Origin of the sequence: Marinobacter sp. W-8, assembly GCF_044342215.1 — a bacterium.
GTDB lineage: Bacteria > Pseudomonadota > Gammaproteobacteria > Pseudomonadales > Oleiphilaceae > Marinobacter > Marinobacter nauticus.
In genome coordinates this window covers 2061843-2119513 of record NZ_CP172297.1, presented here as the reverse complement: position 1 = coordinate 2119513, position 57671 = coordinate 2061843, and the positions used below count along the sequence as shown (strand labels likewise).

50 protein-coding genes and 3 tRNA genes (1 of these 53 only partly in view) are annotated in these 57671 nt (G+C 56.2%); 42 read left to right on the top strand and 11 right to left on the bottom strand.

Going from position 1 to position 57671, the window contains the following annotated elements; all coding sequences use genetic code 11:
• The 8 genes from flgK to secF form a co-directional block, all read left to right on the top strand.
• Positions 1-138 carry the 3' end of a flagellar hook-associated protein FlgK gene (gene flgK, locus ACF8YQ_RS09875; RefSeq protein WP_396621266.1) on the top strand. It extends 1929 nt beyond the left edge of the window, so 138 of the gene's 2067 nt are visible here — the last part of the coding sequence; its start codon lies beyond the left edge, outside the window; its stop codon occupies positions 136-138.
• 16 nt (positions 139-154) lie between these two features.
• Positions 155-1387 carry a flagellar hook-associated protein FlgL gene (flgL, locus tag ACF8YQ_RS09870; protein WP_396621265.1) on the top strand — a complete coding sequence of 411 codons (1233 nt, stop codon included), beginning with the start codon at positions 155-157 and terminating at the stop codon, positions 1385-1387.
• 83 nt (positions 1388-1470) lie between these two features.
• A tRNA-Leu gene (locus tag ACF8YQ_RS09865) sits at positions 1471-1557 on the top strand.
• A gap of 41 nt (positions 1558-1598) precedes the next feature.
• A complete protein-coding gene (gene queA, locus ACF8YQ_RS09860; protein ID WP_396621264.1) occupies positions 1599-2699 on the top strand; it encodes a tRNA preQ1(34) S-adenosylmethionine ribosyltransferase-isomerase QueA in 1101 nt (366 codons plus the stop codon).
• A 14-nt stretch (positions 2700-2713) separates the two neighbouring features.
• On the top strand, positions 2714-3835 hold the full coding sequence (gene tgt / locus ACF8YQ_RS09855) for a tRNA guanosine(34) transglycosylase Tgt (RefSeq protein WP_031209823.1): 1122 nt from the start codon (positions 2714-2716) through the stop codon (positions 3833-3835).
• Positions 3836-3875: 40 nt separating this feature from the next.
• Positions 3876-4238 carry a preprotein translocase subunit YajC gene (gene yajC, locus ACF8YQ_RS09850; protein WP_011784624.1) on the top strand — a complete coding sequence of 121 codons (363 nt, stop codon included), beginning with the start codon at positions 3876-3878 and terminating at the stop codon, positions 4236-4238.
• A 92-nt stretch (positions 4239-4330) separates the two neighbouring features.
• The gene (gene secD, locus ACF8YQ_RS09845; RefSeq protein ID WP_396621263.1) at positions 4331-6205 is read left to right on the top strand and encodes a protein translocase subunit SecD; all 1875 of its coding nucleotides are present in this window, start codon (positions 4331-4333) and stop codon (positions 6203-6205) included.
• The gene (gene secF / locus ACF8YQ_RS09840) at positions 6198-7148 is read left to right on the top strand and encodes a protein translocase subunit SecF (protein ID WP_396621262.1); all 951 of its coding nucleotides are present in this window, start codon (positions 6198-6200) and stop codon (positions 7146-7148) included. The genes secD and secF overlap by 8 nt, the downstream gene beginning before the upstream one ends.
• 74 nt (positions 7149-7222) lie before the next feature.
• Here the strand turns inward: secF and ACF8YQ_RS09835 are convergent, their stop codons facing one another.
• Positions 7223-8023 carry an inositol monophosphatase family protein gene (locus ACF8YQ_RS09835; protein ID WP_041654773.1) on the bottom strand — a complete coding sequence of 267 codons (801 nt, stop codon included), beginning with the start codon at positions 8021-8023 and terminating at the stop codon, positions 7223-7225.
• A gap of 191 nt (positions 8024-8214) precedes the next feature.
• On the opposite strand from ACF8YQ_RS09835, the gene trmJ reads away from it, so the two are divergent.
• The 13 genes from trmJ (at position 8215) to der (ending at position 20964) form a co-directional block, all read left to right on the top strand.
• A complete protein-coding gene (gene trmJ / locus ACF8YQ_RS09830; protein ID WP_394133284.1) occupies positions 8215-9072 on the top strand; it encodes a tRNA (cytosine(32)/uridine(32)-2'-O)-methyltransferase TrmJ in 858 nt (285 codons plus the stop codon).
• A 4-nt stretch (positions 9073-9076) separates the two neighbouring features.
• The gene (gene cysE / locus ACF8YQ_RS09825; protein WP_014421741.1) at positions 9077-9856 is read left to right on the top strand and encodes a serine O-acetyltransferase; all 780 of its coding nucleotides are present in this window, start codon (positions 9077-9079) and stop codon (positions 9854-9856) included.
• A 78-nt stretch (positions 9857-9934) separates the two neighbouring features.
• Positions 9935-10432, top strand: a complete 498-nt coding sequence (iscR, locus tag ACF8YQ_RS09820) for a Fe-S cluster assembly transcriptional regulator IscR (protein ID WP_011784630.1) — start codon at positions 9935-9937, stop codon at positions 10430-10432.
• Positions 10433-10452: 20 nt separating this feature from the next.
• On the top strand, positions 10453-11601 hold the full coding sequence (locus ACF8YQ_RS09815) for an IscS subfamily cysteine desulfurase (protein WP_396621261.1): 1149 nt from the start codon (positions 10453-10455) through the stop codon (positions 11599-11601).
• A 69-nt stretch (positions 11602-11670) separates the two neighbouring features.
• Positions 11671-12099 carry a nucleoside-diphosphate kinase gene (gene ndk, locus ACF8YQ_RS09810; protein WP_011784632.1) on the top strand — a complete coding sequence of 143 codons (429 nt, stop codon included), beginning with the start codon at positions 11671-11673 and terminating at the stop codon, positions 12097-12099.
• 64 nt (positions 12100-12163) lie between these two features.
• A complete protein-coding gene (gene rlmN, locus ACF8YQ_RS09805; protein ID WP_011784633.1) occupies positions 12164-13273 on the top strand; it encodes a 23S rRNA (adenine(2503)-C(2))-methyltransferase RlmN in 1110 nt (369 codons plus the stop codon).
• Between the two features lie 38 nt (positions 13274-13311).
• Positions 13312-14115, top strand: coding sequence for a type IV pilus biogenesis/stability protein PilW (pilW, locus tag ACF8YQ_RS09800; protein ID WP_114434902.1), 804 nt, complete (start codon positions 13312-13314; stop codon positions 14113-14115).
• Positions 14105-15127 carry a RodZ domain-containing protein gene (locus tag ACF8YQ_RS09795; protein WP_113879658.1) on the top strand — a complete coding sequence of 341 codons (1023 nt, stop codon included), beginning with the start codon at positions 14105-14107 and terminating at the stop codon, positions 15125-15127. Before pilW ends, ACF8YQ_RS09795 begins: the two co-directional genes overlap by 11 nt.
• Positions 15128-15164: 37 nt before the next feature.
• On the top strand, positions 15165-16283 hold the full coding sequence (gene ispG, locus ACF8YQ_RS09790) for a flavodoxin-dependent (E)-4-hydroxy-3-methylbut-2-enyl-diphosphate synthase (RefSeq protein ID WP_011784636.1): 1119 nt from the start codon (positions 15165-15167) through the stop codon (positions 16281-16283).
• Positions 16284-16316: 33 nt separating this feature from the next.
• Entirely contained in the window at positions 16317-17594 is a 1278-nt protein-coding gene (gene hisS / locus ACF8YQ_RS09785) for a histidine--tRNA ligase (RefSeq protein ID WP_396623292.1), read from the top strand.
• A gap of 46 nt (positions 17595-17640) precedes the next feature.
• Entirely contained in the window at positions 17641-18294 is a 654-nt protein-coding gene (locus tag ACF8YQ_RS09780) for a tetratricopeptide repeat protein (RefSeq protein ID WP_023011058.1), read from the top strand.
• Entirely contained in the window at positions 18294-19463 is a 1170-nt protein-coding gene (gene bamB, locus ACF8YQ_RS09775) for an outer membrane protein assembly factor BamB (protein ID WP_396621260.1), read from the top strand. The genes ACF8YQ_RS09780 and bamB overlap by 1 nt, the downstream gene beginning before the upstream one ends.
• Positions 19464-19542: 79 nt before the next feature.
• Positions 19543-20964, top strand: a complete 1422-nt coding sequence (der, locus tag ACF8YQ_RS09770) for a ribosome biogenesis GTPase Der (protein WP_153740180.1) — start codon at positions 19543-19545, stop codon at positions 20962-20964.
• A 32-nt stretch (positions 20965-20996) separates the two neighbouring features.
• On the opposite strand, the gene pta is transcribed toward der, so the two are convergent.
• From pta to ACF8YQ_RS09755, 3 genes are read right to left on the bottom strand one after another with little or no spacing between them, the layout of a single operon-like run.
• Entirely contained in the window at positions 20997-23150 is a 2154-nt protein-coding gene (pta, locus tag ACF8YQ_RS09765) for a phosphate acetyltransferase (RefSeq protein ID WP_396621259.1), read from the bottom strand.
• Between the two features lie 14 nt (positions 23151-23164).
• Complete coding sequence (locus ACF8YQ_RS09760; protein ID WP_396621258.1) at positions 23165-24370, bottom strand: acetate/propionate family kinase; 1206 nt, start codon at positions 24368-24370, stop codon at positions 23165-23167.
• A gap of 16 nt (positions 24371-24386) precedes the next feature.
• The gene (locus ACF8YQ_RS09755; RefSeq protein ID WP_396621257.1) at positions 24387-26846 is read right to left on the bottom strand and encodes an EAL domain-containing protein; all 2460 of its coding nucleotides are present in this window, start codon (positions 26844-26846) and stop codon (positions 24387-24389) included.
• A gap of 236 nt (positions 26847-27082) precedes the next feature.
• On the opposite strand from ACF8YQ_RS09755, the gene ccoM reads away from it, so the two are divergent.
• Positions 27083-27232: a cytochrome c oxidase subunit CcoM gene (ccoM, locus tag ACF8YQ_RS09750; protein ID WP_396621256.1), complete on the top strand. Its 150-nt coding sequence runs from the start codon at positions 27083-27085 to the stop codon at positions 27230-27232.
• Between the two features lie 20 nt (positions 27233-27252).
• Here the strand turns inward: ccoM and ACF8YQ_RS09745 are convergent.
• The 3 genes from ACF8YQ_RS09745 to ACF8YQ_RS09735 all read right to left on the bottom strand — a co-directional run bounded on the left by ACF8YQ_RS09745 (position 27253) and on the right by ACF8YQ_RS09735 (position 28738).
• Positions 27253-27328, bottom strand: a tRNA-Glu gene (locus ACF8YQ_RS09745).
• 86 nt (positions 27329-27414) lie between these two features.
• Positions 27415-28320: a TIGR01777 family oxidoreductase gene (locus ACF8YQ_RS09740; protein ID WP_224848030.1), complete on the bottom strand. Its 906-nt coding sequence runs from the start codon at positions 28318-28320 to the stop codon at positions 27415-27417.
• A gap of 40 nt (positions 28321-28360) precedes the next feature.
• Positions 28361-28738: a sirohydrochlorin chelatase gene (locus tag ACF8YQ_RS09735; RefSeq protein WP_396621255.1), complete on the bottom strand. Its 378-nt coding sequence runs from the start codon at positions 28736-28738 to the stop codon at positions 28361-28363.
• A gap of 101 nt (positions 28739-28839) precedes the next feature.
• Here ACF8YQ_RS09735 and ACF8YQ_RS09730 point away from each other — a divergent pair, with 101 nt between their 5' ends.
• The 6 genes from ACF8YQ_RS09730 (at position 28840) to ACF8YQ_RS09705 (ending at position 34000) form a co-directional block, all read left to right on the top strand.
• Positions 28840-29442: a DUF924 family protein gene (locus tag ACF8YQ_RS09730; protein WP_396621254.1), complete on the top strand. Its 603-nt coding sequence runs from the start codon at positions 28840-28842 to the stop codon at positions 29440-29442.
• A 98-nt stretch (positions 29443-29540) separates the two neighbouring features.
• Positions 29541-30287 (top strand): TetR/AcrR family transcriptional regulator, encoded by a 747-nt coding sequence (locus ACF8YQ_RS09725; RefSeq protein WP_226597353.1) that lies wholly within the window; start codon positions 29541-29543, stop codon positions 30285-30287.
• 98 nt (positions 30288-30385) lie between these two features.
• A tRNA-Gly gene (locus ACF8YQ_RS09720) sits at positions 30386-30461 on the top strand.
• 131 nt (positions 30462-30592) lie between these two features.
• Positions 30593-31390 (top strand): MOSC domain-containing protein, encoded by a 798-nt coding sequence (locus tag ACF8YQ_RS09715; protein ID WP_396621253.1) that lies wholly within the window; start codon positions 30593-30595, stop codon positions 31388-31390.
• Between the two features lie 4 nt (positions 31391-31394).
• On the top strand, positions 31395-33332 hold the full coding sequence (locus tag ACF8YQ_RS09710) for an ATP-binding cassette domain-containing protein (RefSeq protein WP_396621252.1): 1938 nt from the start codon (positions 31395-31397) through the stop codon (positions 33330-33332).
• Complete coding sequence (locus ACF8YQ_RS09705) at positions 33329-34000, top strand: DUF6901 family protein (protein ID WP_022992475.1); 672 nt, start codon at positions 33329-33331, stop codon at positions 33998-34000. The genes ACF8YQ_RS09710 and ACF8YQ_RS09705 overlap by 4 nt, the downstream gene beginning before the upstream one ends.
• A gap of 26 nt (positions 34001-34026) precedes the next feature.
• Here the strand turns inward: ACF8YQ_RS09705 and ACF8YQ_RS09700 are convergent, their stop codons facing one another.
• Both ACF8YQ_RS09700 and ACF8YQ_RS09695 read right to left on the bottom strand, forming a co-directional pair.
• A complete protein-coding gene (locus ACF8YQ_RS09700) occupies positions 34027-34458 on the bottom strand; it encodes a universal stress protein (RefSeq protein WP_011784651.1) in 432 nt (143 codons plus the stop codon).
• A gap of 142 nt (positions 34459-34600) precedes the next feature.
• Positions 34601-35419, bottom strand: coding sequence for a hypothetical protein (locus ACF8YQ_RS09695; RefSeq protein WP_396621251.1), 819 nt, complete (start codon positions 35417-35419; stop codon positions 34601-34603).
• Between the two features lie 315 nt (positions 35420-35734).
• Here ACF8YQ_RS09695 and fadB point away from each other — a divergent pair, with 315 nt between their 5' ends.
• From fadB to topA, 3 genes are all read left to right on the top strand, one after another.
• Positions 35735-37882: a fatty acid oxidation complex subunit alpha FadB gene (gene fadB / locus ACF8YQ_RS09690; protein ID WP_153740168.1), complete on the top strand. Its 2148-nt coding sequence runs from the start codon at positions 35735-35737 to the stop codon at positions 37880-37882.
• A 32-nt stretch (positions 37883-37914) separates the two neighbouring features.
• The gene (gene fadA / locus ACF8YQ_RS09685) at positions 37915-39090 is read left to right on the top strand and encodes an acetyl-CoA C-acyltransferase FadA (RefSeq protein WP_011784654.1); all 1176 of its coding nucleotides are present in this window, start codon (positions 37915-37917) and stop codon (positions 39088-39090) included.
• Between the two features lie 265 nt (positions 39091-39355).
• The gene (topA, locus tag ACF8YQ_RS09680; RefSeq protein ID WP_206852219.1) at positions 39356-41995 is read left to right on the top strand and encodes a type I DNA topoisomerase; all 2640 of its coding nucleotides are present in this window, start codon (positions 39356-39358) and stop codon (positions 41993-41995) included.
• A gap of 67 nt (positions 41996-42062) precedes the next feature.
• On the opposite strand, the gene ACF8YQ_RS09675 is transcribed toward topA, so the two are convergent.
• Positions 42063-42938, bottom strand: a complete 876-nt coding sequence (locus ACF8YQ_RS09675; protein ID WP_206852218.1) for an NAD(P)-dependent oxidoreductase — start codon at positions 42936-42938, stop codon at positions 42063-42065.
• A gap of 342 nt (positions 42939-43280) precedes the next feature.
• On the opposite strand from ACF8YQ_RS09675, the gene ACF8YQ_RS09670 reads away from it, so the two are divergent.
• Positions 43281-44486 carry a M48 family metalloprotease gene (locus ACF8YQ_RS09670; protein ID WP_206852217.1) on the top strand — a complete coding sequence of 402 codons (1206 nt, stop codon included), beginning with the start codon at positions 43281-43283 and terminating at the stop codon, positions 44484-44486.
• 80 nt (positions 44487-44566) lie between these two features.
• On the opposite strand, the gene gltA is transcribed toward ACF8YQ_RS09670, so the two are convergent.
• On the bottom strand, positions 44567-45841 hold the full coding sequence (gene gltA, locus ACF8YQ_RS09665; RefSeq protein WP_206852211.1) for a citrate synthase: 1275 nt from the start codon (positions 45839-45841) through the stop codon (positions 44567-44569).
• A 47-nt stretch (positions 45842-45888) separates the two neighbouring features.
• On the opposite strand from gltA, the gene ACF8YQ_RS09660 reads away from it, so the two are divergent.
• The 10 genes from ACF8YQ_RS09660 to sucD all read left to right on the top strand — a co-directional run bounded on the left by ACF8YQ_RS09660 (position 45889) and on the right by sucD (position 57645).
• Positions 45889-46113: a hypothetical protein gene (locus ACF8YQ_RS09660; protein WP_396621250.1), complete on the top strand. Its 225-nt coding sequence runs from the start codon at positions 45889-45891 to the stop codon at positions 46111-46113.
• Positions 46114-46317: 204 nt separating this feature from the next.
• The gene (gene sdhC / locus ACF8YQ_RS09655; RefSeq protein WP_011784658.1) at positions 46318-46695 is read left to right on the top strand and encodes a succinate dehydrogenase, cytochrome b556 subunit; all 378 of its coding nucleotides are present in this window, start codon (positions 46318-46320) and stop codon (positions 46693-46695) included.
• Entirely contained in the window at positions 46692-47033 is a 342-nt protein-coding gene (sdhD, locus tag ACF8YQ_RS09650) for a succinate dehydrogenase, hydrophobic membrane anchor protein (protein ID WP_011784659.1), read from the top strand. The genes sdhC and sdhD overlap by 4 nt, the downstream gene beginning before the upstream one ends.
• Positions 47034-47036: 3 nt before the next feature.
• Entirely contained in the window at positions 47037-48809 is a 1773-nt protein-coding gene (sdhA, locus tag ACF8YQ_RS09645; RefSeq protein WP_011784660.1) for a succinate dehydrogenase flavoprotein subunit, read from the top strand.
• Between the two features lie 15 nt (positions 48810-48824).
• Positions 48825-49529, top strand: coding sequence for a succinate dehydrogenase iron-sulfur subunit (locus ACF8YQ_RS09640; protein WP_011784661.1), 705 nt, complete (start codon positions 48825-48827; stop codon positions 49527-49529).
• Between the two features lie 316 nt (positions 49530-49845).
• Positions 49846-52683, top strand: coding sequence for a 2-oxoglutarate dehydrogenase E1 component (locus tag ACF8YQ_RS09635; RefSeq protein WP_011784662.1), 2838 nt, complete (start codon positions 49846-49848; stop codon positions 52681-52683).
• A gap of 25 nt (positions 52684-52708) precedes the next feature.
• Positions 52709-53932 carry a 2-oxoglutarate dehydrogenase complex dihydrolipoyllysine-residue succinyltransferase gene (odhB, locus tag ACF8YQ_RS09630; RefSeq protein WP_222533658.1) on the top strand — a complete coding sequence of 408 codons (1224 nt, stop codon included), beginning with the start codon at positions 52709-52711 and terminating at the stop codon, positions 53930-53932.
• Between the two features lie 35 nt (positions 53933-53967).
• Entirely contained in the window at positions 53968-55410 is a 1443-nt protein-coding gene (gene lpdA, locus ACF8YQ_RS09625; RefSeq protein WP_206852206.1) for a dihydrolipoyl dehydrogenase, read from the top strand.
• 196 nt (positions 55411-55606) lie between these two features.
• Positions 55607-56773, top strand: coding sequence for an ADP-forming succinate--CoA ligase subunit beta (gene sucC, locus ACF8YQ_RS09620; protein WP_011784665.1), 1167 nt, complete (start codon positions 55607-55609; stop codon positions 56771-56773).
• Positions 56773-57645 (top strand): succinate--CoA ligase subunit alpha, encoded by an 873-nt coding sequence (gene sucD, locus ACF8YQ_RS09615; protein WP_011784666.1) that lies wholly within the window; start codon positions 56773-56775, stop codon positions 57643-57645. The genes sucC and sucD overlap by 1 nt, the downstream gene beginning before the upstream one ends.
• The last annotated feature ends 26 nt before the right edge of the window (positions 57646-57671 follow it).

Genomic DNA, 57671 nt, shown 5'->3' with positions numbered 1-57671 from the left:
CGAGAATCGGTCTCGGGCGTCAATCTGGACGAAGAGGCTGGCAAGCTGATTCAGTACCAGGCTGCGTACAACGCATCGGCCCAGGTTATGTCTGTGGCGCAGGATCTTTTTAACACGTTGCTGCAGAGCTTCCGTTAAGGCGAGGTGATGTCACATGATCAGAATATCATCACAACAGATTTTCTCCGGCGGCATTAATCGTCTGCAGGACATCAACAGCAACCTGATTGATACGCAGCAGCAGCTATCGACCGGAAAGAAAGTGAACAAACCGTCGGATGATCCGGTGGCGGCCGCTCGCATTCTGAAGCTTGACCAGGAGCTTCAGCGTTCGGAAACCTATGGTCGGAATGCCAATCTTGCCGATAACCGCCTGAAGCAGGAAGAAAGCACCCTGGCCAGCGCCGTGGACATTATCCAGAGGGTGAGGGAGCTGACGGTTCAGGCCGGTAATGGTTCTCTGTCTGCCAATGATCGGCAGTCCATCTCTGCCGAACTCAAGGAGCGTCTGGGTCAGCTCGCCAATATTGCGAATACCCGGGATGCGTCAGGAGAGTATATCTTCAGTGGCTTCCAGGGTAGCACTCCCGCCTTTGCTCAGAATGACGATGGCATATGGGTTTACCAGGGAGACGAAGGGCAGCGGGTTCTGGAAATTGATGACGGTGTGACCGTTCCCATCAGTGATCACGGTAAAGGCATCTTCGTAGACGTAGGCAAAGGGGTTTTCGCTAAAGGATCAACCTCTGTGGATGGATATATATCCGATCTCGAGTTTGTTGCACCCAAAGATATGACAGACGCTTTCAGCCCCAGGGTGCCTGACGATTTTGATATCGCCGTCACCGCCAATGGAGCGGGCGACCTGGAAATATCAGCCTCCTATACACGAGGTGGAACCACCTATCCTTTGGCCGTTGAGCCAGCGGGCGCCCTGGTTGGCGACGAGTTTCAGGTTGCAGGGGTGAAGTTAACGATTAACGATGCGCAGGATGGCGATACGTTTACGCTGGGCGTGAATGATAAACAATCTGTCTTTGGTACCATCGAGAACCTGATTGCCGGCCTGGACGGAATTTCCAAAACAACGCCCAAGAGCAGTGCCGAGTACGATGCGCTGATCGCCGAAACCCTGGTCAATCTCGATAACGCCCAGGAGTCGATCATTCTCAAGCAAACCGAGCTTGGTGGCCGGCTCAACGCTGTGGAATCCACCACCGCGTTTCTTGAGGATTCGGAACTCTACACCAAAGAGATTCGTTCCCAGCTACAGGATGTCGATTACGCCGAGGCCATCAGCAACCTCAGTTTCCAGAGCTTCGTATTGCAGGCTGCTCAGCAGTCGTTTGCACAGGTTTCCCAGCTGTCCCTGTTCGATCGACTCTAATTCACTGTGCCGGCGGGTGATTTTTGCCTGCCGGCTGGTTGCTTTCGGGCTCTGGCTCAGTATAATCCCTCCCACTCTCCGATGGCGGCGTGGTGAAATTGGTAGACACGACGGATTCAAAATCCGTTGGGGTAAAACCCGTGGCGGTTCGAGTCCGCCCGCCGCTACCACTTATAGGCCGCAACCTGCGGCATCGTGAATAGCCCGGCCCATGAACGTCTCCGATTTTCATTTTGATCTGCCGGACGAGCTTATCGCCCGTTATCCGCTTAAAGAACGCAGTGCCTCACGCCTGCTCAGTCTTGACGGCCTTTCCGGCCAGACCAGTCATCTGAAATTTACTGACCTTCCGGATCTGCTCCAGCCCGGGGACCTCCTGGTATTCAACAATACCCGTGTTATTCCGGCCCGGTTGTTTGGCCAGAAGGAAACCGGTGGCAAAGTTGAAATACTGGTTGAGCGTTTACTGGGTGAAAAGGAATTGCTCGCCCATACCCGTTCTTCCAAATCTCCCAAGGAAGGCCAGCGACTATTGCTGGAAGATGGAACCGCACTGCGAATGCTGGCGCGGGAAGATGCGCTCTTTCATTTCGTCTATGAAGGGGATGAGGCGTTTCTGGATGTGCTCGAGCGTATCGGTCACATGCCTTTACCGCCTTACATGGAACGGGAAGATGAGCAGTCGGATCGTGAGCGCTATCAGACCGTCTATGCCAAGGAGGCGGGCGCCGTGGCTGCACCCACTGCCGGGCTGCACTTTGATGATGTCGTGCTGTCTGCCCTGAAAGCGAAGGGCATTGAGTTTGCATACGTTACGTTGCACGTTGGCGCTGGCACCTTTCAGCCGGTACGGGTCGACAAGATCGAAGATCATGTCATGCACAGTGAAATCGCCCATGTGCCGGAAGAGACGGTAAACGCCGTCAATGAGGCCCGCGCTCGGGGTGGCCGGGTCGTTGCCGTGGGTACCACTTCCGTCCGCTCTCTGGAGTCGGCCAGCCGGGCAGGGCGTTTGCAGGAGTTCCGGGGCGATACGGATATCTTCATCTACCCTGGTTACCGTTTCCAGACCGTGGACGCCATGATCACCAACTTCCATTTGCCGGAGTCCACACTGATCATGCTGGTCAGTGCGTTTGCAGGCTATAACAACATCATGTCTGCGTATAGCGAGGCGGTGGAGCAAAAGTACCGGTTTTTCAGCTACGGCGATGCCATGTTTCTTACCGCTCAGGAGCCCAGCCGGGGCATGATGCTGGGAACGGATTCCGCCGAGCCACATCAAACCGAATCCCGTGGAGAATCACAGTGAGTGAATCCTGTTTTATGTCCTTCGAGAAACTCGGAGAAGATGGCAAGGCCCGTCGTGGCCGACTGACGTTTCCCCGAGGCGTAGTGGAGACTCCGGCATTCATGCCGGTAGGCACCTATGGCACTGTAAAGGGAATGCTGCCCCGGGACATTGAGGAAATCGGTGCCCATATTATTCTGGGCAATACGTTTCACCTGATGCTGCGCCCCGGCACGGAAGTGGTCAAAGCCCACGGCGACCTGCACGACTTCACCCAGTGGCAGGGGCCAATTCTGACGGATTCCGGCGGTTTCCAGGTTTTCAGCCTGGGCGAGATGCGCAAGATTACCGAGCAGGGTGTGACTTTCCGGTCTCCGGTTGATGGCTCCAAAGTCGAGCTGTCACCGGAGATCGCGATTCAGGTTCAGCGTGATCTGGGCTCTGACATCGTGATGATTTTCGACGAATGCACGCCGTACCCGGCAACGGAAAAGCAGGCGAAAGAGTCCATGGAGCTCTCGCTGCGCTGGGCCGAGCGCAGTAAGAGGGCCCATGAGGGCAATCCGGCGGCGCTGTTTGGCATCGTGCAGGGCGGCATGTATGAGTCGCTCCGGGACCAGTCCCTGGAGGGTCTGGAAAAGATTGGTTTCGATGGCTATGCCATTGGCGGCCTGTCGGTGGGCGAGCCGAAAGAAGACATGATCCGGATCCTGGATCACCTGCCGCCGAAGATGCCGGACGACAAGCCACGCTACCTGATGGGCGTTGGTCGCCCTGAGGATATCGTTGAGGCGGTGCGCCGCGGTGTCGATATGTTCGACTGTGTGATGCCAACCCGTAATGCACGCAATGGCTATCTGTTTACCTCCACCGGTATTGTCAAAATCCGCAATGCCAAAAACCGTCACGACACCGGACCGCTGGACGAGCGTTGTGACTGCTATACCTGTAAGCATTTTTCCAGGAGCTACCTGCATCATCTTGATAAGTGCGGAGAAATGCTCGGGTCGCAGCTCAATACAATTCATAACCTGAGGTTCTATCAGAACCTGATGAGTGGATTGCGTGGGGCCATTGAAGCAGGTACATTGTCGGACTTTGTAAGCGAATTCTATGCCTTACGGGGCGAAACCGTTCCGCCTCTGGGCGATTCCTGAACAATTTTGCTTTAAATCTGTCAATAAACGGAGAACCTGAATGAAATCAGTCAAATTGCTCATCGCTGGCCTGCTGTCTCTGATGCCTGCTCTGGCCTCGGCTCAGGAAGCGGGTGCCCAGGGAATGAGCGTGATGGGTCAGATCATCTTCTTCGCCGGCTTCATCCTGATTTTCTATTTCCTGATCTGGCGTCCGCAGTCCAAGCGTGCAAAAGAGCATAAGGCCCTGATGTCCGGCCTTAACAAGGGTGATGAAGTGGTTACCTCTGGTGGCGTCGCTGGCAAGATTACCAAAGTAACCGACGACTTCATTGTTCTGGAAGTAGCAGATAACGTTGAAATGAAGGTTCAGAAAGTTGCCGTTGCTGCGGCTCTGCCGAAAGGCACTCTCAAGGACATCTGAGCTGGTTTCCAGGCGCATCCAAGATGCGCCTGTTCATTTTCTGACTGGCTGAAACACCAAGACCGGCACGTCTGCCGGCTCGAAGGATTCTCATGCTGAACAAGTATCCTCTCTGGAAAAACCTGGTCATCGTGTTTGCACTGGTGATTGGTTTTATCTACGCCTTACCGAACTTTTTCCCTGACGATTACGCTATCCAGATCACCGGCGCCCGTGGCAGCACCGAAGTTGAGCAGCGAGTGCTTGATCGCGCCCTTGCCAAGCTTGAGCAGGAAGGTATCGAAGTAAAATCAAGCCTGTTGGAAGAGCGTGACGCGCTGATCCGCCTCACCAGCTCCGATGACCAGCTGCGGGCACGCCCCGCTGTTCAGGCGGCTCTTGGCAAAGAATACCTGGTGGCCCTGAATATGGCGCCGTCAACGCCGGGCTGGCTGCGTAGCCTTGGAGCAGGCCCAATGAAACTGGGGCTGGATTTACGTGGTGGTGTTCACTTCCTGTTGGAGGTGGATATGGAAACGGCTTTGAATCAGCGTCTGGAAGCGTTGTCTGGTCAGATCAAGCGAGAGCTGAGGGAAGAGCGCATCCGCTACCGCGGTGGCGACATTGAGGGTCAGGCCCGCATTGTACTGAGCTTCCGTGACGAAGCTGCACGTAGCGAGGCGTTTGAGCTGGTTCGCGATCAGTACAACGAATTCCTGTTGGATGAGACAACAGAAGGTGAAGAGTTTCTGCTGACGCTGACGTTGTCCGAAGCGGAAGTTCGGAACATCCAGGAATACGCTCTTGAACAGAACCTGACCACCATCCGCAACCGGGTGAATGAACTGGGCGTGGCCGAGCCGCTGGTTCAGCGTCAGGGGGCAGACCGCATTATTGTAGAACTGCCAGGTGTGCAGGATACCGCTCAGGCCAAGCGTGTACTTGGCGCGACGGCTAACCTGGAATTCCGGATGGAAGCTCGGCAGGATGCGCCTTCCGCCGAGACCGAACAGTTTCCTTTCCGGGATAATCCACAGCGTACCGCTCGTCTTGAGCGGGATGTGATTGCCACTGGTAACAACGTTGCCAATGCCCAGCAGGCGTTCGATGAGAATGGCCAGCCGCAGGTCAATATCACCATGGACTCCGTTGGTGGTGACCTGATGAATCGGGCGACACGCAATAGCATCGGCCGCCGTATGGCAGTGTTGTTCATTGAATACCGCACCGAAACCGAGACCCGGGAAGTTAACGGAGAAATCGTTGAAACTGAAAACCGGGTCGTGGAAAAAGGCATTATCAGCCTGGCGACAGTGCAGTCAGCGCTGGGGAGCAGCTTCCGGATTACTGGTCTGGATTCCATCCCCGAAGCGGCTGAGCTCGCACTACTGCTGAGGGCTGGTGCTCTGGCTGCGCCCATGTACTTTGTGCAGGAGCGCACCATCGGGCCAAGCCTGGGGCAGAAGAATATCGATGCCGGGATGATGTCGGTGATGCTCGGCTTCGGGCTGGTGTTGCTTTACATGCTGGTGTTCTACCGCGGCTTCGGATTGGTGGCCAATGTTGCGCTGACGCTTAACCTGATGTTGCTGGTTGCATGCATGTCAATCCTATCTGCCACGCTGACGTTGCCGGGTATCGCGGGTATCGTTCTTACGGTGGGTATGGCCGTTGATGCGAACGTTCTGATCTTTGAGCGTATCAAGGAAGAGCTGAAGGCGGGGGTGCCGCCACAAAGCGCCATTAATGCCGGTTATGGTCGCGCTTTTGTGTCGATTTTCGATGCCAATATCACAACCCTTCTGGTTGCCGTCATTCTGTTTGCCATGGGCTCCGGACCGGTGAAGGGCTTCGCAGTTACCCTGTGTATCGGTATTCTCACTTCCATGTTCTCGGGCCTGATGGTGAGCCGCGGCATAGTGAATCTGGTTTATGGCGGTCGCAGGGTCGAGAAATTGTCCATCGGGGGGAAGCTTGAAAATGCCTGATATGGAAAAGCAGCCGTTTGATTTCATGGGCTTGCGGAAGATAGCTTCCGTACTTTCTATTGTTTTGGTGGTGGCCTCCATTGCGCTGTTGGGGGTGCGTGGCCTGAATCTGGGTATGGACTTTACCGGGGGAACCTCGGTGGAGCTCGAATACGCTGAAGCTCCTAGCCTGGACGGAATCAGAAACACCCTTACCGAGGCGGGGTACGAGCAGTTTGCGGTTCAGAATTTCGGAGCCGATACCACGGTACTGATCCGGATGGCAGAGGCCGGGAATGACGAACTGGCGCTGGAAGTGGCCGGCGTGCTGGCGGCGGACGGAGCTGACCTTGAGTTGGTCAGCTCTGAATTTGTCGGTTCTCAGGTGGGCGAGGAGCTCAAAGAAGACAGTGGACTGGGGCTGCTGATCGCCCTCGCGGTGGTACTGATCTATGTGGGTATGCGCTTCCAGTTCAAGTTTGGTATCGCCTCGGTGATTCCTCTGGCGCACGATGTCATCATTGTTCTGGGGGTGTTCGCGCTGTTTCAGTGGACCTTCGACCTGACGGTGCTGGCGGCGTTGCTGGCGGTTATCGGGTATTCCCTGAACGATACCATCGTTGTTGCTGACCGGATTCGGGAGAACTTCCGAAAAACACGCGTAGGAGAGGCCTGGGACATTATCAACCAGTCGATCCACGAGACCATTACCCGAACCATTAATACTTCTGGTACCACGCTGGTTGTATTGCTGGCGCTGTATTTCCTGGGTGGCGAAGCGATCAATAACTTTGCGCTTGCCCTGATTATCGGTGTCGTTGTCGGTACCTATTCGTCCATCTACGTGTCCGCGAATATGTTGATGGTGATGGGCGTGACCCGCGAAGATCTGATGGTTCCCGCGAAAGAGGGTGCCGGTGAAGAAGAGGAGGAGCAGCCGCCGGAGTGGTTAAACCGGATGTAAGCTCCGGGTCTTTTCCAGGCCACAAAAAAACCGCCATCCGTGAGGAGTGGCGGTTTTTTGTGGCCCTGTCTTTCTTAACGCGGCAGTCGACCCCGGAAGGGGTGCAGCGTTTTGAGCAGTTCCCGGAACAGCTTTGGATTGGCGACGACCAGTTGTCTGGCGGCTCCAACCGCGGGGTTGCCGGAGAAATCACCGGTCAGGGCGCCGGACTCCATGGCCAGTGTTACGCCCAGATCAAAATCTGCTGCCTGTGGTCGGAAGATCACGGCCGCATCCAGCAGGCCAGCAGACACTCGCGCGATATCGAGTGTCACGCAGCCCGAGGTGCGGAACATGGCGGTGTCGCGAGCCAGGACGGCTGCCATCTCGCCCCAGATCATGGGGTCATCGCCCTGGCGGGCCTGGTCGAGGAGGTTGGTGGCCAGTGCTGCCTTGGCGGGCACTTTTACTTCGGACGTGCGCACGCGGCGGCTGTTTAGGACAGCGCCGTGGCCTCGGCTGGCAGAGTACTCTTCGCCGGTAATCGGGTTAACCAGCAGCAGGTTTTCGGTGCGGTTGTTCTTTTTCTGGGCCAGGGCAAGAACAAATTCGGGAATGCCTCGCACAAAATTGTCGCGGCCGAGAACCGGGAATATGTGCCAGCTTTTATCGTGGTTGCCGGCGTCGGACTCGCCCAGAGGCGCGATCACATGATCCTTGTAGGCCTTTTCCAGTTGTTCGGTGAAGTTGTCGTAAATGGACTGCTCCACTCGCTCCAGTTGCCGGTGGCGTTCGGACTCATCCTTACCGTTAGGCTCCTGGCGCTCGAAATGGGCTTTCAGGTAGTCAGATCCCTGGCGGGCAACGCGCAGGGCCATTTTAATTGCTGGTTGCATCTGAGTGTTCATTATCCGGGTGTGTGAAGGCCGGCCATGATAGCAAAAACTGCCCCGCCTTGTACGTTTTTTGGCTTAGCAAAAGCACGGATACCACGGGGTTGCGGCATTTCCGGAGAGCAGGTTGGCCGGTAATTCTGGTATCATGCCGCTCTTTTATCACTTTTCTTGAAGTAACAGGCCCGATGACCATGAACAAGCCCGCGCTGCCGGTGGAAAGCACTGATACCTACAATGATCAGGTTCGCATCGTCCTGGTGGAAACTACCCACTCGGGCAATATCGGCGCCGTCGCCCGCGCCATGAAAAACATGGGGCTTGGAAATCTCTGGCTGGTGAACCCAAAGTCGTTTCCGGACGAAGCCTCCTATGCCCGGGCTTCATCGGCGTCGGATGTGCTGGATCGGGCTCAGGTAGTTTCCAGTCTTGATGAGGCGTTGTCAGACTGTGTCCTGGTGATGGGTACCAGCGCACGCGGGCGGAAGGTCCCCTGGCCCGTTATTTCCCCGCCCCAGGCTGCCGTCACCGCGGCGGAAAACAGTGCTCGTGGTCCAGTCGCCCTGGTGTTCGGGCGTGAGAGCAATGGGTTGTCCAATGAAGAGCTTCAGCGCTGCCATTATCACATCCATATTCCCTCGAACCCGGACTACAGCTCACTGAATCTGGCAATGGCGGTGCAGGTGGTTTGTTATGAATTGAGGATGCATTATCTTCGTGGGCTTGAAGAGGTGGAAAGCAGTCCCTACCTTGAGTCCATGGTCGAACCCGGGGACCGCGGATGGGATGTGCCGCCCGCGACGGTGAATGATGTTGAAGGATTTTTCGGTCATCTCGAGCAGGTATTGCTGGATGTGGATTTTCATCGCCGGGAGAACCCCAGGCAGTTGATGACACGGTTGCGCCGGTTGTTTCAGCGGGCAAAGCTGGACCAGATGGAAATCAATATTCTCCGGGGTATTCTGACATCGGTTCAGAAGGCCGCCGGTGCCCGCGAAGGGGTGGGCAGGAAAACGACAGCGGCTGGCGCCGTGGATGAGGGGCAGGAATAACACCATGTTTGAGCGTTTACGGGAAGATGTAAAAAGCGTATTTCACCGGGATCCGGCGGCCAGGAACACCTTTGAAGTGTTGACCAACTACCCGGGATTGCACGCGCTGTTGTTTCACCGCTTCTCCCACTGGCTTTGGAGCATGGGGCTGAAGTGGCTGGCGCGGACGATTTCGACGCTGGCGAGATGGTTTACCGGTATAGAGATTCATCCTGGCGCAACCATTGGTCGCCGCTTCTTTATCGACCATGGCATGGGTGTGGTGATTGGTGAAACCACGGTGATTGGAGACGATGTCACGCTATACCAGGGTGTGACACTTGGCGGCACCAGCTGGAACAAGGGCAAGCGGCATCCAACGATCGGTAATGGTGTCGTCGTGGGTGCCGGCGCAAAGATTCTCGGGCCATTTGAGGTGGGTGAGGGTGCGAAGATAGGCTCCAACTCTGTGGTGACCAAGGCGGTTCCGCCTGGGGCAACCGTGGTAGGCATACCGGGCAGGGTCATCGTCAAACGCAAAGGTGAAGACGACGTGCGCCGCAAGGAGATGGAGGAGCGTATGGGCTTCGACGCCTACGGCGTAACCGAGGAAATGCCGGACCCGGTCGCTAGATCGGTCAGGGCATTGCTGGACCACATGCATGCGGTGGATGATCGGATTGAGAATATGTGCAAGGCGCTTCGCAAGGTGAACGCCGAGTATCAGAATGGCGAGCTGCCTCCCTTGCATGATGAGGATTTCGACTGCGTTCGCGATGAGTCTGATGAGCGGGAGCGTGGCTGAATACTTGACTGTTTTAGTTGGTCAATTCATACTCGCTCCAGTGAATCGAGATTCAATCCCATCATTGGGGCTGAGGTTATGAAACTGACCACGAAAGGCCGCTATGCCGTTACGGCAATGCTGGATCTTGCGCTGCATGCAGGGCAGGGGCCGGTGAGTCTGGCGGATATTTCAGCCCGACAGGAAATTTCCCTTTCTTACCTGGAGCAGCTGTTCTCTCGACTGCGCAGGCAGAAATTGGTGGTAAGTGTGCGTGGCCCCGGTGGCGGTTATCGCCTGAGCCGCTCCGCAGATGAGGTTTTCGTGGCCGAAGTGGTCGACGCTGTGAGTGAGTCCCTTGATACTACGCGTTGCGGTAACAAGGGTGACTGCCAGAACGGCGAGAAATGCCTTACCCACCATCTCTGGTCTGATCTCAGTGACCAGATTCATCAATTCCTGAGTGAAATCAGTCTCGGGGATCTGATGCGCAAACACGAAATCCGGCAAGTGGCTGATCGTCAGAACCGCAAGCAGTCTGATGAAAGTGCCGACGCTATCAATACCCAAAGACTGACTGACCAGGCCACGGCCTGATAACCCGACCTCTTTTGCCTATGAAAAAGCCCGTCTATCTGGACTATGCGGCGACGACGCCCGTTGATCCCGCCGTTGCTGAAGACATGATGAAGTACCTGACCCAGGATGGGGTGTTTGGCAATCCGGCTTCCCGTTCTCATGGTTATGGCTGGCAGGCCGAAGCCGCCGTTGAAAATGCTCGTCGACAGGTGGCGGATCTGATCCACGCAGACCCCCGGGAGATTGTCTGGACTTCCGGAGCCACGGAATCTGACAATCTTGCCATCAAGGGTGTGGCGGAGCTACGCGATAATCCCCATATCGTGACATCCCGCATTGAGCACAAGGCTGTCATTGATACCTGTACGTGGCTGGAGCAGCAGGGCATTGAGGTTACCTGGCTGGAGCCGGGAGTTGATGGCAGGGTGTCCGTTGAGTCTGTCGCATCCGCCCTTCGGGATAATACGGCCCTGGTCAGCCTGATGATGGTCAACAATGAGCTTGGGTCGCTGACCGACATCCGCGCAATCGGCCGGTGCTTGAGAAAGCGTGGCGTGCTGTTTCATGTTGATGCCGCCCAGGCCGCCGGCAAGCTGCCAGTGGATGTTGCGGATCTTGAGGTGGATTTGCTCTCTCTTTCGGCTCACAAGGTTTATGGCCCGAAAGGCGTAGGGGCGCTGTATGTCCGGCGAGCGCCGGAGGTTCGCATTGCAGCACAGATGCATGGCGGCGGACATGAGCGCGGCATGCGATCGGGCACACTGGCCACGCATCAGATCGTGGGCATGGGGCGGGCCTTCGAGCTGGCACGTACCGGGCTTGATGCCGAAATAAGTAAACTGGAACAGATGCGCGCGGCGTTCCTGGACGGGCTTGAGGGGCTTGACGGAGTTCACTTTAATGGCAGTCGGGAACATCGTGTGCCGGGTATTGTCAATCTGTCGTTTGAGGGTGTTGAAGCCGAGTCGTTGATGCTCGGCCTTCGCAACCTTGCGGTGTCCTCGGGCTCCGCCTGCGCTTCAGCAACGGTCGAGCCTTCTTATGTATTGCGAGGAATAGGCGTCAGCGATGAGCTGGCTCACCGGGCGCTCAGGTTCTCCTTTGGCAGGTTCACCACCGAAGAGGAGGTTGCATTTGCCTGTTCCCAGATTATTGAAGTTGTGGAGCGACTTCGCTCGGTGCGGTAGGCAGTTGCACCCTGACTGCGTATAATCCCACCTCTGAATTTTCAACCCTGAACTAACTGGAGAAATACCATGGCAAACGAGCGCACGCTCTCCATTATCAAGCCCGACGCAGTCGCCAAGAACGTGATCGGCGAAATCTACAGCCGTTTCGAGAAGGCGGACCTGAAAATCGTTGCTGCCAAGATGATGCACCTTACTCAGGAGCAGGCTGAGGGCTTTTACGCCGAGCACAAAGAGCGCCCGTTCTTTAATGATCTGGTTGCATTCATGACCTCTGGCCCGGTTGTGGTTCAGGTGCTGGAAGGCGAGGGCGCTATCCTGAAGAATCGTGAGCTGATGGGTGCTACCAACCCTAAGGAAGCCGAAGCTGGCACCATTCGTGCGGATTTTGCTTCCTCCATCGACGCCAACGCTGTCCATGGTTCTGACTCTGCTGCCTCCGCTGAGCGTGAAGTGGCTTATTTCTTCAACGACAACGAAATCTGCCCGCGCGGCTGAGGTTGTTGTTTCAGGGGTGCCCGGCAGGGTGCCCCTGAATTGGTTATCTGATCGAGGTTATGTGATGACGGGCGCCGCCGAAAAAGTCAATCTTCTGGGAATGCCCAAGGCAAAACTGGAGGCGTTTTTTGAAACCCTGGGGGAAAAGCGTTTCCGTGCCCAGCAGGTTCTCCAGTGGATGCATCAGCGCGGTGTTGATGACTTCGATCAAATGACCAATATGAGCAAGTCGCTGCGCGAACAGCTCAAGGAAGTTGCCGAGATTCGTGGCCCCGAGGTCGTCTATGATGAGACATCAAAAGACGGTACCCGGAAATGGGTCATGCGCATGGATAACGGCAACAGCGTTGAAACCGTCCTGATTCCGGATGGCGAGCGTGGAACTCTGTGCGTGTCGTCGCAAATCGGTTGCAGCCTCGACTGTACCTTCTGCTCCACCGGCAAGCGTGGTTTTAACCGTAATCTGACGGCCGCCGAGATCATTGGTCAGGTATGGGTTGCACGACGGGCGTTCATGCCGTTCGATCCCAATGACCGACCTATCACCAACGTGGTGATGATGGGGATGGGCGAGCCCCTGCTTAATTTTGAGAACGTGGTCGATGCCATGAATCTCATGATGGAAGATCTCGCTTACGGCATCTCAAAGCGTCGGGTAACGCTCAGTACATCCGGAGTGGTGCCAGCACTGGATCGTCTCGGCGAAGTTACCGATGTTTCACTGGCCATCTCACTCCATGCACCTAATGATGAATTGAGAAACCAGTTGGTTCCGCTGAACAAGAAATACCCGATTGCCGAACTGCTGGCCGCGACCCGGCGCTACCTTTCACGACTGCCGGACAAGCGCAAAGCCACGATTGAGTACACGGTGATTGAAGGAGTGAATGATCAACCGGAACACGCCCGGGAGCTGGTGGTGTTGTTAAAAGGGTTGCCCTGCAAGATCAACCTGATTCCGTTCAATCCGTTTCCGGAAAGTGATTTCCGCCGGCCAAGCATGAACGCAACCCGGAGGTTCCAGACCGTGCTCAACGAGGCCGGTTATGTCACGACGATCCGCACCACCCGCGGAGACGATATCGATGCCGCCTGCGGTCAGTTGGTAGGGCGGGTCGAAGACCGGACGCGCAGAAGCCAGCGTTATATCGCAGTACAACAGGTCAACCCCTGATAACCGTCGGGTGAGACAACAGGAGAAGGTGTTTGTTGATGGCAAAGGACGTTACCGTGAAACTCGTTTCCGCTGTGGTTCTGGTTATCGGGGTCATGTTATCGGGCTGTGTCACCACCACCGATAGCCGGTTCAGCCGTGAAGCCGATCGACAGAAAGCCCTCAATAATTATGTTCAACTGGCGACTGCCTACATTGGTCAGGGGAATCTGGATCGTGCCCGTGACCACCTGGAGCGGGCGTTAGAAATCGACAGCCGAAGCGCACCGGCACTTGCTGCCCGGGGCCTGGTGCTGAGTGCGGAGGGTGAGGAAAGCCTGGCGGAAAAAAGCTTCCGGGATGCCATTGCCTCAGATGGAGACTATACCCGCGGAAGAGTGTATTACGGTGCTTTCCTTTATAGCCTCAAACGGTTTGAGGAGGCCCGGGACCAGTTCCGGATAGCCTCACGTGATACGGAGTACAAAGACCGGGGAGCCGTTTTTTATAACCTCGGGCTGACAGAAGAACGGCTTGGTTCGCTGGAATCGGCCGAAGCCGCTTATCGGCGTGCTGTGGAGCTCACGCGGGGCGAGGCCCGCACCCTGTTGTCCCTCTCTCGGGTGCTGGTTGAGCAGGGTGACTTTTCTCAGGCCTCTCGATACTACAGCCGTCTTCAGACCATGATACAGCGCAATACCCGGTTGACGCATTCACCGGAGAGTCTGTATACCGGTATCCGGATTGCCCGGCATTTCCAGGACAGGGATCAGGAAGCCAGCCTGGCACTATTGCTCAGAAACGAGTATCCGGAATCTGTCGAATATCAACAATATAAGGTACTGATTGCCAATGACCGGTGAGGAGCAGTCACAACCAGCTTCCGAGGCCTCGGTTGGCCAGCAGCTAAGGCGCGCCCGGGAAAAGCTCGGGCTCAGCGTTTCAGACATTGCAGATCAGCAACACCTGCGCCCTTCGGTAATCCAGTCCATCGAGGAAGGGGATTACAGCAAGGTTGATACCGAGTTGTTTCTCAAAGGGTATGTTCGAACCTATGCCCGCCAGGTGCAACTGAACGCAGACGCCCTGATTGCAGCGCTCGACTCGGAACTTGAGCCCCTGCGTCAACAGCGGGAGCAGGAGCACCAGTCCAATCCTCTGGTTGATATCGAGCGCAAGAAAAAACGCAAGCGGCAGATTGCCAAACTGGTTGTGTTGCTGGCATTCCTCGGGGTCGTTGGCTTTCTGGCGTATAGCTATCTCGTAAAACCGGTGTCGGAGCCGGTTCAAAGTAATGCCGACGGAATCTCGGAGTCTCTGGAAGCACAGAGTGGCGAGGCCGTTAGCGATGCCAGTCCTGAACCGGAAGAGGCGCCCTCCGTTAGCGAAGAGGCTGAACAGCCGGCCGAACCGGAACAGATGGATTCAGGCACCAGTTCAGTCGGAAACGTTGAAGCAGAGAATGGCGCTGTGACGGATACTGAAGCTCTGAGCGAGCCGACCGAGGGCGGAAGCCTCGGTCAGGAAGAGTTGCTGTCAGAGCAGCCTTCGGTGGAACAGCCGCCCGTTGTTGCGCAATCCCCGGATCCCGCTCTGACTGAGTCTGAAGTGATGGAGGCCCCGGTTGAAACCGTGAGGTTGGCCATGACGTTCAGTGACGACTGCTGGATTCAGGTCACAGATGGTGCGGGCAATCGGTTGGCCAGCGCGTTACGCCGAGAGGGCGATGCCCTGGACGTGAGCGGGCAGCCACCGCTCAGAGTTGTGGTGGGCGCCATGAGCGCGGTGGAGTCCCTGGAATTTCAGGGCGAACCGATGGATCTTGGTAATTTTCGCGTCGTAAACAATCGGTCAGAGTTTACGCTCGAGCCCTGAGCAGAATTTTCTTCCCAAAGATTTCTGGTTGAATCCCATGAAACAAGAGTCTCCGATCAAAAGACGTAAATCCCGTCAGATCATGGTAGGTAATGTTCCCGTTGGCGGCGATGCGCCCATTGCGGTGCAGAGCATGACCAATACCAATACCTGCGATGTAGACGCAACAGTCACACAGATCAAGGCTATCCAGGAGGCCGGAGCTGATATCGTGCGGGTGTCGGTTCCGTCCATGGAAGCGGCTGAGGCCTTTGGCAAGATTCGCCAGCAGGTCTCGTTACCGTTGGTGGCCGATATCCATTTTGACTACAAGATAGCGCTCCGAGTTGCAGAGCTTGGTGTGGACTGCCTGCGTATCAATCCCGGTAACATTGGCCGGGACGATCGGGTCAGTGCGGTAATCAGTGCTGCCCGGGACCGCAACATTCCGATCAGGATCGGCGTAAACGCGGGTTCACTGGAAAAAGCGCTGCAACGCAAATACGGTGAGCCCACGCCGGAAGCGCTGGTAGAATCGGCCATGCGTCATATCGACATCCTGGACAAACACGATTTTCAGGACTTCAAGGTCAGCCTGAAAGCGTCGGAAGTGTTCATGACCGTCGCGGCCTACCGCCTTATCGCCTCCCAGATTGAGCAACCGCTGCACCTGGGTATCACTGAGGCCGGTGGATTCCGCTCTGGTACGGTCAAGTCCTCTATTGGCCTGGGCATGTTGTTGATGGATGGCATTGGGGACACCATTCGGGTTTCCCTTGCTGCCGATCCGGTTCAGGAAATTAAAGTCGGCTTCGACATTCTCAAAAGTCTTCGGTTACGCAGCCGCGGCATTAACTTTATCGCCTGCCCAAGTTGTTCCCGTCAGAACTTTGATGTTATCCAGACCATGAATGATCTGGAGGCCCGGCTTGAGGATGTGAACACCTCCATGGATGTGGCCATTATCGGCTGTATTGTTAATGGTCCCGGTGAGGCAAAGGTAGCGGATATCGGTCTGACCGGTGGCACACCGAAAAACCTGTTCTATATGGCCGGAAAGCCCAACCAGAAGCTGGACAACGCAACGCTGGTGGACGACCTTGAACGCCTGATTCGCGAGGAAGTGTCACGGCGCGAGGACCAGGACAGTGCAGTCATCGCCAAGTCCTCAGACTGATCAGAACCGATTTCAGAAACCTATCAGGATATTATTTTGGCAAAGATTCAGGCAATCCGGGGGATGAACGATATTCTCCCGGACCAGACACCGGTCTGGCAGTACGTTGAATCCACCGTTCGACGGGTTCTCGGGCAATACGGCTATCAGGAAATCCGTATGCCGGTGGTCGAACATACCGAGTTGTTCAAACGATCGATCGGTGAAGTCACTGACATCGTCGAAAAAGAAATGTATACCTTTGAAGACCGCAACGGCGATAGCCTTACTCTGCGGCCCGAAGGCACGGCCGGGTGCGTGCGTGCAGCGGAAGAGCATGGGCTGCTCTTCAATCAGACCCGGCGGCTTTGGTACACGGGTCCGATGTTCCGGCATGAGCGGCCACAGAAAGGCCGTTACCGCCAGTTTCATCAGATTGGTGTGGAATGCTTCGGTATGGCCGGCCCTGACATTGATGCCGAGCTGTTGATCCTGACAGCGCGCCTGTGGAGCGCCCTGGGGTTGTCCGACCATGCCAGACTCGAGATCAATTCCATCGGTACCAGCGACTCCCGGAAAGTCTACCGTCAGGCCCTGGTTGCCTATCTGGAGCAATATCAGGATAAGCTTGACGATGACAGCAAACGCCGGTTAACCACGAACCCTTTGCGGATACTGGACAGCAAGGATCCGGCCACGCGGGAGATTTTGCAGGGTGCACCGAGCTTGGACGACTATCTGGATGATGAATCGCGCCAGCATTTTGAACAACTGAAAGCGATGCTGGATGCGGCGGGAGTTGCCTACACGGTAAACCCGGCCCTGGTGCGCGGACTGGACTATTACGGCAAAACCGTGTTCGAGTGGATTACCGACAGCCTGGGTGCCCAGGGCACGATCTGTGCCGGTGGCCGTTACGATGGTCTGGTGGAGCAACTTGGAGGTAAACCCACCGTAGCGGTGGGCTTCGCCATGGGGCTGGAGCGACTGATTCTGTTACTGGAAACCCTGGAACTGGTCCCCGAACATGTGAACAATCAAGCCGATGTTTACGTTACAGTCATGGGGGACCAGGCGGTAGCCCCGGCGATGGCGTTGGCAGAAACGCTACGAAATGAATTGCCGGGCCGGATTGTCGTCTCACACTGCGGTGGCGGCAGCTTCAAGAGTCAGATGAAAAAGGCAGACCGCAGTGGCGCACGCTTTGCGGTGATTCTGGGTGAAAACGAAATCGCTCAGGCCACGGCGGGGCTCAAGCCGTTACGTGACGATCAGCCCCAGCAGGAAGTTGCTCAGGCAGACCTGGCAGCTGTGCTTGCCGGTTTGTTGTAAGCAGAGTCTATATAAACAGGCAGTTTAACGAATAACAGGAGTTTTCATGGCGGAGTTGCGCACCGAAGAAGAACAGGTCCAGGCAATCAAGGACTGGTGGAAAAATAACGGAAGCTCGCTGCTCATCGGTATTGGTGCGGCTCTGGCCATCGTCTTTGGATGGCAGGCCTGGCAGAACCATCAGGCGCAACAACGCGCCGAAGCCGCTAATCAGTTTGCCAACCTGCTGAACGCGTTCTCCTCCGCAGATGATGAGTCGGCCGACACTGTGGGTTTTGTGGCGGAGACACTGCGAGACGAACACGGCGACAGCGCCTATGCCATCTATGGCAATCTGGTTCTGGCACGGCAGCAGATGGTTGAAGGTGAGGATCCCGCGGCCGCTGTTGAATCACTGAACTGGGCGCTGGAGAAATCAGCGGGTCATCCGGCTCTGGAGCTGGTGATTCGTAACCGTCTTGCCCGAGCCCAGTTTGCCGCTGGCGAACACGATGCCGCGCTTGCCACTCTGGACAATGCAGTAGACGCCGATGCCTTTGCGGCCATCTTCTCCGAGCTGAGAGGCGATGTTCTGTTGGCCAAGGGCGACCGGGAAGGTGCGCGTGAGGCGTACCTGGCGGCACGTGAGCAGAGCCAGCAGGGTCGTAGCGGTGTTCTTGAACTGAAGCTGTCAGACCTCGGTGTCGGGGAGGACGCTTGATGTTCGTTGGGCGCGCGCTCAAGGTCGGGGTTGGCTCCGTTTTTTGTGGTCTGTTGGTCGGAATCTCCGGGTGCAGTAGTACAGACACTTTTGAGCAACCTGCTCCGGTGCCTGAAATCAGCGAAACCGTTGAACTGGATACGGTATGGAGCATGTCTGTTGGCGATGGTCATGACGATCAGCTGCTTCAGATCGCGCCTCTTTACGCCGGCGACGTGATTTACGCCGCTTCCGCTGACGGGATTGTTGCGACAGTCAGGCCGGCGGATGGTGAGGTTATCTGGCAGAAAGACTACGATGAACAGTTTTTCGCCGGACCGGGCGCTGATGCCCGGCATCTTTACATGGTCACCCGGGATGCGGAACTGGTGGCCGTGTCCTCGGAAGACGGTGCCGAGACCTGGCGGGTACCCCTGCCCACCGAGGTTCTGGCTGCGCCTCAATCCAACGGTAACCTCGTGGTGGTACAAACCACCGATGGCCGTGTGATTGCCCACGACGCAGCGACCGGAGAACGCCGCTGGCAATACGAGGCTCAAGTGCCGGTGCTGACCGTGCGAACCGCAGCTGCACCGTTGGTGGGCGGCGACATTGTGATCTCCTCGTTTGCCAACGGTCGTGTCATTGCACTCACCGCCTCGGACGGGCAGCCAGTGTGGCAGTATGAGGTCGGTCAGCCCCAGGGTCGTACCGAACTGGAACGCCTGGTGGATATCGGCGGCCAGCCGCTGGTTCTGGATTCGGCCATTATGGTCGTCGGTTATCAGGGTAAGCTGGCGCTGGTGGATATTCGTTCCGGGCAGGAAATCTGGAGCCGTCGGGCATCAAGCTTCTACTCGCCCGCGATTGGTAACGGCAATATCTTTCTGTCCTCCGCCAATGGCGATATCGTAGCGCTCCGTGGCAGCGACCGGCGAGAGCTTTGGGTTCAGGACAGCCTGTCCTGGCGCCAACTGACCCGACCGGCTGTTTCCGGTGATTACCTCGTGGTAGGCGACTTTGAAGGCTACCTGCACGTGCTGTCGACCTCCGATGGCAGTCTGCAGGGCCAGCGTGAGTTCGATAGTGACGGTATCCGCGTACCAGTTCAGGTGATCGAAGATGGTAACCTGCTGGTTTATGGAAATGGCGGAAAGATGGCCGTCCTGAGAATTGAACAGGACGACTGAGTACGCCCCGACAAGTTTATGCCCGGCCCAGGCTTCAGCCTGCGTGCCGGGTTTCTGGTTTCTTGAATAGCAGATCAATATGACCCCAGTTATCGCCCTTGTAGGCCGCCCCAACGTTGGTAAGTCCACGTTGTTTAACCAGATGACCCGCTCAAGGGATGCCCTTGTGGCGGACTTCCCCGGGCTGACCCGGGACCGCAAATACGGTGAGGGCAACTACGAAGGTCAGAAGTTCATCGTTATCGATACCGGCGGCCTGACCGGTGACGAAGCCGGTATTGACGCCGAAATGGCCCGCCAGTCAATGCAGGCCGTAGAAGAAGCGGACATTGTGCTGTTTCTTGTGGACGGTCGGGCAGGGCTGACCGCCGGCGATGAAATGATCGCGGATTATCTGCGCAAATCGGGCAAACAGGCTCATCTGGTGGTTAACAAGACCGATGGCCAGGATCCGGACGTGGCGGCAGCGGACTTCTACAGCCTGGGGTTTGAGTCCACGTTTCTGATTGCGGCGGCCCATAACCGCGGCATTCTGTCTTTGCTGGAAGCGCTGCTGCCGGAACCGGAAAATCCGGAAGATCAGGATCGGGCAGATCGCTACCCGGGTATCCGGATTGGTGTGGTGGGACGGCCGAATGTGGGCAAGTCTACTCTGGTTAACCGCATGCTCGGTGAAGATCGGGTGGTGGTGTATGACATGCCAGGCACTACCCGTGACAGCGTATACATTCCCTATGAGCGGCAGGGCCATGAGTACACGCTGATCGATACTGCCGGTGTTCGGCGCCGCAAGAATGTTCGTGAGGCGGTGGAGAAGTTCTCCATTATCAAGACACTGCAAGCTATTGATGATGCCCATGTCGTGATTCTGGTGATCGATGCCCGGGAGGGGCTGGTGGACCAGGATCTGCACCTGATCGGGTTTGTACTGGATGCGGGCCGCTCGCTGGTGATCGCCATCAACAAATGGGACGGCATGGATCCCGAAGACCGTGACCGGGTGAAAGAGCAGGTAGCCAGACGCCTGGATTTTCTGGATTACGCGGACAAGTATTATATTTCCGCGTTGCACGGCACTGGCGTGGGAACCATGTATGAGTCGGTACAGGCCTGCTACGAATCCGCGATGGCCAAGTGGCCAACCAACCGGTTGACTGCGATCCTTCAGGACGCTGTGGCGCAACACCAGCCGCCGATGGTTCATGGTCGTCGTATCAAGTTACGATACGCCCATCAGGGTGGTTCCAACCCTCCCGTTGTGGTGGTGCATGGTAACCAGGTGGATTCACTGCCCGGCGCCTACAAGCGATACCTTGAAAACACCTTCAGAAAGGTACTGAAAGTTGTGGGTGCGCCGATACGGTTTGAATTCAAGTCTGGCGAAAACCCGTTCGCAACCAAGGTCGACCGTCTGACGCCTCGGCAAAAGGTCAAGAAAGACAACGACCTGAAGAAAGGCCGTCGGATCAAGAAAACCCGGCAGAAGAGCGTTAAACGCTGATCTGCCGGCGTTGTTCCTGCCAGGAGCCCTGATCAGGCGGCTCCTGCATCGGCGACCTGTTTCGCCTGTACCGCCGTCAAGGCAATGGTGAAGACAATGTCTTCCACCAGGGCCCCACGGGACAGGTCGTTTACCGGTTTGCGCAAGCCCTGGAGCATGGGCCCCACGCTGACGACATTGGCACTGCGCTGCACAGCTTTGTAGGTGGTGTTCCCGGTGTTCAGATCAGGGAATACAAACACGGTAGCCTTGCCGGCCACCTTGCTGTCCGGAGCTTTGGATTTTGCCACGCTCTCGATGGCCGCGGCGTCGTATTGCAGCGGACCGTCAATGAGCAGATCCGGGCGCCGTTCCCGGGCAATGCGTGTGGCTTCCCGAACCTTGTCGACATCCTCGCCGCTGCCGGATTCGCCGGTGCTGTAGCTGATCATGGCCACCACAGGTTCAATACCAAAGGCTTCGGCAGACTCGGCGCTCTGGATGGCAATGTCGGCGAGCTCCTCGGCGTTCGGGTCCGGATTGATGGCGCAGTCGCCGTATACCAGCACCTGCTGTGGCAGCAACATGAAGAATACCGATGACACTACCTTGGCGTTGTCGTGGGTCTTGATCAGCTGCAGGGCAGGGCGCACGGTGTTGGCCGTGGTATGAATGGCGCCGGATACCAGCCCGTCGGCTTCGTCCATGGCCACCATCATAGTACCCAGAACGACGTTGTCCTCGAGCATGGCTTCGGCCATATCCGGTGTCAGGCCCTTGTGTTTCCTCAGCTCCACCATGGGCGCCACATAACGCTCGCGCACCGATTGCGGGTCTATGATTTCCAGGTCATTTGGCAGTTCCACGCCCTGGGAGGCGGCGACTGAGCGAATCTCGTGTGGATCACCGATCAGCGCGCAATGAGCCAGGTTACGTTGATGGCAGATAATGGCTGCCTGAATGGTTCTGGGTTCACTGCCTTCTGGCAAGACGATCCGCTTGGCTGCAGCCCGGGCTCTTTCCGATAGCTGATAACGGAATGCCGGAGGCGAGAGCCGACGTTGGCGCTGAACTTTCAGATGCTCCTGCAGCCACTGGGTATTGATTCGCCGGGCCACGGATTCCATGGCTTCTTCAATACGCTCCGGGTCGTCAATGGGAATGGCTGAAGACAGATTTGCCAACAGGTGGGCGCTCTCGTAGGTATTGGTTTCCGAGCTCAGCACTGGCAAGCCGGTGTCCAGTGCCCGTCGACACAACTCTATAACCCGTTCATCCGGCATCAGGCCGCCTGTCAGCATCAGTCCGGCAAGCGGGACACCATTGAGAGCGGCAACGGCCGTGGCCACTACGATATCCTCGCGATCACCAGGGGTGACCATCAGGGTACCTGGCTTGAGGGTGTCGGTCATGTTACGGATGGATCTGGCGCACACTGATACCCGCTGCACCCGCCGTGAATGCATTTGCCCTTCGTGCAGTACCGGAACACCAAGCTCTCGCGCTACATCAGAGACCCGGGGTGCCAGCAGTTGGGGTTGCCAGGGAATCTGCGCCAGCAACTGGAAGCGGCCGTTCGCGAATACTTTGCAGGAGGTGTGATAATCGGTTTCGGTGGCTTCACTTGCCGGGGGATGATCCAGTGCCATACCGGACTTCTGTGGTTCTCCCACCTTGTTAAGAATGACCGCAATCACGTCCGGATCCGACGGTGCCGCAAACAGGCGCGAGGAGAAATCCAGGTCGTCATCGAGTTCGCTGGCAGTACAGCTCTTCGGTGTGCTCACCAGGATCACTTCGGAACCGAGATTGCGGGCGACTTCCACGTTCAGCCGGGCGATATAGGCTTCGGTTCTGTCCGGTACCAATCCTTCAATGATGACCACATCCACTTCATTGGCGACTTTCTGGTATTCACCGACCACGTTCTCCATCAGCAGGTCGGCTTTGCCATGGTTCAACAGCTGCTGGGCTTTTTTCAACGGAATCGGGTCGGGTGGTTCCAGGTGGCTACGGGCACGTACAAAGGCCACCGAGGAATCCTTGCCATCATTATGAAGCGCTTCGCCTCTGTGTACGGACTGACTGAATGGCTTGTAAAAGCCGACGCTCACGCCTTCCCGTTCCAGGGCACGCAGAAGACCAAGGCATACGGATGTCAGGCCGGAGTCAAGAGAGGTTGGGGCTATGAAAAGACTTTTTGCCATGATTGTTCCAGGTTTCATTCTTCGGAGTGTTCGGTGCCGGCAGCGGCCAGGCGGGCAGCTTCTCGGGCAATCACCAGTTCTTCATTTGTGGGAATGACCAGCGCCGGATAACGCGAGTCCGGGGAACTGATGCGGCCATCACTCCAGCGCCCGTGATGCTCGTTGAGGTCCGGATCCAGCTCAATCCCAAGCAGGTGCAGATGTCGGGTTGTGTCCTGGCGAATGCGGGCACTGTTTTCACCGATGCCGCCAGTAAAGACCAGAGCGTCCAGTTTTGTCAGGGACGCGGTCATCGCTCCAATATACCGCGCCAGGCGGAAGCAGAATACGTCAATTGCCAGCTGTGAGGGTTCGTGGCCATGGTCAGCCAGCTCACACAAGGTTCGCATGTCGTTTGTCTGGCCTGAGAGTCCCTGTAATCCGCTTTCTCTATTCAGCATCTCGTGGACTTCACCGGCACTCATACCCCGACTTGCGAGGTAGTCGAACAGCCCGGGATCGACATCCCCGCTGCGGGTGCCCATCACGAGTCCCTCAAGCGGAGTCAGGCCCATGCTGGTATCGACGCTGAGCCCATTCTGGATCGCTGTGATGCTACAACCGTTACCCAGATGGGCAGAGATAATTGAGGTGGTGGCCGGTGTCTTGTCCAGCAGACGAGCGGCCTCGTGTGCCATGAAATAATGACTGGTGCCGTGGAAGCCGTAACGACGCACTCCCCAGTCGCTGTAGAACCGTTCCGGTAGTGCGTATCGGTAAGCGCGCTCGGGCAGGGTCTGATGGTAAGCGGTATCGAATACCGCGATCTGTGGAACGTTCGGGAACAGCGCCTGCATGGCGCGAATGCCCGCGAGGTTTACCGGATTATGCAGGGGGGCCAGCGCTGCGCAGGCTTCAATGGCGGATACCGTTTGATCATCAATCAACGAAGCTTCACGGAAGGTTTCGCCCCCATGCACCACTCGATGGCCAACAGCCTTGGGTTCGCCCGTCATCAGAGCCCGGTCATTAAATGCGTTGACCAGTGCCGCCAGCGCCTGGCTGTGGCTGGCACCGGAAGGTAAGTGAACCGGTGTTTCATCGCCGTTGATGCGGGCAAAGGCATCGGATTGATTAAGTCTTTCCGCCAGGGCGGAGGTGATTTTCTGGTGGTCGTGATCAAACAGGGCGAGTTTTAGTGATGAACTGCCGCAGTTTACGACCAGGATTGAGTCGTCCATGGTTGTGCCGTATTGATTACTTTAGATTGGCCCGCTCATTGGTTTCGAGCCAGTGAATGAAGTCCTGCTCGGGCAGGGGGCGACTATAGAAGTAACCCTGGGAGTAGTCGCAATGCTCTGCTTTCAGGAAGTGAGTCTGGTCCTCTTCCTCAACCCCTTCGGCAACCACTTTCAGGCCGAGGCTGTGGGCCATGTTGATGATCGCGCGGACAAGGGAAGCATCTTCGTTCTCTTTCAGGACATCCTGAACAAATGACTTGTCGATTTTCAGGGTATCGAACGGATAGCTTTTCAGATAGCTGAGTGCCGAATAGCCAGTCCCGAAATCGTCGACCGACAAGCGGATCCCAACTTTGTCGAGTTGTTTGAGGATATCAGCGGTTTCGATGGAATTGTCCAGAATCAGCCGTTCCGTGATTTCCAGTTCCAGCAGTTCCGGCCGTAAATTGCTGTCGTTCAGCGCGCGCATGATGGCGTCGGTAAACCCGGGGTCCCGGAACTGGCGTGGTGATACATTGACGGCAATGCTGATCTCGCGCCCGGTCATCGCCTGCCAGCAGCACGCGGCTTGACAGGCTTCCTTGACGACCCATTCGCCGATCGGAATGATCAGGCCGGTTTCCTCGGCCAGCGGAATAAAGCGATCTGGCATCACCATGCCCATGGCCGGATTGTTCCAGCGAAGCAGGGCTTCTGCCGCCACCAGGCCACCACTGGCGGTGTCGACAATGGGTTGGAAATAGAGCTCGAATTCACCCAGCTCCAGGGCCTTGCGCATGTGAGATTCCATTTGCAGACGCTCGTGAGAAACCTCGCTCATCTCCGGCGTAAAACGGGCATAGGCGCTCTTGCCTTTGTGTTTCGCCTCGTACATGGCCGCATCGGCGTGCTGGAGCAGGGTGCCGCTGTTATCCGAGTCGTCCGGGAAGGTGGCGATGCCAATACTGGTTGTAACAAACACTTCCTGGCCGCTGAGCATGAACGGCGGTGCGAAGGTTTTCAGAATACGTTCAGCAACCTGGGAAGAGGCGTCCGGCCCGTTCAGCCCCGGCAGCACCACAAGGAACTCATCACCACCCAGCCGCGCAACGGTACTGGTGCCGCGCAGGCAGCTGGAGATCCGGCGTGCGGCTTCAATCAGCAGGGTGTCACCGGCGTCGTGGCCGAGGGTATCGTTGATGTGCTTGAAGTTGTCCAGATCCAGGAACATTACCCCAACCTTGGACTCATCACGCCTTGCCTGGGCCAGCGCCAGTTTCAGGCGGTCCAGCGCAAGCATGCGGTTGGGAAGCCCGGTCAGGATGTCGTAATTCGCTTGCCGCAACAGCTGTTGCTCGTAACGTTTGCGGATGCTGATGTCTTCCCCGAGTATCAGGTAACCGGTGGTTTCACCGTTATTGTCCTTGATAGGGGTGACCACAAGCTGTTCCCAGTAGCGCTCGCCATTTTTCCGTGTGCTATTGACTTCGCCTTGCCAAACGCCCACGCGCTGTACCTGAAGTCTGATGGATTTCCATAGTTGTCTGGCTTCGTGGGAATCCACACCGGGGTCAATAAGTGACGAGGGATGCTTGCCGATGATTTCAGACGGGCTGTTCCCCGTCAGTTGGCTGAATTTCCGGTTCGCATATTCAATGCGCCATTGCCGGTCGCAGATCAGAACCGAAGATGGGCTCTGGTCGATGGCTTTGGAGAATTTCCGGATTTCGGCTTCATCCCGTTCCCGCCTTGCAACGTCATCGGTGAGCCGTTCGCGCATCTGGTTGATGGCTTCGGTCACCATACCCAACTCATCGCGCTGGTAAGCAGGAGTATCCGGCCTATCCAGCTCCAGCGGGCGTGAAAGATTTCGCAATGACAGATCCCGGGTGTAGTCGGCCATGTCCGCCAGGTGGCGAGTGACCAGATGGCGGAATATCCACAGAATCAGAATGGAAACAACAAATATGATCAGGAACTGAGTGGCAAGAATGAAGCCCACCCGGCGCCTTAGTTCATCATATACCCGTTGCAGACTGGCGGTGATGGTGAGCTCGCCCAGCCGGAATTCCGCATCGTCCCGGTAGATCAGCTCGAAACTGTGGGTGAGGGTATCGGTGTCTCGTGGGAGTTCGCCCATGACCAGTTCGGAGTCTGGTTCAATTCGGAGCCGTAGATGTTCGATATCGGGCAGGCTGAGAATGCCGTCCATCTGGGTTTGCAGGTGTTTTTGATCCAGCGCCCACAGACTCTGGGCAAGACTGGAGCGGTAACCGGACTCAATTACCTGCATCCGCTGTTCTATCTTGGACAGGTCCTCGCGGTAGTCTGAGTAGATCTGAATGCCGGACGCGAGCAATGTAAAGGCAGAGCTGAACAGAAGGATCCATGCCACCAGCCGGAATGATAAAGGAGAGGCTGCACGAAAACGTTTCAAACGCGTCGCAATGTCTGGCATGTCTTTGATTTTTCGACCATCCAAGGAAGTATCGGACATAGCAATTACAGAAGCGATCCCTGAAGTTGTTACCTGTATTCCCTTGCCTACGACTATAGCAGCAGTTTACGGCAAATGCGCTGCAAACTCAGGATAAACCGAGAGAAATGGGGCAGGGCGTCTCACTTTGGCAATTATTGCAATGACGAAATGAGCTTGATGCAGATCAATACGGGGCAGGCGGTGCCGGCGTAACCTGAGCTTAATCAAGTTTTACAGGTACAGGAGACATAGCCATGTATATGGACGCAGTTGTAATCGCCGGAATCGCCACAGTATTGCTGATGATTGGCTTCTTCGTCGGAGTCGGCATCTTCGTCATGAAGGATCAGAAGAGCCATGCTGCTAAAGCAGGAAAGCACCACCAGGGTGGTCATGGCAGCTGACGAGCAGACAGCTTTGAAATTGGCGTCCCCTAGGGGGTTCGAACCCCTGTTGCCGCCGTGAAAGGGCGGAGTCCTAGGCCACTAGACGAAGGGGACGCAACGTTTTCAAAAGCTTGCCTCGTCGAGGTGGCGCGTATATTAAGTAAGGTGCCTGGGGCTGTCAACGCTTTTTCTTAAAAAAATTATGTTCCCACACTTTCCCTCAACGCGGCTTCCAGTTCCGCAAGCCGGAATTCAAAACCCTCACGTTTGAGCCGTTCCGGTATCGCCTTCTGACCGGTCAGTAACAGCCCGGCCATTTCCCCCAGTATCAGTTTCAGTGCGGGCTCTGGAGCCGGTATAACGGCTGGGCGGTGTAGAACCTGTGCAAGCGTTCTGGTGAATTCCGCATTGGTGACCGGGTTCGGGCTGACCATATTGTAGGGGCCGCTTGCCGTTGGCGTATCCAGCATCCAGAGCAGGCCGGAAACCACGTCGTCCCTGTGAACCCAGGGCATGTATTGCCGTCCGGAGCCCAGTTTTCCGCCAAGTCCGACCTTGAAGGGCAGGATCATGCGGTGCAGAAAACCGCCGTTACGGCCGGCCACCACGCCGGTACGGGACAGGCAAACGCGTACGCCATCAGTTTCAAGCTTGAGCGCCTCCTGTTCCCAGTCCCGGCACAGTTGGTGTGTGAACTCATCATGGGGTTCTGTGTCTTCGGTAACCAGGTGATCCCCCTGGTTACCATAAAAGCCAACGGCAGAGCCGGATACCAGAACCTCCGGCATGTTGCTCCAGGTTCTGACCACTCCGACCAGGGTGCGGGTAAGATCAATGCGGCTGGCACGCAGCTGTTCCTTGCGGGCATGGCTCCACCGTTTGTCGGCAATGCCTTCCCCGGCCAGGTTGATAACTGCATCGAAGCCCGGGTGTGCGCGCAATTTTTCCAGATCATCCGTGACTTCTACCCGGCCGCAGATGGAGCGCACGGAATCCGGCTTCTGACGGCTGAGAACCGTTAGCCCATAACCGCGTTCAATCAACTCCCGGCACAGTATGTGGCCGATAAACCCTGTGGCGCCGGTAACCAATATACGTTTGTCCATGGGTTCCCTCCTGCGATCGGAATCCGTCGTTGGTTCTTTGTCAGTGTTCAGAGCGCTCCAGTTCCTCCTTAACCACATCACGGATGGCCAGTCCAAGCCTCGGATTTTTCCCGATTGGTTCAGCCAGGCGGATAGTAACGCCGTGTTCCGCCTCCAGCCTTTCGATCATGGCTGGAACATCTTTTCGCAAGTGACGGCCGGCAGCGAGAAACAGAGGAACAACCGTGAACTGCTCCGTGCCTTGTTGTTTGGCCTCGGCCACAATGGTATCCAGTGAGGGTTCCGCAAGTTCCATATAGGCGATGGCCGCATTGTCAATCGATGCAACGGTAGGTTCGGCCAGCTTCTCGAAGGTTTCGCACCAGCGTGCATCACTGCTTCCGTGGGCCAGTAGAATAATCTGGTGAGCTTGGGTCATAACATCTCCGATCTGGTCGTTTGTCTTGATACGACCGTAAACTTGACGACAGTGGGTCGGTTAAAGTGATCCTGACAATCAATGTATCAGGGAGTTGTCAGATGTTCGATTGGAAAGAGCTTCTGGATTTCTGGTTCGGTGAATTAGATGAAAATGGTGTTCCGGATCGCGATCATCGCAACCGTTGGTTTCGCAGCGACCGGGCCTTCGATCAGGAAATTCGGCGCCGGTTTCTGTCTCTGGTGCTGTTTGCCTCGGAGCAGGGGCTAGATCACTGGCGTAAAGCCGCCGGAGGCTCGCTTGCTGAGATTCTTCTGCTGGACCAGTTCACCCGTAATATTTTTCGCGGAGGCGCCATGGCCTTTGACAATGACCGGCTGGCCAGGCAATTGTGCCGTGGCGCAATGCAGCGAGGACAGGATTTGGAGCTGCCCCCGGTGCAACGCGCCTTCCTCTATATGCCGCTGCAACACTCCGAGAAGCTGGCTGATCAGGATCTTTCAGTAGAGTGCTATCAGCAGTTGTCTGCCACCACCAACGGAGTTCTGGGAGACTTTCTTGGCAGCTTTCTGCAATCGGCTCGCGATCACCGGGATATTATTGCCCGGTTTGGCCGGTTTCCCCATCGCAACAAAGCTCTTAAGCGCGCCTCTTCGCCGGACGAACTGGCTTATCTTGAAGGTGGGCCACGCTTTGGCAAGTAGAGCTGGCCAGTTTGATGATCGGTTCAACGAATTGGCTGTCGATAACGGGCACACTCATTCACACGCAATAACAAGAAAATCAACGGAGTGAGAACAGGATGTCATCTTCCAACCCGGCGATGTGCGACGGCCCGGGCGCCAATAAACCTATGCACAATGATAACAGGGCCTCAGGGCGGGGTGGCAGAACCACTCGGGCCAAAAGTGAAATCCGGCGTCATGCCATTCTCAAGGCAACCATCCGGGTAGCGGCTAAGGACGGTATCAAAGGTATCAAGCATCGTTCCGTCGCCAAGGAAGCGGGGGTTCCCCTGGCCGCAACTACCTACTATTTCCGAGACATCAATGAGTTGATCAGCGATGCCTTCATGCTTTACGCAAAAGAAGCCGGCGCAGAACTGAAAGCGTTCCACGACACCTTGAATCTGGTACTTGATGGTGTGCCCCCTGAGCAATTGCGCCGGGGTGCTGAGTTTCGTCCGGAACTGTGTCAGCGCCTGACTGACTTTGCCCGGGCCTGGATGCAGGAGCAGTTTACACGCCGGCGGGAGCAGGTACTGGCAGAGCAGGTGTTTGTGATGGAGGCGCTCAGGGACGACCGCCTGGCCAGGGTGGCACGCCGGTATCGGCAGTCCTGGATTGACGGCCTGGAGCAGCTTCTGCAGCGCCTGGATTCGCCATGCCCTCGCCAGGACGGCACCCTGATCGTCAATGTGGTGCTGGGTATGAGCTACGATCTGTTGCTGGAGGTGCCCGGCACCGAGGCGGAGGTGTTGAGCGCGTCGGTGGCCAGGATCGTTCAGCTGGCGCTTGGGGTGGAACCTGAAGACCTGTGTGCATCATGATGATCGGCGGTTGTGAAATTTTTTCACGAAAGTGTTGACGGCCCCCGAGTTATCAGTAGAATACGCAGCCGTTGTCAGGCAACGCCCGGCAACAATCAGCGGGAATAGCTCAGTTGGTAGAGCACAACCTTGCCAAGGTTGGGGTCGCGAGTTCGAATCTCGTTTCCCGCTCCAGAATTCCGAAACCCGGCCTCAGGCCGGGTTTCTTCGTTTCAAGCCTCTCAAAATCACTCACTCCCCCTGTCTCGTCAGTTATACTCGGCAGCCATTTCCCGAATAATCCGGCAACCGAGGAAGGCGAAACCATGAAGGTGAAATCCCTCTATATCTATCCGGTCAAATCATTGGCGGGAATCGAAGTGTCCCGTTTTGAGTTGGATGATTTTGGTCCGCAGGGCGATCGACGCTGGATGATAATCGACAGGGATAACCGTTTTGTGACTCAGCGTCGTTTGCCTGAGCTCGCCAATGTTTCCACGGCGCTGCAAGAAGGAGTGGTCGTTATTGATGTGCCTGGCGAGGGGGTTTTCCCTCTCGAGGCGGGCACTGACGCTGTGGAAGTGACGGTCTGGCGTGATCAGGTGGTTGCCACTGCCGGAGCCGGCCGCGCTGGTGAGGCTTTGAGCCGCTATTGCGGAGAAACGCTCAGGCTGGTTTATATGCCTGATAGCTGTTTCCGGAGGGTGGATCCTGAACGTGTCAGTGCTGAACGCCGAGTGGGTTTTGCCGATGGCTTCCCGTTGCTAGTGGTTAACCAGTCGTCTCTGGATGAGCTCAATTCCCGTCTCGAATCCCCGGTTGATATGCGTCGCTTCAGGCCGAACATTGTGGTTGAGGGGGCGGGGGCCTGGGCGGAAGACATCTGGCGGAGCGTCAGCGTTGGTGAAAGCCGGCTGGATCTTGTCAAACCCTGCTCCCGTTGTGTGATGACCACGGTCAATCCGGATACTGGCGAGAAAGATTCCGCCACTCAGCCCCTCAAGACTCTGGCCAGCTATCGAAAGACCCAGGACGGCGTTATTTTTGGGCAGAATGCTGTGCATCAAAAACCGGGTGTGATTGCTGTGGGCGACAAGGTAACCGTTTTGAATCAGGAGAATTGATACAGTGCCACTGTTAACGCTAGACCGGATCTCCCTCGCTTATGGCATGCATCCATTGCTGGATGAGGCAAGCCTAACCATTGACCCCGGTGAACGGGTTTGTCTGTTGGGCCGAAACGGGGAGGGGAAATCCACGCTGTTGAAAATCGTCAGCGGGGAAGTGACGCCGGACGGCGGCGTGGTGCGCCTGGAAGATGGCTCTGTATTGTCGGTACTGCCCCAGAGCCTGCCATCGGATGACACTCGTACAGCCTATGATGTGGTGGCCTCCGCATTTCCGGAAACCGGGGATCTGCTGGCGGAATTCCACCGGCTATCCCAAAAGGCGGACGAATCCAGTCTTGAGCGTTTGATGAAGGTTCAGGAACGATTGGAATCTCTGGACGGCTGGCGGCTTGACCAGAAGGTAACCACGATTCTGGGTCAATATGGTGTGGATCCGGATCGGGTGCTGAATACCCTTTCCGGGGGCTGGCAGCGCCGGGTGCTTCTGGCCAGGGCATTGGTGGCAGACCCGGATATTCTGTTGCTGGATGAGCCAACCAACCATCTGGATGTGCCCGCCATTGCGTGGCTGGAAGAGGCGTTATCGCAGTTCCGAGGGGCCATGTTGTTTGTCAGTCATGACCGTGCGTTTATCCGGCGAATGGCCACTCGCGTCGTGGAGCTGGACCGGGGGCAGCTGGTGAGTTTTGCGGCCAGTTATGACCGGTATCTGGAGCTTAAGGAAAAAGCGCTGGAAGAAGAGGAGCGCCAGAACGCGCTTTTCGACAAGCGCCTGAAACAGGAAGAAGCCTGGATCCGCCAGGGGATCAAGGCTCGCCGCACCCGGAATATGGGGCGGGTAAGAGCGCTCAAAGCGATGCGGGAAGAGCACAGGCAACGTCGGGTGAGGGGTGGCACCGCCAGTTTTGCCGTGGAGCAGGCGGATCTTTCGGGCAAGCTGGTTGCGGAAGCGAGCAATGCCGGATTCTCTTATGTCGATGGCGAGCCGGTGGTTCGCAATATGGATCTCACCATTCTCCGGGGCGACAAGATCGGACTGGTTGGTGAGAATGGCACGGGCAAGACGACCCTCGTACGCCTGTTGTTAGGTGAGCTGGCACCCACTGAGGGTAGTATCCGGCTGGGAACGAATCTTCAGGTTGCCTACTTTGATCAACTTCGGGGAGAGCTGGATCTCCAGAGAAATGCGTTGGATAACCTGGCTGAGGGCCGGGAATTCATCGATATCAATGGTCAGAGCAAGCATGTTTTGGGTTATTTGCAGGAATTTCTGTTTACCCCGGAACGGGCACGCTCTCCTGTGCGTGTGTTCTCCGGTGGTGAGCGTGCGAGGCTTTTGCTGGCCAAGTTGTTCAGTAAGCCAGCCAATATTCTGGTACTGGACGAACCTACCAACGATCTTGACGTCGAAACCCTGGAATTGCTGGAAGAGCAGCTTTCAGAGTTCAAGGGCACCGTGATTGTTATCAGCCACGACCGGGAATTTCTCGATAACGTGGTGACCGACACCATCTTCCTGGACGGTTCCGGGGCAGTGATGGAATACGTGGGTGGATACACCGATTGGCGTCGGCAAGGTGGTCGTTTTCCCTCTGAAACATCGGGAAGCCGACTGGACAAACAGGATAAGCGTGATAAACCCGACAGTTCCGCTAAAAAGCCAGGTCAGGATGGCGGTATTGTGGGGCAGTCGGCAAAATCAAAGCCCGTCAAACTGAGCTACAAGCTTAAACTTGAGCTGGAACAATTGCCCGGCAAAATCGAACAACTGGAGCAGCAGGTAGCTGAGCTTCAGGATAAAATTTCTGCACCGGATTTTTATTCAGGCCCACCGGAAGATGTATCGGCCACTCTGGAACAGCTGGCGGAAACGGAGTCTCGCCTGGAGTCGGTGATTGAACGGTGGATGGAGCTGGAAGAACAGGCGAACCAATGAACATAAATTACAATTTCAAATTTCAGGATGGTCGTGATATCGAGTTCAAGGTAACTGGGGAGTCCTCCTCGCCGCCGCAGGGTCAGTCACTGCCGGCCTGGGTTCGTCTCGAACACTGTCAGTGTTCGAACTGCCCGCTGAAGCCTGGCGAGACCCCGTATTGCCCGGCGGCAACCGAGATTCTGCCGGTCGTAGAGGCGTTTCAGGCGGAAGACGCGTATCAGAAAGTGGATGTAACCGTGACGGATGAGCGCCGCTCCTATTTCAAGCAGACGACGCTGGAAGAGGCGTTGCGTTCTCTGCTGGGGCTCAAGATGGCTACCAGTGGCTGCCCTGTGCTTTCGGAGCTCAAGCCGATGGCGCTCCACCACCTGCCGTTTGCCAACAGTGACGAATTTGTGATGCGCAGTGTGGGGTATTATCTGCTTCAACAGCTTTTCGCAAAGCGGAATCAGCAGGAAGCGGACTGGGAACTGAAAGGTCTGGTGGAGCGTAATCAGCGATTACAGCTGGTGAATCAGGCGCTCTGGCAGCGGATACATGCTGTTTGCAAGGGCGACAGTAATCTGAAGGCACTGCTCAACTTTTTCTCAATGGCCTCGAGTGTCAGCGTTTCTCTGGAAAGCCAGCTCAGGAAGCTTCAGGCCAGGATGAAGGGGGAGGGCTAGGGCCGCCCCCCCTTCCATCACGAGTCTCAATGAATACGAATGGCCAGTACATCGCACTCCGTGCCGTGAAGAACGCCGTTGGCCGTTGAGCCAAGCAGTAACTGGAAGCCTTTACGGCCATGGCTTCCCACGATCACCAGATCAACGTTGTGCTCCTTGGCCAGCCGGTGGATTTCCGATTCTGGCCGGCCGACGGTTACCACCTGGTTGGCCGCTGCAATACCATATTCATCCCCATACTTGCCCAGCTGTTCACGAGCGGCTTTGTCCAACTGATCCTGCAGTTCAGACAGATCCATAGGAATATCGCCACCATAGGCGTAGCCAACCGGCTCAACAACGTGAACCAGCAGCAACTCGGCTCCCTGGGCATCGCACATCGCCTTGGCTTTGTTCAGAACCTGTGGTGCCTCTTCAGTCAGATCAATGGCAACCAGCATTTTCTTATAGGTGGACATAACTTAGCGCTCCTTCGTACTTGGGGAATATGTTCAGAATAGTACCGAGAGTATACCGGGGAAAGTGTTTTGTCATGCTGACCGGTATCAACCGGGGGAGGGATTTGGCTGGGGTGAGCTGGCCGCTCACCCCGGAAGAGCGTCAGGCGCTGGCGCGCAGCAGGTCAATGGCGTTGGTCAGGCCTTCAATGATGCCTTTGGAGTAGCGATCAATCACAAAGCCCACGTTGTTCTCGTTGTAGTTGATGTACGAGCCACGGATGAATTGCCATTTGGAAGCGACATCGTCCAGGGCAGTCTTGAGTTCGCCGTTTGTTGAGCCGGCCCTGAGTGAGGACAGGAGTTGATCGAATGTCTTCGCCTGTTCGTCGAGCGGAACTTCGCTGGAGGCGCCCTGAAAGGTCTGGGCGACGGACGAGTGCGTTCTGGCGGCATAACGCGCCATCATCTGGGCCATGACAACAGCGGCTGAACGAGCCGACTCAATACGGGTATTCGCCTTAATTCCGCTGCTTTCCTGTGCAACCGAATAGAGTTCGGTGGCCAGGTTATTCATGCTCAGGGCCTGGTTTGCCAGGTCGGCCATCAGACGAAGATCCGGGTAGCCCCGGTCACGTACCTCATTGATGTTGCCGCGCATCAGGTTTTTGAACTGGTCGAAGGCCTGGTTCAGTTCCTCAACCTGCTGCTCAGAAAGAACCCCGCTGGTACTGGCCACCACGGAATTCATGGCATCGTTGGAGTTGTTAATTCCGACAACGATCCGGTTCAGCGTTTCGGTATCGCCGGTCGCACTGAAGTTGTAAAAGGCATCGAGGGCAAGGTAATTGTTGACCCGGAAATCGTGGAGGTCAGACAGAAACTCTGCTCCGGTTTCCTGGGCTTTGGCGCTCAAAGCCGTCAGGGCGAGAAGAATGAACGCGGCAATCAACGACTGGATCCGCAGGCGGGCGTCTTTCATCGGATGAGTCTCCGTAATGCTGTTTTATTATTGTGGACTAAAGTCGCAACCCGAAGTTAAAGTAAGTCTGCCGGCTAATCAAGTAGTTTCCGGCGCTTACAGAGTCAGCTCCCTTTTTTCTGCAGGTTTCATTCAGAAACAAATTGACAAACGCGTCTTTTTTTTTCATCGTGTGCCCTCACGATTCAAACGACTGTATGAATTTTTGGATCGGAAGATCGGGCAGTGACCGAAATCTCGCTGCACAAACAGCCGGCATGGTGGCTAACGCCCGCCGGTTGTCAGCAGTTCCAAACACAGACTGGAGATCAGTTGATGATTTACGAAGGTAAAGCCATCACGGTTAAAGAGATCGAAGGCGGGATCGCTCAGTTGGACTTCGACTTGCAAGGCGAGTCAGTCAACAAGTTCAACCGTCTCACCATCGAAGAGCTGGGCGCCGCAGCTGAAGCACTCAAATCCCAGAAGAACCTGAAAGGCCTGGTAGTAACCAGCTCCAAGGACAGCTTCATTGTCGGTGCTGATATCACCGAGTTTACCGAGCTGTTTGCCGGTTCCGAGGAAGACCTCGTGGCCAACAACCTCAAGGCCAACGAAGTATTCAACGCCATTGAAGACCTGCCGTTCCCGACGGTTACCGCTATCAACGGTATCGCTCTGGGTGGTGGTTTCGAAATGTGCCTGGCGACCGACTATCGTGTCATGGCTCCCAAGGCCAAGGTAGGTCTGCCGGAAGTGAAGCTGGGTATTTTCCCGGGCTTTGGCGGTACTGTTCGCCTGTCCCGCCTGGTTGGTGTGGACAATGCGGTTGAGTGGATTGCTGGTGGTACTGAAAACCGCGCTGATGCCGCTCTGAAAACCGGTGCTGTTGACGCTGTTGTTGGCGCTGACAAGTTGGTTGAAGCTGCCGTTGCGATCATCAAGCAGTGCAATGAAGGCAAGCTGGACCACATGGCTCGCCGTGAAGAAAAGAAAGGCAAGATCAAGCTCAATGCCATGGAAAGCATGATGGCATTCGAGATTTCCAAGGCGTTCGTGGCCGGCAAGGCTGGCAAGAACTACCCGGCGCCTGTGGAAGCGATCAAGACCATGCAGAAGCATGCCGGCATGACCCGCGACAAGGCGATTGAGGTAGAGGCCAAAGGCTTTGCCAAGATGGCCAAGACCAATGTTGCCGCGTGTCTGGTTGGTCTGTTCCTGAACGACCAGGCCCTGAAGAAGAAAGCCAGTGCCTGGGAAAAAGAAGCTTCTGATGTGAATCTGGCCGCTGTACTGGGTGCCGGAATCATGGGTGGCGGTGTTGCGTTCCAGTCTGCACTGAAGGGCACACCGATCATCATGAAGGACATCAATCAGGACGGCATCAAGCTGGGCCTGAATGAAGCCAAGAAGCTGCTGTCCAAGCGTGTTGCCAAGGGCAAGATGGACGCCGGCCAGATGGGCGACGTGCTGAACGCGATCACTCCGACCCTCAACTACGGCGACTTCAAGAACGTCGACCTGGTGGTTGAAGCGGTTGTTGAGAATCCCAAGGTGAAAGATGCTGTTCTGCGTGAAACTGAAGATGCAGTTCGCGAAGACACCATTCTTACTTCCAACACCTCCACTATCTCCATCAACCTTCTGGCCAAAAACCTGAAGCGTCCGGAGAACTTCTGTGGCATGCACTTCTTCAACCCGGTGCACATGATGCCGCTGGTTGAGGTTATCCGTGGTGAGAAGACCAGTGACCGCGCTATCGCGACTACGGTTGCCTACGCCAAAGCGATGGGCAAGACCCCGATCGTCGTCAACGACTGCCCGGGCTTCCTGGTTAACCGTGTTCTGTTCCCGTACTTCGGTGGTTTTGCCGCGCTGGTACGTGACGGCGCCGATTTCCAGAAGATCGACAAGGTGATGGAAAAGTTCGGCTGGCCCATGGGCCCGGCTTACCTGCTGGACGTTGTCGGCATGGATACTGCCAAGCACGCCAACGAAGTTATGGCTGACGGTTTCCCCGAGCGCATGAAGGCCGACTTCAAGTCTGCCATTGACGTGATGTTCGAGAACAACCGTTACGGCCAGAAGAACGACAAGGGCTTCTACAAGTACGAAGAAGACAAGAAGGGCAAGCCGAAGAAGGTTGTCGACGAAGAAACCTACAAGCTGATCGAGCCTGTGGTTGACGGCAGCAAAGACTTCGATGAAGAAGAAATCATCGCCCGCATGATGATTCCTCTGTGCCTGGAAACCGTTCGCTGCCTGGAAGACAACATTGTTGAAGACCCGGCCGATGCAGACATGGGCCTGATCTACGGTATCGGCTTCCCTCCGTTCCGTGGTGGTGCATTGCGCTACATCGACGACATGGGCGTCGACAAGTTCGTCGAACTGGCAGACAAGTACGCAGATCTTGGCCCGCTGTACGCGCCGACCGAGAAGCTGCGTGAAATGGCCAAGACTGGCAAGAAGTTCTTTGGCTAACCCTAACGAGATTTCCGAACGGAGAAAGATCTATGAGCCTTAATCCGAGAGACGTTGTCGTCGTCGATTGCGTGCGGACTCCGATGGGTCGTGCCAAAAACGGCTGTTTCCGCAACGTACGTGCCGAGACTTTGTCGGCTGCGCTGATTGAAGCACTGTTTGAGCGCAACCCGAAGCTCGACCCGAAAGAAGTAGAAGATGTGATCTGGGGCTGTGTAAACCAGACCAAGGAGCAGGGCTTTAACGTGGCGCGGCAGATTTCCCTGCTGACCCGTATCCCGCACGAGTCTGCTGCCCAGACCGTAAACCGTCTGTGTGGTTCCGCCATGAGCGCTATCCACACCGCGGCGCAGGCTATCCAGACTGGTAACGGTGATGTGTTCCTGGTCGGTGGTGTTGAGCACATGGGCCACGTACCCATGACCGAAGGTTTCGACCACAACCCGGCTGCTTCCAAGTACTCCGCCAAGGCATCCAACATGATGGGCCTGACCGCGGAAATGCTGGCCAAAATGCACGGTATCACCCGTGAGCAGCAGGACGAGTTCGGCGCCCGTTCCCATCGCCTGGCCCACGAGGCCACCCAGGAAGGCCGCTTCAAGAACGAAATCGTTCCGATTGAAGGCCACGACGAAAACGGCTTTGTGAAGCTGATCGAAGAAGACGAGACCATTCGTCCGGAAACCACAGCTGAGTCCCTTGGCCAGCTGCGCCCGGCATTTGATCCGAAAAACGGTACGGTGACTGCCGGTACCTCTTCCCAGCTGACCGATGGTGCGTCTGCCATGGTGCTGATGTCCGCTGAGCGGGCAGAAGCTCTGGGTCTGACCCCGATTGCCAAGATCCGCAGCATGGCCGTGGCTGGTTGCGATCCCGCGATCATGGGTTACGGTCCGGTACCGGCCACCAAGAAGGCGCTGAAGCGTGCAGGCCTGAAAGTTGAAGATATTGACTTCTGGGAACTGAACGAAGCCTTCGCTGGTCAGTCCCTGCCAGTTCTGAAAGACCTGAAACTGCTGGGCGTCATGGAAGAGAAGGTGAACCTGAACGGCGGCGCGATTGCTCTTGGCCATCCGCTGGGCTGCTCTGGTGCCCGTATCTCCACCACACTGCTGAATATCATGCAGGCCAAAGGCGGTAAGCTTGGTGTATCCACCATGTGTATCGGTCTTGGTCAGGGCATTGCCACTGTGTGGGAGCGTATCTGATCAGGAGTATCTGATTAGTGAGCTCAGTCAGGAGGCCCGGCATACGCCGGGCCTTCCTGTTTCCGGACGCGCAAAATGCGACGGAACCCGGAAAAAAGCCTGATTGAAATCAAAGAATGGGTTGTCTTGCCAATCTTGACCCTGTAAAACAGTGAGCCTATACAGAATGGCAGCCTTTGTGTTTTCCAGTTGCCTGATTTTTATGCGAGTTTACGGTTCTGTTCAGATATTGACCGATTGATCGCCAAGGATACAGATCTCCGATATGGGTAAAAGTCTCGTTATTGTCGAGTCGCCAGCGAAAGCGAAGACCATCAACAAGTACCTGGGCTCGGATTTTATCGTGAAGTCCAGTGTTGGCCACATCCGTGACCTGCCCGTAAGTGGCAGCGGCAGCCAGTCAGACCCGAAAGAACGGGCGAAACAGGCAGCGGCCACGCGCAAGATGAGCCCGGACGAGAAAGCCGAGCACAAGAAGCGTAAGGCCCGGGAGCAATTGGTAGCCCGTATGGGTGTTGATCCTGACCATGACTGGAGCGCCCGTTACGAGATTCTGCCCGGCAAGGAAAAGGTGGTCAGCGAGCTCAAGCGTTTGGCCAAGTCTGCCGACCACATCTATCTGGCAACGGATTTGGATAGGGAAGGGGAGGCGATTGCCTGGCACCTTCAGGAGACCATTGGCGGCGAGCCGGACAAATACCGTCGTGTGGTGTTCAACGAGATTACCAAGCGGGCGATTCAGGAAGCTTTCAAGGATCCGGGCAACCTGGATAACAACCGGGTGAACGCTCAGCAGGCCCGCCGGTTCCTGGACCGCGTTGTGGGTTATATGGTCTCGCCGCTGTTGTGGGCAAAGATTGCCCGCGGTCTGTCTGCGGGCCGTGTGCAATCCGTCGCCGTACGACTGATAGTGGAACGGGAGCGGGAGATCCGTAAGTTTGTGCCGGAAGAGTTCTGGCAATTGCATGCAGACCTGGCTGCAGAAGGCACCAAAGACCCGGTCCGGTTCGAAGTAACCCGCTATAACGACAAGCCCTACCGCCCTGTCAACGAAGTTCAGAGCAAGGAGCACGTTGAGCGGCTCAAGGCTGGCGGCTTCAAGGTGGCCAAGCGCGAAGACAAGCCGACCCGATCCCGTCCGTCTGCACCCTTTATTACCTCCACGCTGCAGCAGGCGGCCAGTAACCGCATGGGTTTCAGCGTCAAGAAAACCATGATGCTGGCCCAGCGATTGTACGAGGCCGGTTTCATTACCTACATGCGTACGGATTCCACCAATCTGAGCCAGGATGCCGTATCCAGCTGTCGTGACTTCGTCCAGAAGCAGTTTGGCGAACGTTATCTGCCTGAGAAGCCGCGGGTCTATGGCAGCAAGGAGGGCGCCCAGGAAGCTCACGAAGCGATTCGCCCGACCGATGTTGCTCGCAGGCCAACGGATATTACCGGCCTGGAAAAAGACGCAGAGAAGCTCTACGACCTGATCTGGCGCCAGTTTATTGCCTGTCAGATGGCAGATGCCGAATTCCTGAGTACCTCTATTGTGGTGGCCAACGGCGACTACGAGCTGCGCACCCGGGGTCGAATCGTCAAGTTTGACGGCTTCCTGAAGGCTGCGCCGCAGTCCTCCAAGAAAGATGAAGACGTGGCATTGCCGGATATCAAGGTGGATCAGCCCCTGGATCTCAAGAAACTGGATCCGACCCAGCATTTTACCAAGCCGGCGCCCCGGTACACCGAAGCCAGCCTGGTCAAAGAGCTCGAGAAGCAGGGGATCGGCCGGCCGTCCACCTATGCGTCCATCATTTCTACTATTCAGGATCGGGGCTACGTAAAGCTTCAGAATCGCCGCTTCTACGCGGAGAAAATGGGCGAAATCGTTACCGAGCGACTGGCGGAATCCTTCCCGAATCTGATGGATTACGATTTCACCGCGCGCCTCGAAGATGAGCTGGACGAGATCGCCGAGGGCGAGGTTCAGTGGAAAAAAGTGCTGAATGACTTCTACGCCAAATTCCGTAATCAGCTGGAAAGCGCTGAAAAGACGGATGGCGGTATGCGCGCGAATACTCCCACGGAAACCGATATACCGTGCCCGAGCTGTGGCCGGAATATGCAGATCCGGGTGGCCAGTACCGGGGTGTTCCTGGGCTGCTCCGGCTATTCGCTGCCACCCAAGGAGCGCTGCAAGACCACCATTAACCTGGTGTCTGGTGACGAAGTGGTGAGCGCTGACGACGACGTGGAAGGGGAAGGCGAAACCCGACTGCTCCGGAAAAAGCGCCGCTGTCCGAAATGCGGAACGGCCATGGACAGCTATCTGATCGACGAGAAGCGCAAGCTGCATGTGTGTGGTAACAATCCGGACTGCTCAGGGTACGAGGTTGAAGAGGGTACGTTCCGTATCAAAGGTTATGATGGGCCGACGCTGGAGTGTGACAAGTGTGGCTCCGAGATGCAGCTCAAGACCGGCCGATTCGGCAAGTACTTCGGTTGTACCAGCAGCGAATGCAAGAACACCCGTAAGTTGCTGAAAAATGGTGAGCCGGCACCCCCCAAAATGGACCCGGTGCCGATGCCAGAGCTCAAGTGCGATAAGGTGGACGATACCTACGTACTTCGTGATGGGGCGTCCGGCCTGTTTTTGGCAGCCAGCAAGTTCCCGAAAAATCGGGAAACCCGGCCGCCACTGGTGATGGAGATCAAGCCGCACCGCAAGGAAATCGACCCGAAATACGATTATCTGATGGATGCCCCGGAAAAGGATCCGGAAGGCAACCCGACGGTAATTCGTTATAGCCGAAAATCAAAAGAGCAGTACGTCATGTCGGAGAAAGACGGCAAGGCGACGGGGTGGTCAGCGTGGTATGAAAATGGTCGCTGGGTACCGCGAGACAAGAAAAAGTAGGCCAGATGGGGGCGCACCCCCGCCTTTGAGAAGGCGAGGGTGTGTTATTCTCGTATACGCTGGCGCGTTAACGGAACTTGCGTAGTCTCTGTATGAGAGACGATGTGTCCCAGCGCCGCCCGCCCATGGATTGCACGTCTGCGTAGAACTGGTCTACCAGTGCGGTAACCGGCAGCGACGCATTCACTTTTCTTGCCTCCTCCAGGCAGATCCCCAGATCCTTCCGCATCCAGTCAACCGCAAACCCGTGATCGAACTCACCGTCAATCATGGTTCCTGAACGGTTTTCCATCTGCCAGGACTGCGCCGCACCTTTGGAAATCACATCCACCACTTTGCGTACATCCAGCTCTGCCTGTTCGGCAAAGTGCAGCGCCTCTGAAAGCCCCTGAACCAACCCGGCAATGGCAATCTGGTTAACCATCTTGGTTTTCTGTCCGCTGCCCGCCGGGCCCATCAGGTTGAGCGCACGAGCGTAGTGCGCCATGATCGGCCTGGCTTTTTCGAACGCCTGCTCGGGGCCGCCGCACATGATGGTGAGTGCGCCATTCTGGGCGCCTTGCTGACCGCCCGAGACCGGCGCATCGATAAAAGCCTGTTTGCGGGCGCCAGCGGACTTGGCCAGGCGTTCGGCAATCCCTGCAGATGCCGTCGTGTGGTCAATCAGGATGGCGCCCTCTGGAGCGTTTGCGATGATTCCCTCGTCGCCTTCAAATACTTCGATCAGATCTTTGTCAGCGCCAACACAGGTCATGACAAAATCTGCGTCTCTGACAGTGAGCGCGATCGAATCACATGCGGCCCCTGAATGTTCTGACGCCCATTGTTTTGCCTTCTCGCCAGACCGGTTCCAGACACGGACAGAAAGTCCTGCGTTGGCCAAATGCCCCGCCATGGGATAACCCATTACGCCCAGGCCAATAAACGCTACCGTTGTTGTCATTGATTTGCTCCAGTCGGTGAGTGTCAGTGTGCTTTGATTATGAAATCGAGCCGAAAGGATTGAAACCCTTTTCGACCGCTCGCGGGCTATCCATTGGTCGGGGCTCACAGAATGGTCAACGCAGGCATGACGCCAATCACAGACCGGTAAACTATCTGCTTATTTCAGGCGCATACGATAGCAGGCGCTTCAAGGCATTCTTATACTTAGCGGGCTAGCCGCATGGATGCGTACAGGCCGTGAGAAATTAGTTTTTTGGGTCTCTCGGTACTTCTTGTCCTTGTTGTTAAGCGAATGGGGGAGGCCGTGATGCCGCCTGTAGTTTATTCGTGAGGGAAGTAAATGAATCTGGTATACAAACATGAAAAACCGTTGTTGCTGGTGACGGCGGTGCTTGCTGTGGCCATCTGGCTGGCTCTGATACTGGGTACGCTGGGTATAGTCTTGCTGTATCTGTTGGTGGGGTACGTGTTCTTCCTCTTTGCCCATTCGGCTTTCATCTCACACCTGAAGGGGTCTGGGGTGCGAATCAGTCGCGAGCAATATCCGGACCTCTATGACCGACTTGTTCGTTGTTGCGAAAAGGTTGGGGTAAAGGAGGTACCGGAAGCCTACCTGCTGCGGACTGATTTTTTCAATGCGCTCGCGACCAAGTTTCTTGGTCGTCATTTTGTTGTCTTGTTCACCGATGTCGTTGATGCATTGGAGGCGCGCCCGGACGCCATTGATTTCTACATCGGTCATGAGTTGGGTCATATTCACCGGCGCCACCTTTCCTGGGGACCGGTGCTGGCACCCGCGGCCTGGCTGCCTGTCATCGGGCCGGCGTTGCGGCGTGCCGAAGAATACACGTGTGATCGCTACGGTGTAGCCTGCTGTCAGTCACCGGACGACATCAAGGCAGCGCTGGCCGCAATTGCTGCAGGCGATACCCGTTGGCAAACCATCAACGTGGACGCATTTGTAGGGCAAGTGGCTGTGACCAACGGCTTCTGGATGTCCTTCAACGAAATAACGGGAGATTATCCCTGGCTCACCAAGCGGATGGCAGCGGCCATTGCCCTGTCGGAAGGGCGTGAAGTATCTCACCCGGGGCGGAGCAAGTTAGCCTGGTTTTTCGCTCTGTTCGTCCCGAGGCTCGGGGTTGGGGGAGGGGCTGCGTCCTTGCTCGTAATGGTGGCCATTGTCGGCATACTTGCCGCTGTTGCGATTCCTCAGTATCAGGAATACGTAGAGAGAAGTCGCTATCAGGATGCCTACCTGGAAGGCTTGGGGGTTACGGATTCTGTCGATGCCTATGTCAGTGAACACCAGGCCTGGCCCGGCTCGATGGCGGAGCTTGGTTATGGCGGTACCTTCGGGGGCTCTGGTGAAGACTATACTATCGATGTCTATGACGGTGGTGTGATCGGCATTGAGATGGGGGTTGATGAAACCGGAGAGTCGGAATACATCGTTCTGGAACCGGAGGTCACCGATAACGGGTTATTCTGGAGTTGCTATGGTCAGAACGCTGTTGAAAAACTACTGCCGGCGGACTGTCGTTAGCATGGTGAAAGACTGACCGGGAAATGAAAAAAAGCCGCTGAAGTCAGCGGCTTTTTTCTGGTTGAAGGCAAGTGGTGTGCTTACTTCTTCGGGTAATCCCGCTTCGGCGAGCCGGTATACAACTGGCGCGGACGGCCGATACGGTTGGCACCGCTGACCATTTCGTTCCAGTGGGAGAACCAGCCGATGGTACGGGACATGGCGAAGATAACGGTAAACATGGAGGTCGGAATACCGATGGCCTTCAGGATGATGCCGGAGTAGAAGTCGACGTTCGGATACAGCTGGCGCTGAACGAAGTACTCGTCTTCCAGGGCGATCTTTTCCAGGCGCTGGGCAATTTTCAGCAGCGGATCGTTTTCCAGGCCGAGTTCGCTCAATACTTCGTGGGCAGTCTGAGCCATGACCTTGGCGCGTGGATCGAAGTTCTTGTAAACCCGGTGGCCGAAGCCCATCAGGCGGAACGGATCGTCCTTGTCTTTTGCCTTGGCAATGAACTTCTCGATGTTGGACTCGTCGCCGATCTCGGCCAGCATGTCCAGTACCGCTTCGTTCGCACCGCCGTGAGCCGGGCCCCAGAGCGCGGCAATGCCGGACGCAATACAGGCGTATGGGTTGGCGCCGGTAGAGCCTGCAAGGCGAACGGTGGAAGTAGACGCGTTCTGTTCGTGGTCAGCGTGCAGAATGAAGATCTTGTCCATGGCGTTGGCCAGAACAGGATTTGGCTTGTACTCTTCGCACGGAGTGCCAAACATCATGTGCAGGAAGTTCTCTGCGTAGGACAGGTCGTTCCGCGGATACATGAACGGCTGGCCCATGGAATACTTGTAGCACCATGCCGCAATGGTCGGCATTTTCGCGATCAGGCGATGGCCGGTAATTTCACGCTGCTTGGGGTCGGAAACGTCCATCTGGTCGTGATAGAACGCAGACAGTGCACCCACAACGCCACACATGATGGCCATGGGATGCGCGTCACGGCGGAAGCCGTTGAAGAAATTGCGCATCTGGTCGTGCAGCATGGTGTGGTTTTTGATGGTGTCGTGGAACTGCTTGTTTTCTTCTTCGCTGGGCAGTTCGCCGTTCAGCAGCAGATAGCAGACTTCCAGGAAGTCGGAGTGCTCGGCCAGCTGATCAATGGGGTAGCCGCGGTGCAGCAACACGCCGTTGGCGCCATCGATGTAGGTGATGGCTGATTCGCAGGCTGCGGTGGATACAAATCCCGGGTCGTAGGTGAAAACGCCTTCCTGTACCAGGCCGCGTACGTCAATAACGTCAGGGCCGACGGTGCCGGAATAAACCGGTAGCTCAATGGACTTATCTCCCACCGAGAGCGTGGCTTTCCTGTCGGTCATGGTGCTCTCCTGTCTGATTAGCTGTAACAGCTTTTCTGCATGTGTAGATGCGCCAGAAAGCGCGTATTATCGCAAAACTGGCGGCAAAATATAGGGCGTCAGCTTTTTTTGTCAATGCACTGGCGGAGAAAACGGCAAATTTCTTCCCGTTTGTAAATGAGGGATATCCGGAATATCGGGCCCTTGGGGCGGAAAATGGTTTTGTCAATAAGCCTTATAGATGGGTAGAGGCTGCAAGCTGCAAGGCCTGGAGGGCGATTGCAAGTTTGTAATTACCGGGGTGTCTCCTTATAATCCGTAGCCCGGAATCGGGGATGCACCGGCTTATGGGCTTGAGTATAGCAAGCTACCGGGTAGTCATCCGCCCTCCTGAACCAATCGGTTATCGGTATCGTACCGATTCTCCGGTCCCAACATACCAACCATCCGCCACCGTTTTGCGGTCCCGCGGAACCAAGAGAGAGTGTGAGAGCGCTGTGAATAGCAAACGACCAGTAAATCTCGATCTCGGCAAGTTTCATTTCCCGCTGCCAGCCATTACTTCGATCCTGCATCGCATCAGCGGCATCATCATCTTCGTAGGTGTTGCCTTCCTGATGTACGGCCTGGATCTCTCCCTTTCCGGAGAAGATGGCTTTAACCGGGTGAATGAGCTGCTGGACAGCTTCCTGGCGAAGCTGATCATCTGGGGCATCCTGTCTGCTCTGCTGTACCACCTGGTTGCAGGTATCAAACACCTGTTGATGGACGCTGGTATTGGCGAAGAGCTTGAAAGCGGGCGCCTCGCCGCGAAAGCCACGATTGCGGTTTCCGTTGTTCTCATCGTTCTGGCAGGAGTCTGGGTATGGGCATGAACAGTGTAACGAATATTGGTCGTAACGGTATTCAGGACTGGATCATCCAGCGCGTAACAGCCTACGTATTAGCTCTGTACACGCTGTTCCTGCTTGGCTTCTTTGTGACCACCGATGTTGACTACCAGGCGTGGTCTGCATTGTTTGCTCAGGGATGGTTCAAGATCTTCAGTCTGCTTGCGCTGCTGTCCATTGCCGGGCACGCGTGGGTTGGCTTGTGGACAGTTTCTACCGACTACATCAAATCCGCGATGCCGCGTTTTCTGCTTCAGGCAGCCTGTGTGCTCGTAATGTTTGTATATGTCGTGTGGGGCATTCAGATTCTTTGGGGGCTTTAATCGATGGCTAACATCAAGACCATGTCGTTCGACGCGATTGTTATCGGTGGTGGCGGTGCCGGTATGCGAGCCGCCCTCCAGCTGACCGAATCCGGTCTCGATACCGCGTGTATCACGAAAGTATTTCCGACCCGTTCGCACACGGTATCCGCCCAGGGCGGTATTACCTGTGCGATCGCCAGCGCTGATCCCAACGACGATTGGCGCTGGCACATGTACGACACTGTGAAAGGTTCTGACTACATCGGTGACCAGGACGCGATTGAGTATATGTGCTCCGTCGGTCCGCAGGCAGTGTTCGAGCTCGAGCACATGGGCCTCCCGTTCTCCCGTACCGAGCAGGGGCGTATCTATCAGCGTCCGTTCGGTGGTCAGTCCAAGGACTACGGTAAGGGCGGTCAGGCTGCCCGTACCTGTGCCGCAGCCGACCGTACCGGTCATGCTCTGCTGCACACGCTATACCAGGCTAACCTCAAAGGCGGCACTTCGTTCCTGAACGAGTGGTACGCCGTGGACCTGGTCAAGAACAGTAAAGATGAAGTGGTCGGTGTTGTCGGTATCGAAATTGAGACCGGTGAAGTCTGCTACATCAAGGCCAAGGCGACCGTTCTGGCAACCGGTGGCGCCGGTCGTATCTATGCGTCAACCACCAATGCCCTGATCAACACCGGTGACGGTATCGGTATGGCCCTGCGTGCCGGCTTCCCGGTTCAGGACATGGAAATGTGGCAGTTCCACCCGACCGGTATCCACGGTGCCGGTGTGCTGGTAACTGAGGGTTGCCGGGGTGAGGGTGGTTACCTGATCAACTCCGAAGGTGAGCGTTTCATGGAGCGTTATGCTCCGAACGCCAAAGATCTTGCTGGTCGTGACGTTGTTGCCCGCTCCATGGTTCTGGAAATTCTGGAAGGCCGCGGCTGTGGTCCCGACAAGGATCACGTACTGCTGAAGCTGGATCACCTGGGCGAAGAAACCCTGAACCTGCGTCTGCCGGGTATCTGTGAGCTGTCCCGTACCTTTGCTCACGTTGATCCGGTCAAAGAGCCGGTGCCTGTGGTTCCGACCTGTCACTACATGATGGGCGGCATTCCGACCAACGTTGGTGGTCAGGCGTTGACTCAGGATGAAAACGGCAACGACAAGCCGATTCCGGGCCTGTTTGCCTGCGGTGAAGCCGCTTGTGTGTCTGTACACGGTGCTAACCGTCTGGGTGGCAACTCTCTGCTGGATCTGGTGGTCTTTGGTCGTGCGGCTGGCCTGCACATTGAGGAGCAGCTGCGTGGTGGTTTCGAGGTCGACGGCGCAAGCGACGAAGACATCAAGCGTGCCATGGCTCGTCTGGAGCGTCTGGACAGTGCAAGTGAGGGTGAGGATGTGGCTCAGGTTCGTAAAGACCTGCAGAACTGCATGCAGCTCTACTTCGGCGTGTTCCGTGACGGCGAAAGCATGGAGAAGGGCCTGAAGCTGCTGGAAGAAATCGGTGAGCGGGTTCGCAAGACCAAGCTGACTGATACCAGCAAGGCATTCAACACCGCCCGTATCGAAGCGCTGGAACTGGACAACCTGTACGAAGTTGCCTATGCGACCGCCAAGTCTGCGATTGAGCGTAAAGAAAGCCGCGGTGCCCATGCCCGTAACGATTTCACCGAGCGTGACGACGAGAACTGGCTGAAGCACTCCATGTACTTCCCGCTGGACAAGCGCGTTGGCAAGCGTGACGTGAACTTTGCACCGAAAACGGTTCCGACCTTCGAGCCGAAGATCCGGACCTACTAAGGGGGTATCCTGAAAATGTTGGTAAGTCTGTACCGTTATAACCCGGAAACTGACAACGCCCCTTACATGCAGGACGTTGAGATTGAGTTGCCGGAAGGCAAAGATCTGATGGTTCTGGATGTTTTGGCGCTGGCCAAGGAAAAGGACCCGACTGTCGCATTTCGCCGTTCCTGTCGTGAGGGCGTTTGCGGCTCAGATGGTATGAACATGAATGGTAAGAACGGCCTGGCTTGCATCACGCCGGTTTCCGATGTGGTCAAGAACAACAAGCTGGTTTTGCGCCCGCTGCCTGGTCTTCCGGTCATTCGTGATCTGGTGGTTGATATGGGCCTGTTCTACAAGCAGTACGAAAAAGTGATGCCGTACCTTGTGAATGACAACCCTGCGCCAGCCATCGAGCGTCTGCAGTCTCCGGAAGATCGTGAGAAGCTGGACGGCCTGTACGAGTGTATTCTCTGTGCCTGCTGCTCTACCGCTTGCCCGTCTTTCTGGTGGAATCCGGACAAGTTCATCGGTCCGTCTGGTCTGTTGCAAGCTTATCGCTTCCTGGCCGACAGCCGTGATACCGCTCAGGCAGAGCGTTTGGCGAACCTGGACGATCCGTTCAGCGTGTTCCGCTGCCGTGGCATCATGAACTGTGTCAGTGTGTGTCCGAAGGGCCTGAACCCCACAAAGGCAATTGGCCATATCCGGAACCTGTTGCTGCAAAGAGCCACCTGACCGGCAAAATTCGCAGCACCAGCTATACTGGTGTTCTGACACCAGTTAGTACCCCTGAAGGCCTCGCTATATGCGGGGCCTTCAACCAAAGGCTTATAGTCAAAAGTCTTACCGGGGTGCAAACTTATGCACGCTGTTTCGGTGCGCTTATCCAGTCACCGGACAGTATTGCTGAGTATAAAAATCACTGGGGACGGAAAACATCCTTGCCGGGTGTGGTGGCCAAAGTCATGCCGTAATAACCCGTATTGACTGAGAATTACCCCTGGCCGACCATACTGGCTCCCCCGCACCAGCCCAAGGTGAGCTATTCAAAATGCACGAAAGCATCATGGAGCAGTTATGGCAGACTTCCCACCTGCAGGGTGGCAATCTTGCCTATGTTGAACAGCTTTTTGAAACCTACCTGACAGACCCCAACGCAGTTCCAGAAGAGTGGCGGAGTTACTTCGATAAACTCCCGAGCGTCGATGGCTATCAGGGCCGCGACATCGTTCACTCCACCATCCGCGAGCAGTTTGAGCACATCTCCCGCAATCAGCGTTTTCTGGCGACCAATGGCGTGCCTGCCAGTGCTACGTCCGACGCTGATAAAAAGCAGATCCGTGTTCTGCAGCTGATCAACGCTTTTCGTTTCCGCGGTCACCAGGAAGCAAAGCTTGATCCTCTGGGTGTCTGGCAACGTCCTCAGGTAGAAGATCTGGACCCGCGATTCCACGAATTGGGCGAATCCGATCTTGATCTGGAGTTCCAGACCGGCTCTCTGAACTTTGGTTCCGAGAGCATGAAACTCGGCGATATTGTTCAGGGCCTGCGCCAGACATACTGCGAGAGCATTGGCGCTGAATACATGCATGTGGTAGACACGCGCATCAAGCGTTGGTTCCAGCAACGTATGGAGCCTGTTCGTTCCCGTCCGGAATACGAAACTGAAACCCGCAAGCATATCCTCGAGCGCCTGACAGCAGCTGAAGGACTGGAAAAATACCTGGGTTCCCGGTATCCGGGCGTCAAGCGTTTTGGTCTCGAGGGCGGTGAAAGTCTGATCCCCTGCCTGGACGAGCTGATTCAGCGTGCGGGCTCCTATGGTGCCAAAGAGATTGTGCTGGGCATGGCCCACCGCGGTCGACTGAACGTGCTGGTCAACACCCTGGGCAAAAATCCGAAAGAACTGTTTGATGAATTCGAGGGCAAGAAGCTCGCGGATTCCGGCTCCGGCGACGTGAAATACCACCAGGGCTTCTCCTCAAACGTGATGACGCCAGGTGGCGAGGTTCACCTGGCCATGGCCTTCAACCCGTCTCACCTGGAAATCGTATCCCCGGTAGTGGAAGGCTCGGTACGCGCCCGTCAGGACCGTCGTGGCGATACCGATGGCAGTACCGTGGTACCCATTGTGATGCACGGCGACGCTGCGTTTGCCGGGCAGGGCGTAGTGATGGAAACCTTCCAGATGTCCCAGACCCGGGGCTTTGGTGTTGGCGGTACCATCCACATCGTGATCAACAACCAGGTTGGCTTCACCACCAGCAAACAGGAAGATGCTCGTTCCACCGAGTATTGCACCGACGTTGCCAAGATGGTTCAGGCGCCGATTCTGCATGTGAACGCAGACGATCCTGAAGCGGTGATGTTTGCCACCCAGATGGCGATGGACTACCGCAACGAATTCAAGCGCGATGTAGTGATTGATCTGGTTTGCTACCGTCGTCGTGGCCACAACGAGGCGGATGAGCCGGCAGCGACCCAGCCGCTGATGTACGACAAGATCCGCAAGTTGAAGACCACCCGTGCGATCTACGCGGATCAGCTGGTTGAAGCCGGTGTGATCACCGAAGATGAAGCCAAGCAGATGGAGACTGATTACCGGGACGCCCTGGACAAGGGTGATCACGTGGTCAAGTCCCTGGTTAAAGAGCCTAACAAAGAGCTTTACGTGGACTGGGCTCCGTATCTGGGCCATGAGTGGACAGCGAAGTGCAAGACCAGCGTTGCGCTGAAAACCGTCCAGAAACTGGGCAAGAAGCTGACTGAAGTGCCGGAAGGGTTCAGCATACAGCGCCAGGTTTCCAAGATTGTTAATGATCGCGAGAAGATGACGGCTGGCGCGCTGTCCCTGAACTGGGGCTACGGCGAAATGATGGCCTATGCCACTTTGCTTAACGAAGGCCACCCGATCCGCCTGACTGGTCAGGACGTGGGCCGGGGCACCTTCTCGCACCGTCATGCTGTTCTGCATAACCAGAAAGATGGGTCTACTCATATTTCCCTGCAGAATCTGAAAGACGATCAGCCGAAGTTCGACATCTATGACTCACTGCTGTCTGAAGAAGCGGTGATGGCGTTCGAATACGGTTATTCCACCACAACGCCGAACGCGCTGATTGTCTGGGAAGCCCAGTTTGGTGACTTCGCCAACGGTGCCCAGGTGGTGATTGATCAGTTCCTGACCAGTGGTGAGCATAAGTGGGGTCGACTGTGTGGCCTGACACTGCTGCTGCCACACGGTTATGAAGGGCAGGGGCCGGAACACAGTTCCGCCCGTCTGGAGCGTTTCCTGCAGCTGTGTGCCGAACACAATATTCAGGTCTGTGTGCCGACTACACCGTCTCAGGTATTCCACATGTTGCGTCGGCAGGTGAAGCGTCCGTTGCGCAAGCCGTTGGTTGCCATTACGCCCAAGAGCCTGCTGCGCCATAAGGAAGCCATTTCGGGTCTGGACGACCTGACATCCGGCACATTCCAGACAATTCTGCCGGAGAAAGAACCGTCCGATCCGAAAAAAGTGACTCGCCTGATCCTCTGCAGTGGCAAGGTCTACTATGATCTTCTGGAGAAGAAGAAGGCGGATGAGCGGGACGATGTCGCGATTGTTCGTATCGAACAATTGTACCCGTTCCCGAGCGATGACCTGGACGAACTGCTGAGCCAGTACAGCAAGCTCAAGCATGTGGTCTGGTGTCAGGAAGAGCCGATGAACCAGGGAGCCTGGTATTGCAGTCAGCATCACATGCGGAACGCACTGCAGCGCCTGAATCCCAAGCTATATCTCCAGTATGCCGGTCGTGAGGCTTCTGCTGCTCCTGCCTGTGGACACATGTCTGTTCACATTGAAGAGCAGAAGAAACTGGTTAACGACGCGTTTGAAATCTGACGAGCTACCGAACTAAGGATCCGTAATGTCAACAGAGATTAAAGCCCCCGTTTTCCCTGAGTCGGTTGCCGAAGGCACCGTCGCGACCTGGCACAAGCAGCCGGGTGAGGCCTGTTCCCGTGACGAGCTGATTGTCGATATCGAAACCGACAAGGTTGTGCTCGAAGTGGTTGCGCCGGCGGATGGTGTGATCGAAGAAATTCTCAAGAACGAAGGCGACACCGTGGAAAGCGGTGAGGTCATCGGCAAGTTCAAGGAAGGCGCAGCAGGTGAATCCAAGCCGGCCGAGAGCAAGTCTGAAGCGAAAGCCGAAGCTCCGAAAGCCGAGGAGAAATCCGAAGCCGCTTCCGGCGATGCGATTCTGAGCCCGGCTGCCCGCAAGCTTGCTGAAGAAAACAACGTTGATCCGAGCGCGGTAAAAGGCACTGGTAAAGATGGCCGTGTTACCAAGGAAGACGTTCAGAACTACGTGGACAGCAACAAGTCCTCCGGTGGTGCGCCTGCGGCCAAACCGGCAGCGATGCCTGAGGTAAACGTTGGCCAAGGCGAGCGCGCCGAGAAGCGGGTTCCGATGACACGCCTGCGTGCCAGCATCGCCAAGCGTCTGGTTGATGCCCAGCAGACAGCCGCCATGCTGACCACCTTTAACGAGGTGAACATGGCGCCGATCATGGAACTGCGTAAGCAGTACCAGGACAGCTTTGTGAAGCGCCACGGCATCAAGCTGGGTTTCATGTCGTTCTTCACCAAAGCAGCGACCGAAGCTCTGAAGCGCTTCCCCGCCGTGAATGCCTCCATCGACGGTAACGACATGGTGTACCACGGTTACCAGGATGTGGGTGTAGCAGTATCCACTGACCGTGGTCTGGTGGTACCGGTTCTGCGTGACACCGATGCCATGGGCCTGGCCGACATCGAGAAGAAGATCGTCGAGTACGGTACCAAGGCGAAGGAAGGCAAGCTGGCCATTGAAGATATGACCGGCGGCACCTTCACCATCACCAACGGTGGTATTTTCGGTTCTCTGATCTCCACGCCGATTCTGAACCCGCCGCAGACTGCGATTCTGGGTATGCACAAGATCCAGGAGCGCCCGATGGCGGTGAATGGCAAGGTTGAGATCCTGCCAATGATGTACCTGGCGCTGTCATACGATCACCGTATGATCGATGGCAAGGAAGCGGTGCAGTTCCTGGTGGCCATCAAGGAAATGCTGGAAGACCCGGCACGTATCCTGCTGGATGTGTAATCTGACACTCAACGAATTCGATAACAGGAAAGATTATGTCCGATAAGTTCGACGTTATTGTCATTGGTGCAGGCCCCGGTGGTTACGTTGCTGCCATTAAAGCCGCTCAGCTGGGTCTGAAGACCGCGTGTGTGGAGTCCTGGACTGGTAAAGACGGCAAGAGCCAGGTGCTCGGCGGTACCTGCCTGAACGTAGGCTGTATTCCGTCCAAGGCCCTGCTGGAAGTGACTCACAAGTTTGAGGAAGCGAGCCACGATTACGACGCCATGGGCATCCTGGCAAAGGACGTGAAAATCGACGTCGCCAAGATGATGGAGCGCAAGGCTGGCATCGTTAAGCAGCTGACCGGTGGTATTGCAGGCCTCTTCAAGGCCAATGGCGTAACCTCCATCCACGGTCACGGCAAGTTGCTGGCGGGTCGCAAGGTTGAAGTCACCGACAAGGATGGCAAGACCAAGACCTATGAAGCCGACAACGTGATCATCGCCACCGGTTCCCGGCCGATCGAGATTCCGCCGGCGCCGTTCGACGGTGAATACATCGTCGATTCCGAGGGCGCGCTGGAGTTTACCGAAGTGCCCAAGCGCCTTGGCGTGATCGGTGCCGGTGTTATTGGTCTGGAGCTGGGTAGCGTCTGGGCCCGCCTGGGTTCAGAAGTAACCGTGATCGAAGCGCAGGACAGTTTCCTGCCGGCGGTTGACCAGCAGTGTGCCAAGGATGCGTTGAAGCAGTTCCAGAAGCAGGGCCTGAACATCGTGATGGGCGCCCGCATGACTGGCGCGGAAGTCAAGCGCAAGCTGGTTAACGTCAGCTACGAAGACTCCAAGGGTAAGCAAGACGCCAAGTTTGACAAGCTGATCGTGGCTGTTGGCCGTCGTCCGTACACCGATGGTGCACTGGCTGAAGACTCCGGCGTGACCATGGATGAGCGGGGCTTTATTTTCGTAGACGATAACTGCAAGACCGAAGCACCGGGTGTCTGGGCCATCGGTGATGTGGTTCGTGGTCCAATGCTGGCCCACAAAGCGTCTGAAGAGGGCGTGATGGTTGCTGAGCGTATTGCCGGGCATAAGCCTCAGGTCAATTACGACTGCATCCCGAATGTCATCTACACCTTCCCTGAGGTTGCCTGGGTCGGCAAGACCGAAGAGCAGCTGAAAGCTGAAGGCGAAGAATACAACGTGGGAACCTTCCCGTTTGCGGCGAATGGTCGTGCCATGGCAGCCAATGCGGCTTCCGGTATGGTCAAGATCATCGCAGATGCGAAGACCGACCGTATTCTTGGCTTCCACGTGGTGGGTCCGCAGGCGTCTGAAATCGTTGCCCAGGGCGTGATCGCCATGGAATTCGGTTCCAGTGCAGAAGATCTGGCTCTGACCTGTTTCGCGCACCCAACTCTGTCCGAGTCTGTGCACGAAGCGGCCCTGGCCGTTGCTGGCGGTGCGATTCACGTCGCCAACCGTCGCAAGAAGAAGTAACGCATTGTCGGAATACGGGGCGCCAACTGGGGCGCCCCGCTGCCATCATAACGGCGGCTTTTCGCATGCGTGACCGGCAGGCCGAGGCGATCCCTGGCCTGCCAGAACGAATTCGTTCCAGCTGCACCAATGGCGGTGCACTGACGGGTTCATTTCCGTACGTGGTTATCCTCCATCAATAGACGGGACATTAACTATGAATTTGCACGAATATCAGGGCAAGCAGCTGTTCGCTGAGTACGGCCTGCCCGTATCCAAAGGCATTGCCTGCGATACTCCCAAGGAAGCCGTAGCAGCGGCAGACGAAATCGGCGGTGACGGCTGGGTAGTGAAAGCCCAGGTTCACGCCGGTGGTCGCGGCAAGGCCGGCGGTGTAAAGCTGGTCAAGAGCAAAGAAGAGATCCGTGAATTCGCCGAAAAGTGGCTGGGTAAGAACCTGGTTACCTACCAGACCGACGAAAACGGCCAGCCAGTCAGCAAGATTCTGGTTGAATCCCTCACCGACATCGATCAGGAACTTTACCTGGGCGCTGTGGTAGACCGTGGTTCCCGTCGTATCGTTTTCATGGCCTCCACTGAAGGTGGCGTGGAAATCGAGAAGGTTGCCGAAGAAACTCCTGAAAAGATCCTGAAAGCCGAAATTGATCCGCTGGTCGGCGCGCAGCCGTACCAGGGTCGTGAACTGGCATTCAAGCTTGGCCTGGAAGGCAAGCAGATCGGTCAGTTCACTAAGATTTTCCTGGGCCTGGCCAAACTGTTTGAAGAGTGCGACCTGGCTCTGGTTGAGATCAACCCGCTGGTGATCACCCCGGCTGGTGACCTGCACTGCCTCGACGCCAAAGTAGGTGTAGACGGCAACGCACTGTACCGTCAGAAGAAAATCCACGAGATGCACGATCCCTCCCAGGAAGACTCCCGGGAAGCGGAAGCGGCCAAGTGGGAGCTCAACTATGTTGCGCTGGAAGGCAACATCGGCTGCATGGTTAACGGTGCTGGCCTGGCCATGGGCACCATGGACATCATCAAGCTGTCCGGCGGCCAGCCTGCCAACTTCTTGGACGTAGGCGGCGGCGCAACCAAAGAGCGCGTATCCGAAGCGTTCAAGATCATCCTGTCTGACGACGCGGTACAGGCCGTTCTGGTTAACATCTTCGGTGGTATTGTTCGCTGCGACATGATCGCAGAGGGCATCATCGGTGCGGTTAAAGAAGTCGGCGTTAAAGTGCCTGTTGTGGTTCGTCTGGAAGGCAACAACGCGGAGCTGGGTACCAAGGTACTCGCCGAAAGTGGCCTGAACATCATCGCCGCCACCAGCCTGGCGGACGCCGCAGAGCAAGTCGTTAAAGCCGCAGGGGGTAAATAATGAGCATCCTGATCAACAAAGACACCAAGGTTATCTGCCAGGGCTTTACCGGCGCACAGGGTACCTTCCACTCTGAGCAGGCCATCGCTTATGGCACCAAGATGGTAGGTGGTGTCAGCCCCGGTAAGGGCGGCACTGAGCATCTGGGTCTGCCGGTGTTCAACACCGTACGTGAAGCGGTAGAAAAGACCGGCGCTGAAGCGACCGTGATTTACGTTCCGGCTCCGTTCTGTAAAGACGCCATCATCGAAGCGGCCGACGCCGGTATTCAGCTGATCGTTTGTATCACTGAAGGCATTCCGACCATCGACATGCTGTACGCCAAAGAATACGTTGATCGTAAGGGCGTTCGCATGATCGGCCCGAACTGCCCGGGCGTGATCACTCCGGACGAGTGCAAGATCGGCATCATGCCTGGCCATATCCACAAGAAGGGTAAGGTTGGTATCGTGTCCCGTTCCGGCACCCTGACCTATGAAGCGGTCAAGCAGACCACGGACTTCGGCTACGGTCAGTCCACCTGTATCGGTATCGGTGGCGACCCGATTCCTGGCTCCAACTTCATCGACATTCTGAAGCTGCTGCAGGAAGATCCGGAAACCGAAGCCATTGTCATGATTGGTGAGATCGGTGGTACCGCTGAGGAAGAAGCGGCTGCGTTCATCAAAGAGAACGTCACCAAGCCGGTGGTTTCCTACATTGCCGGTGTCACTGCACCTCCGGGCAAGCGTATGGGCCATGCTGGCGCCATCATCTCTGGTGGTAAGGGTACGGCGGACGAGAAGTTTGCCGCCCTGGAAGACGCCGGTGTTAAAACCGTGCGCAGTCTGGCCGAAATCGGCAAGGCCCTGAAGGAAGTGACTGGCTGGTAAAGCAGCCCTGAGCTTCACCAAAACCC

Coding starts and splice junctions, on each gene's coding strand:
- flgL (WP_396621265.1), top strand. CDS start 155: ATGATCAGAATATCATCACAACAGATTTTCTCCGGCGGCATTAATCGT.
- queA (WP_396621264.1), top strand. CDS start 1,599: ATGAACGTCTCCGATTTTCATTTTGATCTGCCGGACGAGCTTATCGCC.
- tgt (WP_031209823.1), top strand. CDS start 2,714: ATGTCCTTCGAGAAACTCGGAGAAGATGGCAAGGCCCGTCGTGGCCGA.
- yajC (WP_011784624.1), top strand. CDS start 3,876: ATGAAATCAGTCAAATTGCTCATCGCTGGCCTGCTGTCTCTGATGCCT.
- secD (WP_396621263.1), top strand. CDS start 4,331: ATGCTGAACAAGTATCCTCTCTGGAAAAACCTGGTCATCGTGTTTGCA.
- secF (WP_396621262.1), top strand. CDS start 6,198: ATGCCTGATATGGAAAAGCAGCCGTTTGATTTCATGGGCTTGCGGAAG.
- ACF8YQ_RS09835 (WP_041654773.1), bottom strand. CDS start 8,023: ATGCAACCAGCAATTAAAATGGCCCTGCGCGTTGCCCGCCAGGGATCT.
- trmJ (WP_394133284.1), top strand. CDS start 8,215: ATGAACAAGCCCGCGCTGCCGGTGGAAAGCACTGATACCTACAATGAT.
- cysE (WP_014421741.1), top strand. CDS start 9,077: ATGTTTGAGCGTTTACGGGAAGATGTAAAAAGCGTATTTCACCGGGAT.
- iscR (WP_011784630.1), top strand. CDS start 9,935: ATGAAACTGACCACGAAAGGCCGCTATGCCGTTACGGCAATGCTGGAT.
- ACF8YQ_RS09815 (WP_396621261.1), top strand. CDS start 10,453: ATGAAAAAGCCCGTCTATCTGGACTATGCGGCGACGACGCCCGTTGAT.
- ndk (WP_011784632.1), top strand. CDS start 11,671: ATGGCAAACGAGCGCACGCTCTCCATTATCAAGCCCGACGCAGTCGCC.
- rlmN (WP_011784633.1), top strand. CDS start 12,164: ATGACGGGCGCCGCCGAAAAAGTCAATCTTCTGGGAATGCCCAAGGCA.
- pilW (WP_114434902.1), top strand. CDS start 13,312: ATGGCAAAGGACGTTACCGTGAAACTCGTTTCCGCTGTGGTTCTGGTT.
- ACF8YQ_RS09795 (WP_113879658.1), top strand. CDS start 14,105: ATGACCGGTGAGGAGCAGTCACAACCAGCTTCCGAGGCCTCGGTTGGC.
- ispG (WP_011784636.1), top strand. CDS start 15,165: ATGAAACAAGAGTCTCCGATCAAAAGACGTAAATCCCGTCAGATCATG.
- ACF8YQ_RS09780 (WP_023011058.1), top strand. CDS start 17,641: ATGGCGGAGTTGCGCACCGAAGAAGAACAGGTCCAGGCAATCAAGGAC.
- bamB (WP_396621260.1), top strand. CDS start 18,294: ATGTTCGTTGGGCGCGCGCTCAAGGTCGGGGTTGGCTCCGTTTTTTGT.
- der (WP_153740180.1), top strand. CDS start 19,543: ATGACCCCAGTTATCGCCCTTGTAGGCCGCCCCAACGTTGGTAAGTCC.
- pta (WP_396621259.1), bottom strand. CDS start 23,150: ATGGCAAAAAGTCTTTTCATAGCCCCAACCTCTCTTGACTCCGGCCTG.
- ACF8YQ_RS09760 (WP_396621258.1), bottom strand. CDS start 24,370: ATGGACGACTCAATCCTGGTCGTAAACTGCGGCAGTTCATCACTAAAA.
- ACF8YQ_RS09755 (WP_396621257.1), bottom strand. CDS start 26,846: ATGTCCGATACTTCCTTGGATGGTCGAAAAATCAAAGACATGCCAGAC.
- ccoM (WP_396621256.1), top strand. CDS start 27,083: ATGTATATGGACGCAGTTGTAATCGCCGGAATCGCCACAGTATTGCTG.
- ACF8YQ_RS09740 (WP_224848030.1), bottom strand. CDS start 28,320: ATGGACAAACGTATATTGGTTACCGGCGCCACAGGGTTTATCGGCCAC.
- ACF8YQ_RS09735 (WP_396621255.1), bottom strand. CDS start 28,738: ATGACCCAAGCTCACCAGATTATTCTACTGGCCCACGGAAGCAGTGAT.
- ACF8YQ_RS09730 (WP_396621254.1), top strand. CDS start 28,840: ATGTTCGATTGGAAAGAGCTTCTGGATTTCTGGTTCGGTGAATTAGAT.
- ACF8YQ_RS09725 (WP_226597353.1), top strand. CDS start 29,541: ATGTCATCTTCCAACCCGGCGATGTGCGACGGCCCGGGCGCCAATAAA.
- ACF8YQ_RS09715 (WP_396621253.1), top strand. CDS start 30,593: ATGAAGGTGAAATCCCTCTATATCTATCCGGTCAAATCATTGGCGGGA.
- ACF8YQ_RS09705 (WP_022992475.1), top strand. CDS start 33,329: ATGAACATAAATTACAATTTCAAATTTCAGGATGGTCGTGATATCGAG.
- ACF8YQ_RS09700 (WP_011784651.1), bottom strand. CDS start 34,458: ATGTCCACCTATAAGAAAATGCTGGTTGCCATTGATCTGACTGAAGAG.
- ACF8YQ_RS09695 (WP_396621251.1), bottom strand. CDS start 35,419: ATGAAAGACGCCCGCCTGCGGATCCAGTCGTTGATTGCCGCGTTCATT.
- fadB (WP_153740168.1), top strand. CDS start 35,735: ATGATTTACGAAGGTAAAGCCATCACGGTTAAAGAGATCGAAGGCGGG.
- fadA (WP_011784654.1), top strand. CDS start 37,915: ATGAGCCTTAATCCGAGAGACGTTGTCGTCGTCGATTGCGTGCGGACT.
- topA (WP_206852219.1), top strand. CDS start 39,356: ATGGGTAAAAGTCTCGTTATTGTCGAGTCGCCAGCGAAAGCGAAGACC.
- ACF8YQ_RS09675 (WP_206852218.1), bottom strand. CDS start 42,938: ATGACAACAACGGTAGCGTTTATTGGCCTGGGCGTAATGGGTTATCCC.
- ACF8YQ_RS09670 (WP_206852217.1), top strand. CDS start 43,281: ATGAATCTGGTATACAAACATGAAAAACCGTTGTTGCTGGTGACGGCG.
- gltA (WP_206852211.1), bottom strand. CDS start 45,841: ATGACCGACAGGAAAGCCACGCTCTCGGTGGGAGATAAGTCCATTGAG.
- ACF8YQ_RS09660 (WP_396621250.1), top strand. CDS start 45,889: ATGCGCCAGAAAGCGCGTATTATCGCAAAACTGGCGGCAAAATATAGG.
- sdhD (WP_011784659.1), top strand. CDS start 46,692: ATGAACAGTGTAACGAATATTGGTCGTAACGGTATTCAGGACTGGATC.
- sdhA (WP_011784660.1), top strand. CDS start 47,037: ATGGCTAACATCAAGACCATGTCGTTCGACGCGATTGTTATCGGTGGT.
- ACF8YQ_RS09640 (WP_011784661.1), top strand. CDS start 48,825: ATGTTGGTAAGTCTGTACCGTTATAACCCGGAAACTGACAACGCCCCT.
- ACF8YQ_RS09635 (WP_011784662.1), top strand. CDS start 49,846: ATGCACGAAAGCATCATGGAGCAGTTATGGCAGACTTCCCACCTGCAG.
- odhB (WP_222533658.1), top strand. CDS start 52,709: ATGTCAACAGAGATTAAAGCCCCCGTTTTCCCTGAGTCGGTTGCCGAA.
- lpdA (WP_206852206.1), top strand. CDS start 53,968: ATGTCCGATAAGTTCGACGTTATTGTCATTGGTGCAGGCCCCGGTGGT.
- sucC (WP_011784665.1), top strand. CDS start 55,607: ATGAATTTGCACGAATATCAGGGCAAGCAGCTGTTCGCTGAGTACGGC.
- sucD (WP_011784666.1), top strand. CDS start 56,773: ATGAGCATCCTGATCAACAAAGACACCAAGGTTATCTGCCAGGGCTTT.